Here is a 54,588-nt window from a genome sequence, read left to right as displayed (position 1 = left end):
CGGCTGACCGGCGCCCGCTACCACGCCGCCATGATCTCCTGCGCCGATTCGGTGGAGATCGTCCGCCGGGCCAAGCAGGACGGATTGCCGGTGACTTGCGGGGTCTCGGTGAACAACCTCGTGCTCAACGAGAACGACATCGGCCATTACCGGACCTTCTGTCGCCTCTCGCCGCCATTGCGCGACGAGGCCGACCGGCACGCGGTGGTGCGCGGGCTCGGCGAGGGCGTGATCGACGTGGTCGTGTCCGACCACAACCCGCAGGATGTCGAGACCAAGCGCCTGCCCTTCGCGGAGGCCGCGGACGGAGCGCTCGGCATCGAGACCCTGCTCGGCGCCGCCCTGCGCCTCGTCCATACCGGCGATCTGGCGTTTCCCAAGCTCGTCGCCGCCCTGACGGTGAACCCGGCCCGGATCCTCGGGCGCGAGGCCGGGCGCCTCGCGGTCGGAGCACCGGCCGATCTGGTGCTGATCGATCCCGATCTGCCCTACGTCCTCGACAAAAGGCGGCTGAAGTCCCGCTCGAAGAACTCGCCCTTCGACGAGGCGCGCCTCCAGGGCGCCGCGGTCCTGACGCTGGTCGGCGGCCGGATCGTTCACGCGGTCGACGATCTGGCGGCTGCCGCCTGATGCTCGCGGATCTCGCGACCCCCGCCGCGCTCGGCGCCCTGGCCCTCGGCTATGCCCTGGGCGCGATCCCGTTCGGGCTGATCCTGACGCGATGCGCTGGGCTCGGGGACGTGCGGGCGATCGGCTCCGGCAATATCGGCGCCACCAACGTGCTGCGCACCGGCCGCAAGGGTCTCGCCGCCGCGACCCTGCTGGGCGATGCCCTCAAGGGCACGGTGGCGGTCCTGATCGCCAAGGGCCTCGGGGATGGGCCCGCCCTCGCCGCCGGGCTGGGCGCGTTTCTGGGCCATCTCTTCCCGGTCTGGCTCGGCTTCAAGGGCGGCAAGGGTGTCGCGACCTTCATCGGCGTGCTCCTCGCCTTCAGCCCGCCGACGCTCGGAATCTTCGCGGCGATCTGGCTCGGTCTCGCCTTCGCGCTGAAATACTCGTCGCTGGCGGCCTTGGCCGCCTCGGCGGCGACGCCGCTGGTCCTGTGGGCCCTCGGCGCGCCGATGCAAGCTGTGCTGTTCCTGCTGCTGGGCGTGCTGCTATGGTGGAAGCACGCGCCCAACATCCGCCGGCTCGCGTCCGGCACCGAGGGGCGCATCGGCCAGAAGGGCTGAGCGCACGCGCGTGGCGCGGTCCTTGGGGGGTGCATGCAGCTCACCGATGCCCAGCGTCTCGACTGGCTGCGCCTGATCCGCACCGACGGCGTCGGGCCGTGCACCTTCCGCACGCTCGTCAACCGATTCGCCGGTGCCGGTGCCGCCCTCGATGCCCTTCCCGACCTCGCACGCCGGCAGGGCAAACGGCTGGAGCCCCCGACCCGCGCCCAGGCCGAGGACGAGCTGGCGGCCCTGGCCCGCCTCGGCGGACGGCTGATCGCCACCGGCGAGGCGGATTACCCGCGCCTCCTCCAGCAGACCGACGCGGCGCCGCCGCTCCTGGCCCTGCGCGGCGCCGCGGTCTTGAACCGTCCGGCTGTGGCCCTCGTGGGTTCGCGCAACGCTTCTACGGCCGGACTCGCGTTCACGGAGCGGCTGGCCCGCGGCCTCGGCGAGGCGGGGCTGGCGGTGGTCTCGGGCCTCGCACGGGGCATCGACGCCCGGGCCCACAAGGCCAGCCTGCAGACCGGCACCGTCGCGGTGATGGCCGGCGGCCAGGACCGGATTTACCCGGCGAGCCACGCCGCCCTGGTCGACGCGATCCTGGGGGAGGGCGGCGCCATCGTGGCCGAGATGCCGATGGGCTGGGAGCCGCGCGGCCGCGATTTCCCCCGGCGCAACCGGATCATCTCCGGCCTGTCCTACGGCACCGTCGTGATCGAGGCGGCGAGCCGCTCCGGTTCGCTCATCACGGCGCGCTACGCCCTGGAGCAGAACCGCGAGGTCTTCGCGGTCCCGGGCTCGCCCCTCGATCCCCGCGCCGAGGGCACCAATGATCTGATCCGCCAGGGCGCAACCCTTGTGTCCGACGTCGCACACGTGCTCGATGTGATCGGTCCGATCATCGAGCACGGCCCGGAGGCGGACGCCGCCCCCGTACGGGGGCGGCCGGACCTCCGAGATCAGCCCGACTTCTGGGACGAGATCGACCTCGATGCGCTGAATTTGGGGGAGCTGGGGGCTCGAGACATCTCACGGCCGCCCGTATTCGATTCGTTCGAGGAGCCGGACGATCCGCCCGAGCCCGTGGATGATCGCGCACGCATCGTCGCGCTTCTGGGTCCGAGCCCGGTCGGAACCGACGCGCTGGCCCGCAGCGCCAATGTCGGGATCCGCGTCGTGCAGACCGTGCTGCTGGAACTCGAACTCGACGGGCGGATCGAGCGCCACGGTAGCGGCACGGTCTCGCTGGTCAGTCGTTGAGCGGATCGGCGTTGAAATCGACGTCGGCGATGTGGCGCATCACGTCGAGGCAACCCTGGAGAATGTAGGCGGCAGCGAGCTTGTCCACCAGTTCACCGCGTCGGGCCCGGGACGCGTCGGCCTCGATCAGCGCCCGGGTCACGACCGCGGTCGACAGCCGCTCGTCGAAGAAGACGTGGGGCAGGGGCAGGATCGGCGCTAGGTTGCGCACGAAGGCCCGCGTCGACTGGACCCGTGGCCCCTCGCTCCCGTCCATGTTCAGCGGCAGACCGACCACGAGGCCGCCCACCGCATGCTGGCGGCACAGGGTGGCGAGGCGCTGGGCATCCGGCGTGAACTTCACCCGGCGGATCGTCTCCAGCGGCGTCGCGATCTGGCGCCCCAGATCCGATAGCGCAAGTCCGATCGTCTTGGTGCCGAGATCGATGCCGATCAGCCGCGCCCCACCCTGCGAGGCGGCGGCGAAGGCACGTAGCGCGTCGTGGTTCATGATTCCGCCTGCCCGCTCCGGCCCAGGATCGCCGCCGAGACACCCTCGAACCGGGCGGGCAGGGGCTCCATACTCGGTCCGAGAATCAACGCGGCGGTGGGGCCGGTGACCTGCGAGAAGAAATCGAAAAGGGTCTCGCCGCCGAACCGGACCGTCTCGAGATCGGGCGCGAGCAGCCAGATATCGTATTCCGCGCCGCTGCCGGACACGTCCCAGAACAGGAAGCTGCCGTCCTCGGCATGGCCGAAGAAGCAGGCGCGCTCGACGACCCCCGGGTCGCCATCCTCGACATCGAAACGGTGCGGCTCCGCCGCGTCCTCCAGCAGTCGCACGGCGGCGCCGACGCTGTGGGCGATGACGCCGGCTTGCGTGATCAGGTCGCTCGCCTCGAAGGGGGCCGGCACGGCGATCCTGATGTGACCGCCGGCCACGCCGACACCGCAGGTCCGGCAGAAGTCGCGGTAGTAATCCGGAAGGGGAAAGCCCAGCTCCGCGGCCGCGCGATCAAGCGCCGCCGCGTCCGGCGCGAATCCCGGCACCAAGCTGGTGAACACCCGCTCCCACATCGGTTCCGCTCCCTCATCCACAGGCATGCCGCACTCCGTAGATCGCCCCGGATGCACGCGGAGCGGTTCGCGATTAGGTAGGTTAAAGCTTCGTTAAACCACCGCTCGGGGTCACGCCTTGTCGACGATCGGCCCACTCTCCCGTTCAGCAGCATCCCGGGCCGCCCCGGCGATGGCCCGCAAGCACCGCCTGATGCTGCTGCTCGCCTTCGAGATCCTGGTCCTGGGCTTTGCCCAGGCGCTGGTCCAGCCCCCCCGGCGACCCGGGGTCACCATCGAGATGTCGGTGACGCCGCATCACGTCGTGACCTGAGACCGGGACCGGATCGCGCTCGGCTGATCGCGCGGGGCGGCGCCGGCCCGGTGGCCGCGTGCCGCCCGCGTTGCGGCCGATCGGAGCCCGGTGCTATAGGCCGGCCGATCCCGGGAGGCCGCTCCCGGACCAGGACGAACGGGACGGCATGTCGGTCGACGAGAAGACGGTTCGGCGCATCGCGCATCTGGCGCGCATCGCGGTCACCGACGACGAGGTCGGTCCGCTGCAGGGCGAACTCAACGCGATCCTGGCCTTCGTGGAGCAACTCGGCGCGGTCGACGTCTCCGGCGTCGAGGCAATGACCTCCGTCACCCCGATGGCGATGAAGAAGCGCGCGGACGTCGTCACCGACGGTGGCCGCGCGGCCGACGTGGTCGCGAACGCCCCCGAGACCGAGGACAATTACTTCCTGGTTCCGAAGGTGGTCGAGTAGGCGCTCGGCTCGGAGCTTCGGCCCGGACCTTGCGGACCGGATTTTGTGCGGACGCGCCGCGGCGCGCGGGGACGTGAACAGCGTGAATCCGAACGAACTCACCCTGGCCGAGGCGCGCGACGCCCTCAAGGCGAAGCGGATCTCGGCCCGCGAGCTGACGCAGGCGCATCTCGACGCGATCGGGAAGGCCCGCATCCTCAACGCCTTCATCCGGGAGACGCCCGACCGGGCCCTCGCGATGGCGGATGCTGCGGACGAGAAAATCGCCGCCGGCGAAGCCCGTCCGCTGGAGGGCATTCCGCTCGGGATCAAGGACCTGTTCTGCACGGACGGGGTGATCACCACGGCGGGGTCCAAGATCCTGGAGACCTTCGAACCGCACTACGAATCGGCCGTCTCGGCCAATCTGTGGCGCGACGGCGCCGTGATGCTCGGCAAGCTGAACCTCGACGAATTCGCCATGGGATCGTCGAACGAGACCAGCGCCTACGGCAACGTCGTCTCGCCGTGGCGGCGGGCGGGCTCCGACACGCCGCTCGTGCCCGGCGGCTCCTCGGGCGGTTCCGCCGCGGCGGTCGCCGCGCGGCTCTGCCTCGGCGCCACCGCCACCGACACCGGCGGCTCGATCCGCCAGCCAGCCGCCTTCACCGGCACGGTCGGAATCAAGCCGACCTACGGGCGCTGCTCGCGCTGGGGCACCGTGGCGTTCGCCTCCTCGCTCGATCAGGCCGGTCCGATCGCCCGGACGGTGCGCGACTGCGCGATCCTGCTCGGCTCGATGGCCGGCGCGGACGCCCGGGACACGACCTGCGCCGACCTGCCCGTGCCCGATTTCGAGGCGGCGGTCTCCCGGGGCGTGAAGGGGCTGACCATCGGCATCCCGAAGGAGTACCGGGTCGACGGCATGCCGGCCGAGATCCAGAAGCTCTGGGACGAGGGGGCGACGTGGCTGAAGGCGGCCGGCGCCACCATCCGCGACATCTCGCTGCCGCACACGTCCTACGCGCTGCCGGCCTACTACATCGTCGCCCCGGCCGAGGCCTCCTCGAACCTCGCCCGCTACGATGGCGTCCGCTACGGCCTGCGCGTCCCCGGCAAGGATATCGCCGGGATGTACGAGAACACCCGCGCGGCCGGCTTCGGTCGCGAGGTAAAGCGCCGGATCATGATCGGCACCTACGTGCTCTCGGCGGGCTACTACGACGCCTATTACGTCCGGGCGCAGAAGATCCGCACGCTGATCAAGCGCGACTTCGAGGCGGCCTACGCCTCCGGGATCGACGCGATCCTCACCCCCGCTACCCCGTCGGCCGCCTTCGGGATCGGCGAGAAGGCCTCCGCCGACCCGGTGGAGATGTATCTCAACGACGTGTTCACCGTGACGGTGAACATGGCCGGGCTGCCGGGCATCGCGGTCCCGGCGGGGCTCGACGGTCAGGGCTTGCCGCTGGGGCTCCAGCTGATCGGCCGGCCCTTCGACGAGGAGACCTTGTTCGCGGTCGCCCAGGTGATCGAGGATTCCGCCGGGCGGACCAAACTTCCTGAGCCGTGGTGGGCATGACCGTCCCGTATTATCCCTGGACGGTCTGGATCTGGGCCGGGTTCGATCCGGCGCTGATCGTGGTGGCGGTCTATCTCGGCTGGACCGCCAGCCAGTTCGGCAAGGTGTTCATCGCGGCGATCGCGGCGCTCGGCTTCTCGGTGCTGTTCTCCTGGGCGGTGAGCGCCGCCGGCATCCCGTGGCCAGCGCCGGTCACCCATGACGGGCCGACCTTCTTCCCGGTCCGGGCCCTGGCGGCGCTGCTCTGGGCGATCCTCGGCTACGGGGCACGGCGCGCCGTCGGACGCCGCGCTTGATTCTTGTCGCGAGCGGCCCGTAATTGACCGAACGACACCCGCTCCCACCCGCGCCCTCATCCTGAGGCGCCCGCGCGAGCGGGCCGCGAAGGAGCCCTCCTTCGCGGCCGCTGCGCGACACCTCGGGATGAGGGTGGGAGTGGGAAGCCCCTGACACGCCTTTCCGGCCCGGACGATCATGAACGCACCTGTCGACCCCAAGAAGCTGATCAAGGGCGGCCTCCACGATTGGGAGGTGGTCGTCGGCATGGAGGTCCATGCCCAGGTTTCCAGCCGGGCGAAGCTGTTCTCCGGCGCCTCCACCGAGTTCGGGGCCGAGCCGAACGATCATGTCTCGCTGGTCGATGCGGCGATGCCCGGCATGCTGCCGGTGATCAACGCCGAATGCGTTGCCCAGGCGGTGCGCACCGGGCTCGGTCTGAAGGCGCAGATCAACCTGCGCTCGGTCTTCGACCGGAAGAACTATTTTTACCCGGATCTGCCGCAGGGCTATCAGATCTCGCAGTACAAGGACCCGATCGTCGGCGAGGGCGAGGTGCTGGTCGACATGGCCGACGGCACAGCGATCACGGTCGGCATCGAGCGCCTGCACCTGGAGCAGGATGCCGGCAAGTCGCTGCACGATCAGGACCCCCTGCGCAGCTTCGTCGACCTCAACCGGTCGGGGGTGGCGCTGATGGAGATCGTCTCCCGGCCGGACCTGCGCTCGTCGGAGGAGGCCAAGGCCTACGTCACCAAGCTCCGCACGATCCTACGCTATCTCGGCACCTGCGACGGCGACATGGAGAAGGGGTCGCTTCGCGCCGACGTGAACGTCTCCGTGCGCCGCCCCGGCGAGCCGCTCGGCACGCGCTGCGAGATCAAGAACGTCAACTCGATCCGGTTCATCGGCCAGGCGATCGAGACCGAGGCGCGCCGCCAGATCGCGATCCTGGAGGATGGCGGCACGATCGACCAGGAGACCCGCCTGTTCGATCCTGGCAAGGGCGAGACCCGCTCGATGCGCTCGAAGGAGGAGGCGCACGATTACCGCTACTTCCCCGACCCGGACCTGCTGCCGCTCGAGTTCGCTCAGGCCTACGTCGATGCGCTGGCTGTCGGCCTGCCGGAACTGCCGGACGCCAAGAAGGCGCGGTTCGTCACGGATTACGGCCTCTCGCCCTATGATGCCGGCGTGCTCGTGGCCGAGCGGGCTTCGGCTGACTATTACGAGGCCGTCGCCAAGGGCCGGGACGGCAAGGCTGCGGCCAATTGGGTGATCAACGAGCTGTTCGGCCGCCTCAACAAGGAAGGCCTGTCCATTGAGGCGAGCCCGGTCTCTGCGAGCCAGCTCGGGGCGATCGTCGACCTGATCGGCGAGGGTGTGATCTCGGGCAAGATCGCCAAGGACCTGTTCGAGATCGTCTGGACCGAGGGTGGCGACCCGCGTGCCCTGGTCGAGAGCCGTGGCCTGAAGCAGGTGACCGATACCGGAGCCATTGAGGCGGCGATCGACAAAATCATCGCGGCCAACCCGGACAAGGTCGCCCAGGCCCAGGAGAAGCCGACCCTGCTCGGCTGGTTCGTCGGCCAGACCATGAAGGCCACGGGCGGCAAGGCGAACCCGGCGGCGGTGAATGCGCTGCTCAAGGACAAGCTCGGGATCGCCTGAGCCGCCGGCGCGTCGTCGTCGCTTCCGGTCCCGGGCCTAGGCAGCCGATCCGCTCAAGCCCGGACTGCGGCTGAAGCCCGGACCACGACGATACCCCGCCGCGGCGCCGCCGGGCAGGTGGGTGGTCGGACGATCCATTCTCGGGTGGCGAGACCGCGGCGGAACGGCTTGAATCGGGGCCTTTCGCGCATTCGAAGGCGTGCCGTGTCGGCCGCTTCTGCGCCCCTGGAGCCGCTTCCGTCCGGCTGCTCGTATCGTGCCGCTAGGCCCCGGGCCGAACCGATCCCGGATCCGTCTAGGCGGCGTTCCGCTGCGGTGGAGTCATGCCTGTCTCCTCCAGCTTCAAACGACCGTCACCGTTACGAAACCTGATAAGATCAAGGTTTCCGGCCGGTCCGTGCCTGCATTCGCGAAGCACATGTAAAGACTGCGCCCGTCTCGGCGACAGGTCAACATGGAATTTTCCGAGAGAATGCTTTTTGCCCCGACGCGAGCGGCGTTCCGCAACGCTTTAGCCGGCGGCTCAAGGGCTTGAATCGCTTCCGCGGCGTTGCAGAAACTTCAGTGGCGCCCCATTGACTTGCCGTCGCTCTTATCGTTCTCGAGCCGAAACCGGATGTTTTTTCGAGAGGCTCATCCGTGTCGCCGCGCCGGTCGAGCGTCGGCCGACCTTCGCCGTTCACGCGTCTTTGGTGCCGAGCCGTCCGCATCGGGACGGGATTGGCGACAGATTCAGGTTCCGAACGTTCGACACCGCGGCCATCGAAGGCGCCATCACCGCCGCTGCGCCTCGACCGTGGGCGTGGCCGCCGAATCAGTCAGGGCGGAGACGCGCGCGCGCAGGTCCATGAACCAAGTCGGCGCGGGCGCCCGGCCGCCATTGACCACCACGGTGGCGGTCATTCCGGCGATCAGCGGGACCTCCGGCGGGACATGGTCGATGCGGATGCGGACCGGGACACGCTGCGCCAGCCGCACCCAGGTATAGACCGGATTAACGTCGGGCAGGCCCTGCGTGCTGGAGGCGGCGTTCGCCGTCGAGATGCCCAGCGTGATGCTCTCCACCGTCCCGGCCAGGTGTGGGTCGAAGCCCATCAGCTTGACCTCGGCCCGGTCGCCCACATGGATGTTGGGCATCTTGGTTTCCTCGAAATAGCCGTCGATCCAGAACGAATCGGTGTCGACCACGCTGATGTTCGAGGTCCCGGTCCGGGCGTAGTCGCCGACCCGCATCAGCAGGTTGGTGACGCGTCCGTTGACGGTGGATTTCACCTGGGTGCGTTCGAGGTTGATCTTGGCCTGCCGCAGCTGCGCCTGCGCGCTTTCCAGGGCCGCCGCGGCGATCTTCGCGGTGCCGGCATATTGCTGCTTCTCTTCGATCGAGGTCGAGACCGTGGTCAGCGCCTGCCGTCTGGCCGATTGCGCATTCTTGACCTGGAGATCGGCCTCGCGATTCTGGACCTCGGCCTCGGCCGAGGTCACCGAGACCTCGAAATCGACCGGATCGATCACGTAGAGCACGTCGCCCTTATGGACGGTCTGGTTGTCCCGGACCCGGACGTCGACGATCTGGCCGGCGACCTGCGGGGCGATGTTGGCGACTTGCACCCGCACGGTCCCGTCCCGCGTCCAGGGCGCCGCGACGTAGAACTCCCAGACGTAAGCCGCCGCCGCCACGGCGACGAGCAGGATGAAGGCGGTCGCGGCCAAGCGGAAGACCTTGGCGGCCCGGCCCCGGCGCGGGACGACCGGCATGAGATCGGCGTGATCCGTCCTCCCCTCGCGGTGCGCGGGCTTGGGATCATCCTCGTCGGCGGTGGTTTCGGACATTCAGATCAACGCGATGAGGACAGCGAGAACACAGACGTAGATGCCGGCCTCGGCCAGCGGCGCATTGGCAACGTAGCGGCTGAAGCGGATGCGGGCGAAGAACCAGCGCAACAGGAGGAGGATGACGAACGCCGCCAGGGCATAGGCCACGAAGGAGGAGATCAGGACCCCGCCGATGTGAATGTCCTCGTACATGACCGTGCCGAAAATCCCATCTGCTGAAGACGTTAGAACGGGGCGATGTCGAGACGGTGGAGGAACGTCCGGTGTCGGGCGACGGTTCGCGCCGCGCTCACGAGGTCGCTGGCGGCCCGTGCCGTCGTGAGGCGGACGATCCGATCCTGCCGGGATGCAGCGCGGATCAGTGCGCCGGCCGCCGATTCGAGGGCGCGATCGTCCCCCGCCGCCAAGCCCGAGCGGGCCCGCAGGATCGCGTCGCGCAACGCCGCCGCCGGCCACAGCCGGCGCAGCTCGGCATGGGCGCGGGCGGCGGCCGATTCCAGCCGGGCGAGCGCGAAGGCGTGCGAGAGACTGGCCCGCCGCACCGCGCCGCTCCCGGAGCTGTAGCCGGCGAATTGGAACAGCCGGTCCGCGTTCAGGCTGGTGCGCGTGGTCGCGTCCCCACCCTCGCCGACGAGGGCGTCCGCCAGGGCCCGGCGCGCAGAATCCAGGGCAAAAATCCGCTGCTGCGCCGGCGTGACCGGGATCAGGATGCGCACGAGGATCGACAGGACGACGGCCGCGACCACGACCAGGAACCCGTTCAGCAGGAAGGTCTGGGCGTCGTAGGTCTGCGGGTTCGACGGGCCGAGCAGCACCGGGAAGAACACGATCAGGATGAAGCCGATGCCGAAGGTCTTGGGGTTCAGCGAGAGAAAGCAGCCGAGGAAGATCACCGGCGCCATCGCCATGGCGAGCATCGGGAAGCCCTGGACGCCGTTGAGGAACACGAACCGGGCAATCCCGGCGAAGGTCGCGGCGAGGCACATCCCGACGACCACGCCGTTGGCAAATTTCTTGGGATCGGGTGTCGTCGACGACAGGGCCGCGGTGGCAGCGACCTGGACCAGGGCGAACGAGGCCTGGGGCAGGCCGAGGGCGACGAAGGCCGCGGCCGTCGCCGCGAAACCAAGGGCCACCCGAAGGGCGCCGCGCAGGGCCACGGGGAAATCCCGGTGCGTGGGCAGCGTGGCGTCGCGCAACGGTCGGTGGCCGTCGGCCACGGCGCCGATCCCGTCCTGGGCGAAGGTCGCCGCGCAGACGAAATCGAGGGCGCGCTGAAGTACCACGACCTCGTCGAGGGGCCGGCGCCCGTCGCGAATCGCGTCATCGACCAGGTCGCGCAGGCGCTCGTCATCGCGGTCGAGGGACTCCGGATCGGGCGCGTCGGCCACCCGGCGGCAGATCGCCATGGCCTCCGCGACCGCGGGGCCCGGGTTCCGCAGGCAGGCGGCGGCCGCCACCACGGTGCGGATCGACGCGGCCATCACGTAAAGCGCCGCGATGCAGCTGCGTGCGCCGGCGGCCCGGAAGGCACCGTCGTCGAGTTCCCCCGCGATGGCACTGGCATCGGCCCGCATGGGCGCGATCGTCCGGATCAGCGCGGCGGTGCGCGGCGCGCCGAGATCGCCCTCGTCCAGGGTTTCCCGGGCATAGGCTCGCGTCCCGTCCCAGGCCTCGCGCAGGCGCGGCAGCAGCGCCCGCCACGTGCTCGGCGAGGCCAGCGCGTCGTTGATGAAGGTGATCGCCACGATCCCGAGGACGATCACGGCGACGCGGGAGACGGCGGCGTCGAAGGCCCCCTGCGGATCGTCGATCTGTCCGAGGGCGATGATCGCCACGGTGTAGCCCGACAGCATCGCCCCGTAAGCGCGGGTGTCCTGGAGGTACTGCGCTACGAACACGCACAGTCCGAGCCAGACCGTGAAGCTCAGGAGCAGCAGGACTCGATCCTGCCCGAACAGTGCCACGAGCACGATCGACACGAATGCACCGATCAGCGTGCCGAGGAGCCGGTACACGGCCTTGGAGATCGCCTGTCCGCGCTTCGGCTGGGCGAGGATCGCCACGCAGGTCGCCGCCGACGAAGCGCTGTCCAGCTGGAGCCAGAAGGCGGCACCGAGCGCCACCATCATGGCGATCCAGATGCGCAGGGCGAAGGCCCAGGCCGCCGGCTTGGGCACCCAGGCGTCGAGGAACGCGATCAGGCGGTCGGCGACGGAGCCGGAAGACCGGTCCGCGCCGGCTGCAGCCTCAGACATGCCGGCCCCGGCTGTGCCCGATGCTGGGTATCCGCCGGCGCGGCGAGCGGTCCGTCATGGTGCGTCTCCCCGGTGATCCCTGTTCCGGCGATAGGAACACACGAGCAGCGCGACGGTTCGCGACCGTCTCAAGCCTTGTCGCCGCCCTTCAGGCGCTTGTTGCACTTGCTCCAGTATTGCGGCCATTTCGGCCCCTGAGCGGTCTTCTGCACGTCGGTCAATGCGCGCCACTCGGCGCCGCAGGTCTTCTGACGCGTGCGCGCGGCGGCCTGACCGGGGCTCGGTTCCTTCGCGCCCGGGGCGCTCGGCGTCGCGGCAGGCGCCTCGGCGGCGGTCGGTGCCTTCGCGGGCGCCTCCTTGGCCATCACGGTCTGCATAACGAGCAGCGGCACGGCCAGGGCCGCGAACGTCACAAGTCGGTCGATCATCCTCGAATCCCCCCACGCGCCGCTTCGGCGCCCGGGCGCGGAGTTTCGCCGCTGACCGGCCGGCCCGGCAAGGGTGTACCGCACACTGCCAACAGGCGCGGCGATCGATCTCGCAATCGTGAGCGTGGCGGCGGCGTTGCCCTTGAGCGCGGCCGGGAAATCGTCTTCACTGCCGGCATTGTCCGAACCCGGCCCAGGAGCGCCGCGCCGCCGACGGTTCGGTCGAGGAGCAGATTGAGCATGGCAGCGGTGTCGGGGCGTCCGATCGACGTCCATACCTGGAGCACGCCGAACGGCTGGAAAATTCCGATCATGCTGGAGGAGTGCGGGCTCCCCTACCGGATCGTCCCGGTGGATATCGCCAAGAACGAGCAGTTCGCCCCCGACTTCCTGGCGATCTCGCCCAACAACAAGATCCCCGCCATCGTCGATCCGGACGGGCCGGGCGGCCAGCCGATCTCGGTGTTCGAGTCGGGCGCGATCCTGCAATATCTCGGTCGGAAGACCGGTTGCTTCTACCCTTCGGACGAGCGCGCCCGCGTCGCCGTGGACGAATGGCTGTTCTGGCAGGTGGCGGGCTTCGGGCCGATGCTGGGGCAGACCCACCATTTCAAGATCTACGCGCCCGAGAAGGTCCCGTACGCGATCGAGCGGTTCACCGCCGAGGCCAAGCGTCTTTACGGGGTCCTGGAGCGCCGCCTCGCCGGCCGGGCCTATCTCGCTGACGACTATTCCATCGCCGACATCGCGACGATCACCTGGGCGAAGCTCAACTTCAAGCAGGGCATCGATATCAGCGCGCTGCCGAACGTGACCCGCTGGCTGGAGGCCGTGCTGGCGAGGCCGGCGGTCCAGCGCGGCCTCGCGGCGATCTGACGAGCGGTCAGTTCTTGTTGGCGGCCTGCTGGTTCACATCCGGCACCCGCGTCCAGGTCTGGGAGCCGCACAGGATCCGCAGCATGCAGCCGGAGACGCTGAGTTCAGCCGCGCTCTCGCGCTCGAGGCTGACCGTGTAGATCTTGCCCTCCTCGACGTTGTAAAGTTCGCCGGTGAACTTCTCGTCGTCGGGCTTCAGGCCGTCGATGAGCTGCAGGCCGATCACCGGGCGGCTGCGCTTCTTCGGATCCGGGTTCTTCAGATCGGTGCGGGGGGCGCCGGCCTCGGTGGTCGGCGTCTTCAGCCAGACGACCTTCCCGCAGACGAGCGTCTGGCCCGGCCCGCACCGGTCGATCCGGATCTTGGCGCGGCCGTCTCCGGTCAGCCAGGTGCCGGAGGGGTCCTTGGCGGTGTCGGCGGCGGCGGCGGAAAGGCTGGCGAGGAGCAGGGCGGCACTGTAGGCGAGGCGCATGGTTCGTCTCCGGGGAAGGGGCGTCGCGGACGCCCGGGGGATGGACGAAGTCGATGGACGCGACAGAGCCGTCGCATTCAGGCGATTTTTCGGCGGTGTTGCGGCGGAGCCACGGCCACGCTTGCCCCGGGGTCTGCCCAGCGCCGCTTGAGACCGTAGGGGCCGACCGCTATAAGCCCGGCGCCGAAGCGAAATTTTCGCTCCCCAGGCGCGTCGGGGATCCCGGCACGCCATCCGCCTTTTCCACAGACACACCGGACGCACCATGGCCACCGAGCGCACTTTTTCGATCCTGAAGCCCGACGCCACGCGGCGGAACCTGACCGGCGCGGTCAACGCGGTGATCGAGGAGGCGGGCCTGCGCATCGTCGGCCAGCGCCGCATCCACCTGAGTCAGGCGCAGGCCGAGACGTTCTACGAGGTCCACAAGGAGCGCCCCTTCTTCGGCGAGCTGGTCAGCTTCATGACCTCCGGCCCGGTGGTGGTCCAGGTCCTGGAGGGCGAGAACGCGGTGGCGAAGTACCGTGAGGTCATGGGCGCCACGAACCCGGCCCAGGCCGCGGACGGCACGATCCGCAAGAAGTTCGCGGAGTCGGTCGGCGAGAACACCGTCCATGGCTCGGACAGCGCCGAGAACGCCAAGATCGAGATCGCGCAGTTCTTCCAGGATTCCGACATCGTCGGCTGATCCCGGGGACGGTGGCGGGGCGGGCACACCGCCCGGCCATCGTCCGGCGTCGCGTCCGGCCACGGGGCAAATGCCGCCTTGTGTGTCCGGCCGGCCATTGACGGGGCGGAGCCCGGAAGCGTCCAACGGCTGACTTCAGATACCTCAGCCCGTTGGACCCTGACGACCATGACGCTACGCCGCCTGCCCCTCCTGATCGCGACCGGCCTCGTCGCGCTCGGAGCGACCGCCGCCCTCGCGGGCGGATCCTCGGCCCCATTCCAGCAATACGAGCCGGATCCGGCGCTCAGGAGCGCCACCAAGGCCAATCTCGAAGGCCGCGTCCGCCATGCCTGCACGATCGTCCAGGCCCGCCTGACCAGCGCCACCGAGGCGTCCCTGGAGCGCCCCTGCGGCTGCTACGCCCGGCAGACCCTGCGCAGCCTCGACGAATCCGAGATCGAAGCCTACCGGGCCACCGGCTATTTCAACGATTCCGCGCGCGCCAAGGCGCTGTCGGCGCTGGACAGCTGCAAGCTGCAGCGGCCGATCTGAGACGGCCCCGGGGCGCCGCCCCGGACCCCGCCGAAGGGACCGTCCCCTCGGGGTCCCGCTACAGGCTGAGGAGCGCTCCGTCAGGAGCCTGGGCAGCGAGGATGACGCGGTCGCCTTCGAGCCGTGCCTGGCCGCCCGCGACCAGAGCCAGCACTGCCGGGTAGAGCCGGCGCTCCTGCACGATCACCCGGTCTGCGAGGCTGTCCGGATCGTCGTTCTGGCGGACCGGGATCGCCGCCTGCGCCAGGATCGGACCGGCATCGAGTTCCGGCACGACGAAATGAACCGTGCAGCCGTGCAGGCGGACCCCGGCGTCGAGGGCCTGCCTGTGCGTGTGCGTGCCCTTGAACAGGGGCAGCAGGGACGGATGGATGTTGATCATCCGCCCCGCCCAACCGGCCACGAATCCCGGCGTCAGGATCCGCATGAAGCCCGCCAAACAGACCAGATCGACCGCGGCGGCCCGGAGCTCCGCGTCGAGGGCGGCATCGAAGGTGGTGCGGTCCGGATAGGCCCTGTGGTCGATCGCCCGTGCGGGGATGCCGGCCTCCGCCGCCCGGACGAGGCCTGCCGCCTCCGGCCGGTTCGACAGGACCAGAACGATCTCGGCCGGGAAGGCCGGATCCCGGGCCGCCTCGATGAGCGCGACCATGTTCGAGCCGCGGCCCGATATCAGGATCGCGACCCGTCTCTTCCCACCGCCCGCCATCAGAGGGCGAGACGTCCGCGGAAGGTTACGGGTTCGGACCCGCGCGGGGTGATCCGTCCGAGGCGCACCGGCGTCTCGCCGGCCCGCGTCAGGGCCTCGTCGACATCGTCGACCGCGTCGGCGGCGGCAATCACCACCATGCCGATTCCGCAATTGAAGGTGCGCAGCATCTCCGGCTCAGCAACAGCGCCCTCCCGGGCAAGCCAGCCGAACACCGGCGGCGGGGTCACCGCGTCGAGGTCGATGGCGATCCCGACATCGTCCGGTAGGACCCGGGGCAGATTGTCTGGAAATCCGCCGCCGGTGATGTGGGCGAGCGCCCGGATGCCGTCCGTGGCGCCCAAAGCTGCCAGCAGGGGCTTCACGTAGATCCGCGTCGGCGCCAGCAGCGCCTCGCCGAGGCTCAGCTCCGGCGCGAACGGCGCGGGCGCGTCCCAGCTGAGCCCGGTCTTGGCGACGATCCGGCGGACCAGGGAGAAGCCGTTGGAGTGCACCCCCGAGGACGGCAGGCCGAGCACGACGTCACCGGGGGTGATGCCCGGCCGCGGCAACAGCGTGCCGCGCTCGGCGGCCCCCACGGCGAATCCGGCGAGGTCGTAGTCGGAGCCGTCGTAGAGGCCCGGCATCTCCGCGGTCTCGCCGCCGATCAGCGCGCAGCCGGCCTGGCGGCAGCCCTCCGCGATGCCGCGCACGATGTCGGCGCCGACCCCCGGCACCAGCTTGCCGGTGGCGTAGTAGTCGAGGAAGAACAGCGGCTCGGCACCCTGGACGATGATGTCGTTCACGCACATCGCCACGAGGTCGATGCCGATCGTGGCGTGGCGCCCGGTCTCGATGGCGATCTTAACCTTGGTGCCGACGCCGTCATTGGCCGCCACCAGGATCGGGTCGTGAAAGCCCGCAGCCTTCAGGTCGAACAGGCCGCCGAACCCGCCGATCTCGGCATCGGCGCCGGGGCGCCGCGTCGAGCGCACCAGCGGCTTGATCGTTTCGACCATGGCGTTGCCGGCGTCGATGTCGACACCCGCCGCCGCGTAGGTCATCCCCGTCGTCGGCTCTCCGCCGTCCTTGGCCGTCGCCGCCGCGTAGGTCATCCCCGTCGTCGGCTCTCCGCCGTCCTTGGCCGTCATGCCCGCGCCACCTCGGTGATTGCTGGGCCCGCTCTAGCGGCTAACCGCGCGTTGCGCGAGTCGGCACCGGTTGGACCTGCCGGGGCGGACCGGCCCTTGACCTGCGCGGGTCCGGGGTGATCCTGCACCTTCATGCCTGAGAATGCTCCACCGCGGCAGCTCGCCTTCGACCTGCCGCTCGATCCCCGTTACGGACGCGAGGACTTCCTCGTGGGGCCGGCGAACGAGGCCGCCTATGCGCTGATCGAGGCCTGGCCGGATTGGCCGGACCGCGTGCTGGTGCTCACCGGCCCCTCGGGCAGCGGGAAGAGCCATCTCGCGGCGATCTGGGCGGAGCGCGCCCATGCCTGGACCCTCCCGGCCGCCGAGGTGAACGCGGACGCGGTCCAGCACCTCGTGTCGAACGGGGCGCTGGTGATCGAGGATATCGACCGGGCGCAGTGCCGGGACGAGGCGGCCCTGTTCCACCTCCTGAACCGGGCGCGCGAGCGGGGATGCCCGGTGCTGCTGACCAGTGCCACCGGCATCGACGCCCTCGGCCTGGCGACGCCGGACCTGCGCTCGCGCCTACGCCTCGCGCCCCGGATCGCCATCGCGGAGCCCGACGACGCCCTCCTGCGCGCCGTGCTGGTGAAGTTGTTCGTCGACCGTCAGCTCGTGGTCGATCTGGGCGTGATCGATTCGCTGGCCCTGCGGATCGACCGCTCCCTCGGCCGGGCCCGGGACGTCGTCGCCGAGCTCGACCGCGATGCCCTCGGACGCCATCGCCGGATCAGCCGGCCGCTCGCCCTCGCCGTGCTGCGGCGTATGGGGCTGGAGGAGGAGGCCGAACCGGGCGGTTGAGGCGGAAACCTGTGCCCGTCATGAAATCGTCGTGATGGTCGCCGGTGTACGATGTAGAACGCCGCCGCAGCGCGATGGCACGAAGAGGGACGGGATCGGGGATGGATTCGACGCAGAAGCCCGTGGACCGCGAAGCCGCCGACGAGGCCGCGGAGCCCCGTCGGCGTCCGGCGGCCAATCCGACGCCGCGGCGCGCTCCGGTCGCCCGGCGCGCGCCGGCAGCCGCCGCGCAGACCGCGACCGCTCCGGCGGCGACGGGCGCCGCCCAGGACACGAACGATGAATGGCCGGCCGTCGCGCAGCCCGAGGCGCCCGAGGAACCCACCGCCGACGTGGCGCGGGAGACGGTGCTGGAAGCCGGGCGCGCCCTGCGGCACACGCCGGAGCGGTTCGTGAACCGCGAATTGTCCTGGCTGCAATTCAACCGTCGCGTGCTTGAGGAGGCGTCGAATCCCAATCACCCGCTGCTGGAGCGGCTGCGCTTCCTGTCGATCTCGGCCAACAACCTCGATGAGTTCTTCATGGTCCGGGTGGCCGGGCTGATCGATCAGGTCCGCGCCGGCCTCACGGTCCCGTCCCAGGACGGGCTGTCACCCACCGAGCAGCTGGTGCGCATCGGCACGGAGGTCTCCCGTCTCGCCGCAGACCAGCAGGCGCGCTGGCGCGAGCTGCGCGAGGAGCTGCACACCGCCGATATCGACATCGTCGAGCCGGCCTCCCTGTCGGCGGAGCAGTCGAGCTGGCTCGAAGAGTATTTCCTCAACCACGTCTTTCCGGTCCTGACGCCGCTGGCGATCGATCCGGCCCATCCGTTCCCGTTCATCCCGAACCTCGGCACCACCATCGCGCTGATGCTGGTGCGTCCGAAGGATGGCCGGGTGCTGCGCGCCCTGATCCGCCTGCCCGGCGTCATCGACCGGTTCGTGCGCCTGCCGGTGAGCGACAGCGAGACCGCCGCGCGGCTGATCCCGATCGAGCAGGTGATCGGGATGTTCACCGGCCGGCTGTTTCCCGGCTATCTGGTCCGGTCGAGCGGCGCCTTCCGGGTCGTGCGCGATTCCGATCTGGAGATCGAGGAGGAGGCGGAGGATCTCGTCCTCCATTTCGAGACGGCGCTCAAGCAGCGCCGCCGCGGCGTCGTGATCCGCCTCGAAGTCGAGGCGGGGATGTCGGAGGACCTGCGCAGCTTCGTGACGGACGAGCTGGAGATCGCCCAGGACGCGATCTTCCTGGTGGAGGGCATGCTCGCGCTGAACGAGCTGTCCCAGGTGGTGGGGATCGACCGGCCGGACCTGAAGTTCAAGCCCTACAACCCGCGTTTCCCGGAGCGCATCCGCGAGAGCGGCGGCGACGTGTTCGCGGCGATCCGGCAGAAGGACTTCATCGTCCACCACCCCTACGAGTCCTTCGACTCGGTGGTGCAGTTCCTGGCCCAGGCGGCCCGGGACCCGAACGTGGTGGCGATCAAGCAGACCCTGTACCGGACCTCGTCGAACTCCCCGATCGTCGCGGCGCTGGCGGAGGCGGCCGAGCTCGGCAAGTCCGTGACCGCCCTGGTGGAACTGAAGGCGCGCTTCGACGAGGAGGCGAATATCCGCTGGGCGCGCAACCTAGAGAAGGCCGGCGCCCAGGTGGTGTTCGGCTTCGTCGAATTGAAGACCCACGCCAAGCTGTCGCTGGTGGTCCGGCGCGAGGGCGACAAGCTCGTCACCTACTGCCATGTCGGCACCGGCAATTACCATCCGATCACCGCGCGGGTTTACACGGACCTGTCGTTCTTCACGGCGGACCCGGCGATCGCCCGGGACGTGTCGCGGATCTTCAACTTCATCACCGGCTACGCCGAGCCGGCCGAGCTGGAGCGGATGGCGGTCTCGCCGCTGACGGCGAAGAACCGGCTCCTGGAGCATATCGAGGCAGAGGTGGCGCACGCGAAGGCGGGCCGCCCGGCCGCGATCTGGATCAAGTGCAACTCCCTGGTCGACGCGCAGATCATCGACGCGCTCTACGACGCGTCGGAGGCGGGCGTGCAGATCGACTGCGTGGTCCGCGGCATCTGCTGCCTGCGGCCGGGCATCCCGGGCCTGTCGGAGACGATCCGGGTGAAGTCGATCGTCGGGCGCTTCCTGGAGCACGGGCGCATCTACGCCTTCGGCAACGGCGTCGGCCTGCCCCATCCGAAGGCGACGGTCTATATCTCGTCCGCCGACCTGATGAGCCGGAACCTCGACCGGCGGGTCGAGGCTTTGCTGCCGATCACGAACCCAACGGTGCATCAGCAGGTTCTCGACCAGATCATGCTGGCCAACCTCCTCGACAACCGCCAGAGCTGGCGCCTGCTGGCCTCGGGGGGCTGCGAGCGTGTTCAGCCGGCGGAGGGCGAGGAACCGTTCAACGCGCATAAATACTTCATGACGAACCCGAGCCTCTCGGGCCGCGGCAAGGCGTCGAAGAAATCCAGCCCCCGGGCATTGAGCCGGCGGGCGCAACGCGCCTGAGCGCCCCCCGTGCGCAACAGGCTCGACAGGTTTCGCAGAAACGCCTTCCGGTTCTGCGTGAAGAACTTGCGCACGATCCAAGATCTGCGCAAACGAAGGGCCCGTCTGCGGACGCAACGGCGCGTCGTTTCCGTATCGCAGCCCCGGATTCCCGTTCGTCAGGCGGCACGGGACATGACGGATCTCGGGTCGACCTCGATTGCAACGCGATCGGCCGCGGCTCTAGATTGCACGGGCGGTCCGCCGGACGGGCCTGCCGCTCTCGATCAAGGACACGGACGTTTGGGCAGCCCTGGCGCCAATCTCATCCTCGCGCATTCCGCGGACCGGGCTGTGCGCGCCGCGCACGCCCCGGTGGCGATCGTCGATATCGGCTCGAACTCGGTCCGGCTCGTCGCCTATGACGGCCTGAGCCGGGCGCCGACGCCGTTGTACAACGAGAAGGTGCTTTGCGGCCTGGGACGCAACGTCCTGACCACGGGCCGGCTGAACGAGGACGCGGTCGCCCGGGCACTCACTGCCCTGGCTCGATTCCGGGTGCTCTGTGAGACGATGCGGGTGTCGCGGGTGTTCGTTCTCGCCACGGCGGCCGCCCGGGATGCCGAGAACGGCCCCGATTTCCTGCGCGCCGCGGAAGCGGCCTGCGGACAGGAGATCCAGCTTCTGTCCGGCCGGCGCGAGGCCGAACTCTCGGCCTTGGGCGTGATCTCCGGTTTCCACGCGCCGGACGGGGTCGTGGGCGATCTCGGCGGCGGATCCCTGGAACTGGTGGATGTCCGCGGCACCGTGGTCGGCCAGGGCGTGACCATGCCCCTCGGCGGCCTCGCCCTTCAGGATCTCTCCGGCGGCTCGGTCAAGAAGGCCGCCAAGATCGTGCGCGAGCACATGCGCAAGGCCGCACCGCAGCTCGAAACCCTGCGCGGGCGGACCTTCTACGCGGTCGGCGGCACGTGGCGCGCCCTGGCGCGGCTGCACCAGGCCGCCCGCGGCTATCCGGTCCACGTGATGCACGGCTACACCGTCGAGCCCTCCGACGAGCTCAGCTTCCTGCAGGTCGTCGAGCAGACCGACATTGCCCTGCTCCAGGACGTCGAGACCATCTCCGAAGCCCGGCGCCCGCTCCTGGCCTATGGGGCGGCGGTGCTGGAGGAGATCATCCGAGTCGGCCGCCCGCGGGAGGTGGCGATCTCGGCGTCGGGCGTCCGGGAGGGCCTGCTGTTCGAGCAGCTCGACCGCGACGCCCGGCTGATCGACCCGCTGCTCGCCTCCGCGGCGGAGTTCAACACCCTGCGCTCCCGCGCGCCGCGGCACGGCGAGGAGCTGATCGCCTGGACCGACCGGTTCGTCACGACCCTGGACGGCCACGAGACCGCGGACGAGCGGCGCCTGCGGCACGCGGGCTGCCTGCTCTCGGATGTCGGCTGGCGGGCCCATCCCGATTACCGCGACGAGCAGAGCATCGCGGCGATCCAGAACGCCGCCTTTGTGGGGGTCGACCATCCGGGACGGGCCTATCTGGCCCTCGCGGTCTCGCTCCGGCACAGCGGGCTCGCCCCCGAGAAGGCCAATCCGATCCTGCGCGGCGTCGCCGGGCCGCGCCTGTTCGAGCGGGCGCGGCTCCTCGGCGGCCTGCTGCGCGTCGCCTTCCCGATCTCGGCCGGGATGGACGGGGCGCTCGGCCGGGCCCCGCTGACGGTCGAGGACGGGCGCGTCACCCTGCGGCTGCCGCGGGACTGGGCGGCCCTGAGCGGCGACCGCCTGCTCAACCGCGTCCGCGGCCTGGGCCGCACCGTCGGCCTCGAAGGCCGGATTGCCATCGCGGACGATCCGGCCTGACGCGCCGCAGGGGCCGGATCGCGATCAGGCGGCCCGGTCGGCGAAGATCGCCTTCTTGACCACCGCGTGGACGCCCCAGTTGCCGTCCACGACCTGCGTGATTCCGAAATCCACCGCCACAGACATCAGCGAGATCGCCTCGTCCTCGGTCAGACCCTTCGCGTGCATCAGGAACTGGCGCATCTTGCGGAAGGCATCGCGCATGGCGAGGTCGATGGAGGATTTCTGGAAGATCTCCGCCTGGGCGTCCGGGCCGAGGTCGCGCAGATAGTTCGGGTAGCTGAAGCCGGACAGGACCCAATCCTCGCGGGTCTCGATCATCGGGAAGTCGAGGGCTTCCAGCGGCGAGCCGGGCAGGTCGGCCTTCTTGTGCAGGACGAATTGGAAGGTGCCGGTGAGCGAGCACTCGATCGCCGTCCCGCACAGTTCGGAATCGCCCTGGCTGGCATGGGGATCCCCCACCGAGAACAGCGCCCCCGGCACCGCGACGGGAAAATAGAGCGTCGCCCCCTTGCCGATCCGCCAATTGTCGATGTTGCCGCCGGTATAGCTCGGCGGAATGGTATTGACCCGGTCCGCCTCCGCGGGCGCCACCCCCATCGTGCCGAAATGCGGGCGGATCGGCACCCGGATGCCCTTCAGGACCTCGAAGGTCTTCTGCGTCTTCGTGTGGTCCACCGGCAGGCCGGGATAATCGATGGTCGGGTGCGTGACGCCGAACGGGTCGGTGACGCCCGGCCAGCGGAAGCTGTAGACCGCCCGCGCCCAGTCGCGCTCGCCGGTGGCATCGACCTCGTAGATGGTCACCACCTCCCGGGGTTTGTCGCCGGTGATCAGGTCCTTGTAGTGGAAGCCCCACCACGCCGCCGCGTTGCTGCCGAAGGCGAGCCCCTTGTATTGCGGATTGGCGCAGGGCCGGGGCGCCACGTCGAGGATGCGGACCTCCAGCACGTCGCCGGGCTCGGCGCCGCGGATCGCCACCGGACCGGTGCAGATATGCACGCCGAGGCCGCCGCCCGGGCCGATCTTGGCGTCCATCGGGCCGGCACCGCGGGGGGAGACGGCCATCCTGTCCTTGGTCCAGAGATAGACGCTCTCGGCCCCCAGATCGCCGGCGATCATCCGCTCGGCATCGTCGCTCGCCTGGTGGGTGAGCGTCTCGATGGTGACGAAGTCGCCCGAGCCGATCTCGACCTGCGGCTTGAGGCTCCGGCTGAAGAAGCCCCAATGCACCGTCTCGGCGTTGGCCGGCAGGTGATAATGCGCGGTCGCCGCGAACTTGGCGCCGGCGGCCTGCGCCAGGGCCGGACTCACCAGAGACGCGCCGCCGGCCGCGAAGGCGGCGGCCGCGCCGGTCGCCGCGAAGCCGCTCTTCAGGAAGGCGCGGCGCTCCGGTTCCAGGTCGTACCGGAACCGTCGCCGGTGCTCTTCGAACGCCTGGCAGGTTGGATCATCGCCCGCGCACATGGAGCCTCGCTTCCGCCGACCGTATGTCCCGGACGCGGACAAGCAATTCGACGGCCATCGGGGCGGCCGTCGACAGGGCGGCTCACTCTGAAATCATGCCGGCCCCGGCCTCGCCCGTCGGCGCCGGAAATGCTGAGTCCGCCTGCGCCTCGACCACCGCCGCGGCCGTGACGTTGACGATGCCACGGGCGGTCACCGACGGCGTCAGGATATGGGCGGGCTTGGCCGGACCGATCAGCAAAGGGCCAACCGGCAGGGCATCGGCGAGGACCTTGGCGAACTGGAACGCGATGTTGGCGGCGTCGAGGTTCGGGAAGATCAGCACGTTGGCCGCGCCCTTGAGGCGCGAGCCGGGCAGCACCCGGTCGCGGACCATCTCGGACAGCGCCGAATCGGCCTGCATCTCGCCATCGACCATCAGGTTCGGATCGCGCCTCTGCAGGAGCCCCAGGGCCTCGCGCATCTTCATCGCGGAGGCCGAATCCGACTGGCCGAAATCCGAGTGGCTGAGGAGCGCGATCTTGGGCGTCATCCCGAACCGGCTCACGTGGTTGGCGCAGGCCTGCGCCACGTCGGCGATCTCCTCGGCGGTCGGGTTCGGCCGGACATGGGTGTCGGCCAGGAAGTAGGCGCCCGTATGGGTCACCACGAGGCTCATCGCGGCGCATTGCTCCACGCCGGGCGCCAGCCCGATCACGTCGCGGATGATCCGCAGGCGGGTCTCGAACCGGCCTTCGAGGCCGCAGATCAGGGCATCGGCCTCGCCGCGGCGGACCGCGATCGCGCCGATCACGGTGCTGTTGGTCCGCACCAGGGTCCGGGCCGCATCCGGGGTGATGCCGCGCCGGCCGGCGACCTCCATGTAGGTCTGGACATAGTCGCGGTAGCGGGGATCGTCCTCGGGATCGATCAGCTCGAAGTCGCGGCCCTCCTGGATCGAGAGGCCGAAGCGCTTCAGGCGCGATTCCACCACACGCGGCCGGCCGACCAGGATCGGCAGCGCGACCTTGTCCTCGACGATCGCCTGGACGGCGCGCAGCACGCGCTCGTCCTCGCCCTCGGCGTAGATCACGCGCTTGGGCTCAGCCTTCGCCTTCGAGAAGAGCGGCTTCATGATCAGGCCGGACCGGTGCACGAACCGGTCGAGGCTATCGATATAGGCGGAGAAGTCGGTGAGCGGCCGGCCGGCCACGCCCGAATCCATCGCAGCCTTGGCCACCGCCGGGGCGATGCGCAGGATCAGCCGCGGATCGAAGGGGCTGGGAATCAGGGATTTCGGTCCGAACGGCCGGGCCTCCCCGCCATAGGCCCGGGCGACCACGTCCGAGGTGGTCTCGTGGGCCAAGCCCGCGATCGCCTTGACGGCGGCCTTCTTCATCTCTTCGTTGATCTTGTGGGCGCCGACATCCAGCGCCCCGCGGAAGATGTAGGGGAAGCACAGGACGTTGTTGACCTGGTTCGGGAAGTCCGACCGGCCGGTGCAGATCATCGCGTCCGGCCGCTCCTTCTCGGCGAGATCCGGCATGATCTCCGGGTAGGGGTTGGCCAGCGCCATGATCAGCGGCTTCTCGGCCATCTCCTTCAGGTATTCCGGCTTGAGGACGCCGCCGGCCGACAGGCCGATGAACACGTCCGCCCCCGGGATCACCTCGGCGAGCGTCCGCTTGTCGGTTTCCTGGGCGTAGATGTCCTTCCAGCGGTCCATCAGCTCCGGGCGGCCCTTGTAGACCACACCCTTGATGTCGGTGACCGTGATGTTCTCCCGGGTCGCACCCAGCGACACCAGCAGGTTCAGGCAGGCCAGGGCCGCCGCGCCCGCCCCGGAGGTGACGATCCGGACGTCGGAGAGGTTCTTGCCGGCGAGTTCGAGGCCGTTGAGGACGGCCGCGGCGACGATGATCGCGGTGCCGTGCTGGTCGTCGTGGAAGACCGGGATGTTCATCCGCGCCCGGCACTGCTCCTCGACCTCGAAGCACTCGGGCGCCTTGATGTCCTCGAGATTGATGCCGCCGAAGGTCGGCTCCAGGGCGCAGACCACGTCCACGAGCTTGGAGACGTCCTTCTGGTCGACCTCGATGTCGAACACGTCGATGCCGGCGAATTTTTTGAACAGGACCGCCTTGCCCTCCATCACGGGCTTGGAGGCCAGGGGGCCGATATCGCCGAGGCCCAGCACCGCCGTGCCGTTGGAGAGCACCGCCACGAGGTTCTGGCGGATGGTGAGGGTCGCGGCTTCCTGGGGATCGTCGTAGATCGCCATGCAGGCCGCGGCCACGCCGGGGGAGTAGGCGAGCGCGAGGTCGCGCTGATTGCCGAGCGGCTTGGTCGCCTGGATCTCGAGCTTCCCGGGCTGCGGCAGGCGGTGGTAGACGAGCGCCCCGGCCTTGAGGTCCTCGGACATGTTATCGGCCATCGCCCACGCTCCCACTCACCCGCTTTCCCGAGGACGACGCGGTCGCGCATCGCACGGGCACGCGTCTTGATCGGTCTGTTGCACCGGCTGCGCAGGGGGCGCAACCCGCACAACGAGACCCGGATCCATCTCGCCCGGCTGGCGAGGACCTACGGCTTCTCCATAGGCGCTTATTCGTATGGGCGTCCAAAAGTCCGCTTCCCCGAGAGCGGGCGCCGGCTGACGATCGGCCGCTATTGTTCCATCGCCGACAAGGTCGAAATCCTGCTCGGCGGCGACCACCGGCTCGACTGGGTGTCGACCTACCCGTTCGCGGCGATGCGCGGGCTGTTTCCGGACGCACGGGCGCCGGAGGATTTTCACGCCTCCCGGGGCGACGTGGTGATCGGGCACGATGTCTGGCTCGGGTCCGGGTGCATGATCCTGTCGGGCGTCACGATCGGCCCCGGAGCCGTGGTGGCGGCCCGGGCCGTGGTCACCCGCGACGTGCCGCCCTACGCGGTGGTGGCGGGCAACCCGGCGCGGGTGGTGCGGCACCGCTTCGACCCGGAAACCGTGGAGGCCCTGGTGGCGACGGCGTGGTGGGACCTGCCGCACGCGGACGTGACCCGGCTCGTGCCGCTGTTGCAGAGCGGCGACGTGGCCGGCCTGATCGCGGCTGCGCGCGGCGTTGCGGGCCGGCAGGGGATTGCGTAATCCGCTGCCCACCTTCGCCGCTCACGCCGAACCCGGAGCCAGACCATGTCCGACCTCGCGCTGCCCGACCGCCTCTCGGTCAACCCGGACAGCCCGTATTACGACGCGGCCCTGCTGGAGCGCGGCGTGGGCATCCGCTTCAAGGGCGTCGAGAAGACCAACGTCGAGGAGTATTGCGTGAGCGAGGGCTGGGTGCGCCTGTCCGCGGGCAAGACCCTGGACCGGGCCGGCAACCCGATGACGGTGAAGCTGAAGGGCCCGGTGGAGCCCTATCTCCGCGATGCGGCGGACGCGGACTGAGATTCTGGCGGGCTCATCGCTCCAGCGGGAACGGGGTGGGTTCCCAGTAGGGCTCCAGCTCCGTCCCGCGAACGTTGGCGGCCTCCCATGCGTGCAGGATCTTGGCCAATGCGGGGCGATCGCCCGCCCTGAGGGGTTCCGCCACCGCGGCGAGTTGCAGTCGCCAGCGATCTGCTCGCGTCCCTGGCGGGAACGACTTGCCGGTGTGCCACCGCTGTCGTTCGTGCCAGATCGCTCGCGCGGCGTCGAGGTTGCCGGCCGCGATGTGAACGATCATGCGGTCTTCGTAGGGCTCGTCGTGGACCGTATGGGGCCTCGGCGGCAGCGTGGCGTAGCCTTCCGGAGTTCCATAGCGAGCGAGTCTCGGAAGCGCGACAGCCTCCATCACCGCGACCGCCTCCGGTACCATCGTCGGGTCAGACCAAAGCCAAAACCGTTCCGCGCCTGTCGGAGGCCGATCCAACGCTTCGAAGTATGTCCCTATGGCGATATCTCCGCTCAATCCCGCGAGATAGAGGACGGACAGAACCAATCTTGGCCAGCAGCAGTCTGGATCGGAACTCCGCTCTATAAAAATGCCGCGCGCTATATGACGAACAGGCGTTTCAACCACGAAGCGACTGCTCGTCTGCACGAGTTGCGGATGTCTCTTTCTCAGCTCGCGAAAGATCGGCCGGACCTGACGCGAGTTTGTCATACTGACGGCTTTATCTCGATTGGGATGTATCGCGGCACATCTGGGTAACGCCTCTGCAAAGCAGTGACAACATCGACGGCGCGTCCTCCCCTGAGATAAGCATCTCCTGTTTTGCGATCGTAGACGCATACGGTCGATGGTCGCGAGTATTCCAGCACGTCCAACCTTATGGATCCTCTTGCACCGTACTTCGCATCTGCACCGGAGGACGCATCATAGGATGTCTCGGCGACGAAATCAGGCTTTTGGACGCGCGAGCCGCGTAGTCCCGTTGGGCTGCCGCGATCATCGCTTCAAGCTGACGGATCCGCTTCGGCGTGGCCACGACCAGGCTAGTCACGACTTCGGGATGGGTCCGTCGCTGCCGGGGCCGGCGGGCATGGTTGGACAGGCGAAGGGTGGCGTCCTGGCCCGGGAGCGCGAGGTAGAGGCTGTCGCCACGCTCGTTCCGTGCGACCACCACGAAGCCCTGCGCTTCCAGCAGTTCCGCCACCAACGCCAGGGCTGCGGCGGGCGAGAGCAGCCTGTCGTGAGCACTCACGGCCCCGCCGGCTCAATCGTGCCGATCCGCCGCCGCCCGAGCGCCCGCGCCTTCAGCGCTAGGGCCGGCCGCTCGATCCCGTACCAGGACAGGGCCGCCACCGGCAGGGTTACGACGAGGGCAGGGACCAGCAGCGCGACTCCAGAGAAGTCCGGCCACAGGGCGTGCAGGGTCTGCTGCACCGGCCAGCCATAGAGATAGATCCCGTAGGACAGGTCCGCGGGCGGATCGAACAGCCCCCGCGCCAGGGGTCCGAGGGCGAGCCAGACGACGCCGTAGGCCTCCGCCAGGAACAGCAGGGCCGGATAGGCCGGCGTCCGCGCCAGGACGAAGGCCCCGAAGGCGAGGCAGGCGAGGGCGGCCCCAGAGATCCGCAGGCGCTCGCGCCAGAGATAGAGGCCCGCACCCGCCGCGAAGATCAGCGGCAGGCGCAGGGCGGTCTCGATGCCCTTGGGCAGATCGGAACCCCGCAGCCCGCTCATGATGGAGAGCGCCAGCGCGAGCCCCACGACGATCAGCAGCGCCGGCCAGCGCCGCCGGAGCAGCCCGCACAGGGCCGCGAGGAAAACGCCGAGGTAGCAGAGCACCTCGTATTTCAGCGTCCAGACTGTCCCGAGCGGCGCCCGATAGGGGTTGGCCTCGAAGACCCCGGGGAGGGCGGCGTTGCTCTTGAAGGTCGTCAGCGTCCCGCGGATGAACGACCACAGGCCCGGATCGCGCAGGTACTCGGCGAGCGGCAGACGGGTCAGCGCCGCGCCGAGCCCCAGCGACACCACGAGCGTCGCCGCCACGAGGCCGGGTAGGATCCGCAGGGTCCGGGCGATCGCATAATCGCGGATCCCGCGCCGATCGCAGCTTAGGGTGACCAGGAAACCCGACACGGCGAAGAACCCATTCACCGCGTGCTCACCCAATGTATAGCCGGTGAGTCGGGCCAGGGGTTCGTCGCCGGCCGCACCGGTCGCGACGCTGAACGCATGGGACACGACCACGGCGACGGCCAGGGCCAGCCGCAGGCCGGTGAAGCCGTTGCGCCCGGCACCGAGGGCGGCCGCGATGGTCGGTGCGCTCATCCGGGCAGGCCCTCGCGGGCCAGCGCGTCCCGGCCGCGCAGGAAGGCGAGGGCGCCGGCCGCCGAGCCGCCGTAGCGCTCGACGCCCGCTCGGCGCAGGACCAGGGCCGAGAGCAGCGCCTTCGGCAGGTTGGTCATCAAGGTCGCGGGGCTCGGATCAGGCAGGCCGTATTTGCGGCTGACATAGGCCCGCGACCAGGCCTGATGCCAGCGCGTGCGGAACACACGGCCCCGCTCCGGCGCCGAGGACCGGCCGCGGCCGTGCAGCGCCTCGGCGCCGTGGACATGGACGAGGGCGCGGCCGGTCTCGGCGACGCGCCGGCACAGGTCGTCATCCTCGTAGAACAGGAAGATGCGCTCGTCGAAGCCGCCGAGGTCCAGAAACAGGCGGCGCGGCATCATCAGGCAGGCCCCGGAGAGGAACGGCACGCAGGCATCGCCCTGCGGCAGGGCGAGGCGGCCGCCGGGATTGGTGAGATAGGGCGCGAGGAGCGAGCGCGGCTGGAAGAAGAAGCGTCCGTCGGATTCGACCAGCCGCGGCGCGAACAGGCCCGCATCCGGCCAGGACCGGGCTGCCTGCAGTAGGGCGTTCACCGCCCTGGGGCGCAGGACCACGTCCGGATTGACGATCAGGATGTGCTCGGCCGTCCCGGCGGCCCGGACGCCCCGGTTGTTGGCGCGGCCGTAGCCCTCGTTGCGGGCGTTGCGGATCACCGCGGCGCCGGCGGCCTCCGCGACCGCCGCCGAGGCATCCCGGCTGGCATTGTCAACCACGATCGCCGGCACGTGCTGACCGGCGAGCGCCGCGAGGCACGCGGGCAGCACGTCGGCACTGTCATGGGCGACGACGATCGCGACGAGGCTGGCCACCGCGCGGCGGGACTAGCTGCGCCTCAGGCCTTCTTCTCGGGCAGGTTGAGGCGGATGTGCAGCTCACGCAGCTGCTTCGCCGTCGCCTCGGAGGGCGCGCCCATCATCAAGTCCTCGGCGCGCTGGTTCATGGGGAACAGCACCACCTCGCGGATGTTCGGCTCGTTGCACAGGAGCATGACGATGCGGTCGACTCCCGGGGCGATGCCGCCGTGCGGCGGGGCGCCCATGCGCAGGGCGTTCAGCATGCCGCCGAACTTCTGCTCCAGCACCTCGTGGCCATAGCCCGCGATGGCAAACGCCTTCTCCATCACGTCCGGCCGATGGTTCCGGATCGCCCCGGAGGAGAGCTCCACGCCGTTGCAGACGATGTCGTACTGGAAGGCCTTGATCCCGAGGATCTTTTTTGTGATGTCGCCGGTCTCGCCTTCGGCGGCGAGGGTGTCGAGGTCGAGCCCCAGAAAGTCCTCGCGGTCGATGTTCGGCATCGAGAACGGGTTGTGAGAGAAGTCGATCCGCTTCTCCTCCTCGCTCCACTCGTACATCGGGAAGTCGGTGATCCAGCAGAACGCGTACTGGTCCTTGTCGCACAGGCCAAGCTCGTCGCCGATGCGGATCCGCGCCTTGCCAGCCAGGGCCGCGGCCTTGGCCTCGGTGCCGGCCGAGAAGAACACCGCATCGCCGGCCTTGGCGCCGGCCCGATCGGCGATCAGAGCCTGGACCTCGGCCGGGATGAACTTGGCGATCGGGCCCTTGCCGACCAGCGCGCCGTTCTCCGCCTCGAACACGATGTAGCCGAGGCCCGGCGCCCCCTCGGAGCGGGCCCAGTCGTTGAGCTTGTCGAAGAACGAGCGCGACTGCGCCGCAGCCCCGGTCGCCGGGATCGCCCGGACCACGCCGCCGCCGCCGATCACACCCTTGAACGCCTTGAACGCCACGTCCTCGCGGGCGAACAGGTCGGTCACATCCGCGATGATCAGTGGGTTGCGCAGGTCGGGCTTGTCGACGCCGTATTTCAGCATCGACTCCGCGAAGGTGATCCGCGGGAACGCCTTCGTGACGCGCTTGCCCTCGGCGAATTCGTCGAAGACGCCGCGCAGCACCGGCTCCACCGCCTGGAACACGTCCTCCTGGGTGACGAAGCTCATCTCGATGTCGAGCTGGTAGAACTCGCCCGGCGAGCGGTCGGCCCGGGCATCCTCGTCGCGGAAGCAGGGCGCGATCTGGAAGTAGCGGTCGAAGCCCGCGATCATCGTCAGCTGCTTGAACTGCTGCGGGGCCTGCGGCAGCGCGTAGAATTTTCCCGGATGGACCCGGGACGGGACGAGGTAGTCGCGCGCACCCTCCGGCGAAGAGGCGGTCAGGATCGGGGTCTGGAATTCAAAAAAGCCGCCCTCGCGCATCCGGCGGCGGAGCGAGTCGATGATCGCCCCGCGCTTCATGATGTTGGCGTGGAGCTTCTCCCGGCGCAGGTCGAGGAAGCGGTAGCGCAGCCGCGTCTCCTCCGGGTACTCCACGTCGCCGAAGACCGGCAGCGGCAGCTCGCCCGCGGGGCCCAGCACCTCGAGGTCGTCGATATAGACCTCGACCGCGCCGGTCGGCAGCTCGTCGTTCTCGGTGCCCGCCGGACGGGTGCGGACGCGGCCGTCGATGCGCACGACCCATTCCGAGCGCACCGCCTCGGCGGCCTTGAAGGCGGGCGAGTCCGAATCCACCACGCATTGCGTCAGGCCGTAATGGTCGCGCAGGTCCACGAACAGCACGCCCCCGTGGTCGCGGATGCGGTGGCACCAGCCGGACAGGCGGACGGTCTGCCCGACATCGGACGGGCGGAGCGCCCCGCAGGTGTGGGAACGGTAACGGTGCATGACGGGCTTCTTCTATGGGAAGGCCGGCACCATTCACGCGAGGCCCCCCAAGTCAAGCGCGCGCCGGGTGGGCCGATGCGGTTGCGTGACAGGGAAAGCGGGAAAGATGGGGACCTGCGCAGTGCTCACTCCCCTTGGTCGCGCAGCTTGCGTATAGCCGAACCATGGACCTGATCAGCACCACCGACACGCTGCGCGAGACCTGCGCGCGTCTGGCCGAGCAGCCCTTCGTGACCGTCGACACGGAGTTCATGCGCGAAACGACATATTACCCGAAGCTGTGCCTGATCCAGATGGCGGCTCCGGACGGGACGGCCGTCTTGGTCGATCCCCTGGCGCCGGGTATCGATCTCCAGCCATTCATCGACCTGATGGCGGATGTGCGGACCGTCAAGGTCTTCCATTCCGCCCGCCAGGATCTCGAGATCGTCTGGCTGATGGGCGGGATCCTGCCGCACCCGTTCTTCGATACGCAGGTCGCCGCCATGGTGTGCGGCTACGGCGATTCCGTGTCCTACGAGCAGCTCGTCAACGATGTCGCGAAGGCGAAGATCGACAAGTCGTCCCGGTTCACCGACTGGTCCCGACGCCCGCTCTCGGACGCTCAGCTCTCCTACGCCCTGTCGGATGTCACCCACCTCGTCACCGTCTACGAGGTTCTCGTCGCCGAGCTGCTGCGCACCGATCGCGGCGCCTGGCTCGACGAGGAGATGGCGGTGCTGACCTCGCCGGAGACCTACCGGGCCGACCCCGCCCAGGCGTGGCGGCGGCTCTCGGGTCGCATGCGCAAGCCGCGGGAGATCGCCGTCCTGATGGAAGTGGCGGCGTGGCGCGAGGGCGAGGCGCAGGCCCGCAACGTCCCGCGCGGGCGCGTGCTCAAGGACGAGGCTGTGATCGACATCGCCTCGGCCGCGCCCCGCAGCGCCGAAGCCCTCGGCCGTCTGCGCACGATCCCGGCGGGCTTCGAGCGATCCCGGACGGGCACCGATATCCTGGCCGCGGTGGAGCGCGGCCTGTCGCGCGATACGAGTGACATCCGCCTGCCCGAGCGCCTGCGCCGGAGCGGCGGCAACGGCGCCATCGTGGAATTGCTGAAGGTGCTGCTGAAGGCGGTCTGCGAGGCCGAAGGCGTCGCGCCCAAGATCATCGCCTCCGTCGATGATCTGGAGGCCATCGCGGATGATGATGCGGCTGAGGTCCCGGCCCTCGACGGCTGGCGGCGGATGCTGTTCGGGGAGAAGGCCCTGGCGCTGAAGCAGGGCCGGCTCGCGCTCTCCGTCGAGGCCGGTCGCATCGTGGTGCGGACGCTCGAAGCGTCTCCGATCGCGGAGCCGTCCATCCAGGCGGATTGAAGGGCCCGCGCTGGCCGAAGGACAATCCGGTTGCCTCGGCGTGACTTGCCCACGGGGTAGGATTAAGTGGCAATGCGATTGCCATTCAGTCCCGCCTCCGCGTCACGCGTATGTTCGAGCCGAACGAAGTCCTCAAGACTCTGACCGGCCGTGGTCTCGTGTCGGCGGAAGGGTGCGGCCCGGCGCGGGTCCGTTACCGCATCATCGTCGAGCGACGGGCCGATGGGATCGTCGCCTACGGAAACCTGCACGGCAGCTACGCCCATCTCCGGCCGATCTGGCTCGAGCCGGATGCACAGCTCCGACTGGCGAACGGGCGGCGGCTCAACATCTCCCTGACCGATCTGATCGGCGACACGGCAGACTTCGAGAGCACCGGCCCGGTCGGCATCCTCTGAAGGTGCCCCGGCACGCTCAGTCCGGATGCCCCCGGCCATCGGAAACCCGATCGGCCGGGATGATCCGGCAATTTGTCGCGCCACCTCGGCCCGAAAGCGTTTCGACGGCGCGGGATGGAGGCGTGCGGCGACTGGGCGCACGGCCGCGACGCGCTCGGATGCCGTTGCGTGCGGTCTCTCGATCATCCCGCATCGCAGTCCGCGCGAATCGCTCAGAGGCTCACGCGCCCGCCGCGTTCACGGCATGGCCCGCAGTGAACACATGGTGCCGACCAGCAAAGCTTCTCCGTTTGCAAGTCTTGCATGGAGTGCGCTCACGTCGCCGTGAGAACGACGCCAAAGAACGCGAGCCTCATTGTGCAACGCAGCATTTCTTTTCGCAGAATGATGACGATTGGTCCCTGATTGTAACCTGGGACGAAGCTTTCACCCTGTGGCGACATGCGCAGAACGGCGAGTTGACGGCGCTCAAAAATCTCTTAAGGTCCGGGCAAGCCTCGGTTTCGAGGGGGCCGCCTCAGGGATGGCGGTTCCTGGCTAGAGGATCTTAAGAGTTCCTTGAGTCGACCAAGCCCGCTACCGAGGCGTCCATCCCTGTCGCAAACAGTCAGGTCGGAGTCTAAGCGATACTCTTCTCGAAGTGTGTCGCGAGATCGCTCAAAGACTTGTCGGAGGAACCCATGAGAGCGGTACATCTCCTTGCGCTCGGCGCAGGCGTCGCGGCAGTGGCCGCGCCGGCGCTGGCCAATGAAAGCGTGCTGAAGGGCATCGCCAACCCGGCGGAGCAAGTCCTTCAGACCGTCGACTACGCGAATACTCGGTATTCGAAGCTCGACCAAATCAACGCGTCGAACGTGAAGAACCTCCAGGTTGCCTGGACCTTCTCGACCGGCGTCCTGCGCGGCCACGAGGGCTCGCCCCTGGTCGTCGGCAATATGATGTACGTGCACACGCCGTTCCCGAACATCGTGTACGCCCTCGACCTCGACCACGAGGCGAAGATCGTCTGGAAGTACGAGCCGAAGCAGGATCCGTCCGTGATCCCGGTCATGTGCTGTGACACGGTCAACCGCGGCCTCGCCTACGCCGACGGCACCATCATCCTCCACCAGGCCGACACCACCGTCGTGTCGCTCGACGCCAAGACCGGCAAGGTCAACTGGTCGGTCGTGAACGGCGACCCGAAGAAGGGTGAGACCAACACCGCGACGGTCATTCCGATCAAGGACAAGGTCATCGTCGGCATCTCCGGCGGCGAGTTCGGCGTGCAGTGCCACGTCACCGCTTACGACCTGAAGACCGGCAAGAAGGTGTGGCGCGGCTACTCCGAGGGCCCGGACGATCAGATGCTGATCGACCCGGAGAAGACCACCTACCTCGGCAAGCCGGTCGGCAAGGACTCTTCGCTGAAGACCTGGGAAGGCGATCAGTGGAAGACCGGCGGCGGCTGCACTTGGGGCTGGTTCTCCTACGACCCCAAGCTCGACCTGATGTACTACGGCTCGGGCAACCCCTCGACCTGGAACCCCAAGCAGCGTCCGGGCGACAACCGTTGGTCGATGACCGTTTGGGCGCGTAACCCCGACACCGGCGTTGCCAAGTGGGTCTACCAGATGACCCCGCACGACGAGTGGGACTACGACGGCATCAACGAGATGATCCTCACGGATCAGAAGGTCGACGGCAAGGAGCAGCCGCTCCTGACCCACTTCGACCGCAATGGCTTCGGCTACACGCTGAACCGCGAGAACGGTGCCCTGCTGGTCGCCGAGAAGTACGATCCGGCCGTCAACTGGGCGACCAAGGTCGATATGGATAAGGGGTCGAAGACCTACGGCCGTCCGCTGGTCGTGTCGAAGTACTCGACCGAGCAGAACGGTGAGGACACCAACTCCAAGGGCATCTGCCCGGCGGCCCTCGGGTCGAAGGATCAGCAGCCTGCGGCCTTCTCGCCGAAGACCAACCTGTTCTACGTGCCCACCAACCACGTCTGCATGGACTACGAGCCGTTCCGGGTGACCTACACCCCGGGCCAGCCCTACGTCGGTGCGACCCTCTCGATGTACCCGGCCCCGAACTCGCACGGCGGCATGGGCAACTTCATCGCGTGGGATGGCGTCAACGGCAAGATCAAGTGGTCCGACGCCGAGCAGTTCTCGGTGTGGTCCGGTGCTCTGGCCACCGCCGGCGACGTGGTGTTCTACGGAACGCTTGAGGGCTACCTGAAGGCGGTCGACGACAAGACCGGCAAGGAGCTGTTCAAGTTCAAGACCCCGTCGGGCATTATCGGCAACGTGATGACCTACCAGCACAAGGGCAAGCAGTACGTGGGCGTCCTCTCGGGCGTCGGCGGCTGGGCCGGCATCGGCCTCGCGGCCGGCCTGACCGACCCGAACGCCGGCCTCGGCGCGGTGGGTGGCTATGCGGCTCTGTCGCAGTACACCAACCTCGGCGGCCAGCTGACCGTCTTCGCTCTTCCGAACTAATCGGCCGCAGGGCCAGAGTACGGAAATGGTGCCGGCGCGGGCTTCCGCGCCGGCATCCTTATGATTAGACTCGTGTGTAAGAGGCTACGGCTCGAAGGGAGACGAAGGGCCTCGTTCCAGGGAGACAGATGCGTTGCTTAACCTCAGCAAGATCGTAACGCGGCCGGTTATCGCCGCCCTCGCCCTAGCGACCGTTTCTGCGGTTGCCGTACATGCTGAGGATGCCAAGCCCGCTGCCGACCCCAAGCTCGCGAATTCGCTGAACGCGAACGACAAGACCGCCGAGCAGGATCCCAAGCTTCTCGCGACGGATGCTGCCGTGAAGGACGATGACGGCAAGTACACGGATGCCGACGGTCACCCGACCTTCCACGTGACCCAGGACGGCAAGATGCTCGACTGGTACACCTACTCGGGCTACCGCCGCTATCACGCCGAGTGCCACGTCTGCCACGGTCCCGATGGCATGGGCTCGACCTATGCGCCGGCCCTCAAGGATTCCCTGAAGCACCTCTCCTACGAGGAATTCATCGGCATCCTGGTCGGCGGCAAGCAGGACGTCAGCGCGTCCGAGCAGAAGGTCATGCCGGCCTTCGGCGACAACAAGAACGTCATGTGCTACTCGGACGACCTCTACGTCTATCTGAAGGCGCGTGCCGCCGGAGCGATCGGCCGTATTCGTCCCTCCGAGCACGAGGACAAGCCCGAAACGGCCAAGAAGGCCGAGAAGGAATGCATGGGCGGCTGATGTCGTCCCTCGCTCGGATCGCCCTCTGCGCCCTGTCCCTGACAGCGGCGCAGGGAGCCCTCGCTCAACATCTGCCGGACACGGTGACGACGGACGTGCTCCGCGTCTGTGGCGATCCGGGCAACATGCCGTTCTCCGAACGCAAGGATGACGGCTTCGAGAACAAGATCGCGGCGATCATCGCCGACGAACTGAAGGTCAAGCTCCGCTACTACTGGCTGACCCAGGGTCCGGGTTTCGTGCGCAATACGCTCGGGACCGGCCTCTGCGACGTGATCATGGGCCAAGCCTTCGGCAGCGACCTCGTCCAGACCACCAACCCCTACTACCGCTCGGCCTACACCCTGGTGACCCGTGCGGGCGAGTTCGACGGCGTCACCGCCCTCGACGATCCGCGCCTGAAGGGGAAGAGCATCGGCGTGATCGCCGGCACGCCCCCCGTGAACCGGATGGGCGACCTCGGCCTGGTCTCGACCATGAAGGCCTACGCGCCCTATCAGCTCGACCCGTCCCGCAAGTACCAGACGGTGGGCGCCGAGATCGTCGCGGCGCTCGCCGGCAAGGAGATCGACGCGGCCGTTCTCTGGGGGCCGGCGGCGGGCTGGCTCGCCAAGCAGGCGGGCACGCCGATGCGTGTTGTGCCACTGCTCAAGGAGCCGGAGCGGCCTCCTATGGCCTACCGGATCGCCATGGGCGTCCGGCTCGGTGAGAACGACTGGAAGCGCTCGCTTAACACGGTGCTGCGCAAGCGCAAGGCCGATATCGACAAGGTCCTGCGCGATTACGACGTGCCGCTCCTCGACGAGGAGGAGAACAAGCTCACCCAGCCTGGCGAGCGCTGAGTCGGCTCACACGCGTTCGATCCCGGTGCGGTCGAGCTTGGCCAGCGCCTCACTGACACGTTCCCCACCGATGACGAGATCCGGGGCGATCTCCACCAGCGGAACCAGCACGAAGGCCCGCTCGCGCACGTGTCGATGCGGCAGGACGAGGCGTGCGTCGTCGATGGCAGCGCCCTCGTAGGCCAGGACGTCGATGTCGATCACCCGCGGTCCCCAGCGCTCCTCGCGCACGCGCCCGAGGTCGTGCTCCACCCTCAGGCAGGCATCGAGTACGCCGTGCGGGTCGAGGTCCGTATCCACGGCCACCGCTCCGTTGAGGAACCAGGGCTGATCGGTCTTGCCCCAGGGCGGCGTCCGGTAATCGGCCGACCGGGCCAGGACGCGGATGCCGGGTGTCGCCGCGAGGCCCTCCACGGCCCGGTCGAGCATTGCGGCCATGTCGCCGATATTGCTGCCGATTCCGAGATAAGCCCTCATCCGCGCCCTCCGCGCCGGCGAACGATCTCGATGCTTACGCCCTCCAGGATCGCGGGGACCGGTGCGCTCGGCTTGTCGATGCGCACGGTGATCGCCTCCACCCGCGTAAATCGTTCGAGGATCGTGGCCGCGATGGTCTCCGCCAGGGCCTCGATCAGATTGAACCGCCGCTCGGTGGCGATCTGGACCGCGACCTGCGTCAGATCGGCGTAGCTCACCGTGCCGGCGACATCGTCGGAACGCCCCGCCGCGCCGAGGTCGAGACCCGCTTCCAGGGAGATGTAGAAGCGCTGCCCGAGCACCGCCTCCTCGGGCAGCACGCCGTGCCGGCCGAAGACGGCAATCCGGGTGACGCGAATGAGATCGCCCGCCATCCTCAATGCGCCTCCGGCCGCATCACGGCATCGACCACGCGCATGGCGTCCACATGGGCTGCCACGTCGTGGACCCGCACGATATCGGCGCCCAGCGTCGCGGCGAGGGCATGGGCCGCAAGGGAGCCTGTGAGCCGGTCCGCCGGCCGGGTGTCGCGGTCGTGCAGGCGGCCGAGGAGCGACTTGCGGGAGACGCCGACCAGGACCGGGAATCCCAGGGCGCGGATCTCCGGCAGCCGCCTCAGCGCTTCGAGATGCTGCGCCCAGGTCTTGCCGAAGCCAACACCCGGATCGAGCACGATGTCAGAATCGGCGATGCCGGCGCGGTGCGCGATGGTCAACGATCGCTCGAAGAAGGCCAGCATGTCGGCGACGATGTCGAGATCCACCGCGATCGTATCCCGGTTGTGCATGATCACCACCGGCGCGCCGTGCGCCGCCGCCACGGCGGCGATGTCGGGCTCGCGCTGGAGGCCCCAGACGTCGTTGACGATCCGGGCACCGGCCTCGAGCGCCAGCCGGGCCGTGGATGCCTTGTAGGTGTCGATGGAGATCGGCACCGCCAGCCGGGGGGCCAGGGCACGGATCACCGGCAGGACGCGCGCCTGCTCCTCCTCGGCCGGGACTGGAACGTGACCGGGCCGGGTGGACTCACCACCGATGTCGAGGATCGCCGCCCCCTCGGAGACCAGCCGCTCGGCCTGGGTCGCCGCGGCGGTCTCACCGGCGAACAAGCCGCCATCGGAGAAGGAGTCGGGTGTGACATTGAGAATGCCCATGACCAGCGTCCGCCCGCCGAGGGCGGGCAGCAGGTCGGACAGGCCGGAGGAGGGGGGCACGGTGCGGGTCCCGTTCACGAGCGCGGTTCGGGAGCCGGTGTGCGCGAATCGCGAGGTCGGCGCAACGCCGGCCTCCCATCGCACCTCGACCGCGTCTCAGCCGTGGTAGCAGCGGATCTCGGCCTCGGCCTGAGCGCGCCGGAGGTCCGCGACCCGGTCGTCGAAGACCTTGGTCGATTTGAACTCGTTGGCGCGGTTGCCGATGCCCTGGCGCATGGACAGGATGGTGCTCGCCTGGACGTACTTGTCGTAAGGCAGGATCGCGGCCAGCTGATCGAGCGAGCAGGAGCATTTCTGCAGGCTGTCGCGGGTCTGCCCGTTGGCTGCCATGCAGCCGAACACGTAGTCGACCCGGGCGTCGGTGGGATAATCGTTGTCCTCGGCGGCCCAACCGGCCAGGCCCGACAGGGTCAGGGCGAGGGCGGCCAGCGCGCCGCGTTCAGCTAGCTTTCTGATCATAGCTCAGCTTCTCCTCAAGCAGTTCGCCGCCGTCCGGGTTCTTCGACGAGGCCTCGATCGAGACGATCTCGCCCGGGACCGACGGGACGGTCACGAAGGTATAGGTCATGTCGTCCATGCCGCGCATGCGCTGCGCCATCCCGTCGCCCGTGAAGGGCTTCGTGACCACGCGCCAGCCGTCGACCTCTCGACCGCCGACGCTCACCTTCGTGGGCGTCACGGTCGCGTTGTCGCGCAGACCCTTGCGGATCGCGAGCTTCAGGTAGCGCGGATTCGCTTCCAGGACCTTGGCCAGCGCCCGCAGGTGGTTCTCCAGGAACAGCGACACCACCGGATTGCCGGTCATGTCCTCGAAGGGGCCGGCCGGAACGCGGTTCAGGCCAGAGAACATCGTGACGCCGATATCCCGGGCCTCCGGACTCTTCCCGGGCTCGACCTTCAGCGTCACCGTGTCCTGCAACGGCTGCCCGAACGGCCCCCCCGCGATGCCGGAGCGGCGCAGGTAATCGTAGGTGATCGTCGAGCCCGGCGCCGCGTTCTTCATCTGCGGCTGGTCGAACAGCAGATCCGCGGCAGCGGGCACCCCCGCATTGGCCTGGGTTACGGTCGCGGGTTTCGGCGCGTCCTCGGCAAACGCCGGCAGCGCGGCCAGCACCAGCGCCAGGGCGCTCGTGGCAAAGACTCTCACAGGTGTACATCCTCCTCGAACGGCGACCGGACGTTGCTGCCGATCGTCCGATAGACGTAATCCGGCGGATTCTCGGCCGCCTCCTCGGTGGCCAGCGCCCGCACCTTGGCGTGGAGTGGGGAGAGCGAGCAGGCCGGATCGGTGGCCGCGGCATCGCCGGCCAGCGCCAGGGCCTGACAGCGGCAGCCGCCCCAATCCTTCTCCCGCCGGTCGCAGGAGCGGCAGGGCTCCTGCATCCAGTCGGTGCCGCGATAGGCCGTGAAGGCCAGCGAGTCGCGCCAGATCTCGCCGAGCGAACGGTCGGTGACGTTCCAGAACTCCAGGCCCGGGATCGTCTCGGCGGCGTGGCAGGGCAGGACCTTGCCCTGGGGCGTCACGTTCATCAGCTTGCGGCCCCAGCCGCCCGCACAGGCCTTCGGGTACTTCGCGTAATAGTCGGGCACCACGAGATCGATGACGAGCTGGCCCTTCAGCCGCTCCCTCGCCGCTTCGACGATGCGAATCGACTCGTCCACCTGCGCCTTGTCGGGCATCAGGGCTGCGCGGTTGACGTAGGCCCAGCCGTAATACTGCGTGTGCGCCACTTCGAGGCGCTTAGCGCCCATCCTGACGGCGAGGTCGATGAAGCCCGTCACCTCGTGGATGTTGCCGCGGTGGATCACGGAGTTCAGCGTCAGCGGCAACCCCAGTTCCACCACCTTGGCGGCGAACGCGAACTTCTGGGGCTGCGCGTTCTTCAGGCCGCCGATCCGCTCGGCATTCTGCGCATCGACGCCCTGGACCGAGAGCTGCACGTGATCGAGGCCGACATCGTACAGCGCCTGCAGCTTCGACAGGGCCCCGCCGACCCCGGAGGTGATCAGGTTCGAGTACAGGCCCAGATCGGCGCAGGTCTTGGTGATCTCGACGATGTCGTTGCGCGCCGTCGGCTCGCCGCCGGACAGGTGGACGTGCAGGATCCCGAGGCCCGAAGCCTCGGTGAGGACGCGCTGCCACGTTGCCGTATCGAGCTCGCCGGAGCGGCGGTCGAGCTCCAGCGGGTTGGAGCAATAGGGGCAGCGCAGCGGGCAGCGATGGGTCAGCTCCGCGAGCAGACCCACCGGTGCGGGCAGGTCGGGCCGGTTCGGCGTCAGCGCGTTCATCGCTCGAGCACCCGTTTCTCGGCAAGGCCGTCGAGCATCACCAGGATGTCGGCCTCGATGGCCCGCGGGTCGGCCGCGTAGGTGTTGCCGAGCTCGTCCGCGATGGCCGCGACGGTGCGGGTGCCGTCGACGAGCTTCAAGACCGCCACGGCGTTGTCGTCGAGGTCGAAGGTGCGCTCGGGGGCGAGCAGGACGTACTTGCCACGGGTCTCATCGTGGCGCAGGCGCACGCCGCGGGGCAGGCGCGGACGGTCCTCGGCCACCATCCTGCGGATTCCGCCTCCTGCCCCGGCCGGAGCAACCTCTGCGACGAGGCCGGTGCCGGGGGTCCAGGCATCCGGGGGGATCATCCCGGGGGCGACATAGGCGAAGTACAGGGCGTCGAGCTGCGTCCAGAGGACGTTGCACTTGAAGGTCAGCGCCTCCATCGCCTGGCGCTGCAGCTCCGGCGTGGTCGCGTGCCGCTTGACGTAGTCGAGGGCGAAGTCGGCATCCCGGGGCGCCTGGGTGAGGCGCTTGTCGAAATAGGCCAGCGTGTCCTTGGTGATGAAGTCGTAGTTCTTCAGCATCCCCGCCACGCGCTCGGAGATGATCGTCGGCGAGAACATCTCGGTCAGCGACGAGGCGATCGCCTCCAGGAGGCTCTTCTCCGCGACGAAATGGACGTAGGCCTCCACCGAGAATTTGGTCGCCGAGAGGATGCCGCGCGTCGACAGGACGTAGTCCCGATCGAAGCCGACTCCCTCGGCGAGCTTCAGCCAGCGCTCGATGCCGCCATCGCCCTCATGGTCGCCGTCATGGTCGACGATCCGCTGGCGCCAGATCCGCCGCAGTGACGCGTCGGTCATCCGGGCGAGGACAGCGGCATCCTTCACCGGGATCATCGCCTGGTAATAGTATCGGTTCAGCGCCCAGGCACGGACCTGATCCTTCGAGAGCTTGCCGTCGTGCAGCAGCCGGTGGAACGGATGCAGGATGTGGTAGCGACGCGCGCCGATGTCGCGCAGGGCCGCTTCCAGCTCCTCGGGGCTGAGGAGACGCTGGCTCTCGGCGGCATCGGGGGTTGGGAAGGCTGCGTTCATGGCGTTTCCGGCGTCCGTTCTCGGCTCGCGTTTCCTGTATCCCGATCCCGCCCTCATGTGCGGGGCGAATGTCTTGGCTCCGGTACGATATAGTGCCGGCAGCCGGCGCGCCCAACCTTCGGTCCCCGCCGAGATCACGCTTCCCGGCACAGACGCCTGCGGCACAGGGCGCATGGAGCTCGTCATCCCGGTTTGCGCCCGACCCTTGTGTTCTCGGGCGAATGGCGAGCCCGGCAACCGGGCTCCAGATCACACCCTCATCCTGAGGTGCCGGAGCGTGGGGCCGGCCGCGAAAGAACCCTCCTTCGCGGCCCGCTGACGCCGACGCCTCAGGGTGAGGGTGCCTCAGGCAAATCACGGGTCGCAGAAGTGTCCACCGAATGGCCGCCCTACAGCGACAAGCTCAGGCCGTCGTGGGCCACCGTCCAGCCTGCCGCCTCCACGTCCTTCCGCTCCGGGGATCCCTCGACCAGCACCGGATTGGTGTTGTTGATGTGCACGAAGATGCGCCGCCCGATCTCGACCTGTGCCAGCGCGTCGATGGCGCCGTTCTCGCCGCGCATCGGCACGTGCCCCATGCGCCACCCGGTCTTCGTGCCGACCCCGGCCCGGATCATATCGTCGTCGTGCAGCACGGTGCCGTCGAACAGCAGGGCGTCGACGCCGGCGATGCGCGCGCGCAATCCGTCCGTCACCCGGGCACAGCCGGGGATGTAGGCGAGGCGGCGCCCGCCCGCCTCGATCAGGGCGCCGACCGTGGTCTCGGTCTCGGCACCGATCTCCATGGTGTCGTCCTCGAGCCACAGCGGCACCTTGCCGGGAACCGGGAAGAGCGTCACCGACAGCCCGGGCAGGGGCTCGAAGGGCTCATCCATGCCGATTGCCCGCCGGGCGACCACGCCCTCGGCCATCACGTCGAAGACGCGGTTGGCGTTCACCGAGTCGAGGATGCCGTTGGTGGCGTAGAGCGTGTAGGGCTGGCCCTCGCGCAGGGTCAGAAGGCCCGCGACGTGGTCGACGTCGCCGTTCGTCAGGAGCACGGCCCGGATCGGCGAGTGGCGCAGACCCTCGCGCGGGTGCATGTCCGGATTGTCGAAGAGTTGCTGCCGGATATCCGGCGAGGCGTTGATCAGCAGCCAATCCGACCCGTCCGCGGAGACCGCGATGCTCGACTGGGTCCGGGGCCGCACCCGGTCCGGCTCGGACCGCGCCAATGTGCAGATGGGGCAGCGGCAATTCCACTGGGGGAGGCCGCCGCCGGCCGCGGAACCGAGGATCACGACGCGCATGGTGCGGCTCCCGAGATCCCCGGCCCGTGAAACTCAGTTGAAGGTGTCGATCTCGGCCGACTCGTAGCTCGTCACTTCCATGCCGACGCAGATCTCGGACACGACGGGGGCAGCCCACTTCATGGTGTTTCTCCTTGGCGTTATCCTCACCGAGTGTCCGGCGAATCCTAAGAGGACCCTAAGACACTGATGGCGCTCTCGTTTCCGGCGCGGCACCGGTATCGGCGATTCAGGCGTCCGCTTCAAGCACGAAGTTGCCGGATCCTCCCAAATTTTTCGTGAGACACTTCCGAAACACCCGGAAACCCCCGGGAAACCCTGCCAATTAGGACCTAAGTACAGTCGCTCATTGACGGAAGTCAGGTCCACGCAGTTCGAGCATGAACCCCTTGCCGCGGACGGTGACCAATCCGGGACCCCCGTAGCGGACGAAATCGGCCATCTTCGAGCGCAGATAGCCGATATAGACGTCGACCACGTTGAGGGAGAGGCCGCCCTGGCTGGCCCAGAGCCGGTCGAAGATCTCCGCCCGGGACACGGGCTTGCCGATGCTCGCCATCAGCATGGCCAGGAGGTCGGCTTCGCGGGGGGTGAGGCGGGCGCTGGCCTCGCCGCAGATCGCCTGCCGGGTGTCGAGGTCGAGCATCAGCTTGCCCGCGACGATGCGTGAGCGCGGCGCCTCCGCCTGCTCGCGCCGCATCAGATGCGTGCGCAGGCGCGCCACCAGCTCGTCGAACTCGAACGGCTTGACGATGTAGTCGTCGGCGCCGAGCGCCAGCCCCTCGGCGCGGTCCCGGATCTCGTCCCGGGCGGAGAGGAACAGGATCGCCCCGGGAAAGCCCCCCTCCCGCAGGGATCGGCAGACATCGTGGCCCGACCCGTCGGGCAGGTTGATGTCGAGGAGGATCGCTCCGGGGGCGGGATCGTGCGCCGCCTTCAGCGCCTCGTCGACGCAGGCCGCGGTCCCGACCTCGAAACCCTCCGCCTCCAGGCCGCGGGCCAGGAGGCCGCGGATGTCGATGTCATCCTCGACGATCAGGATCCGCGTCATGCGGCCGGCTCCCTCACCTGCGCGTCGCCGGCCGCGTCCCCGGCCGTGCCCGCCTCCCATGCCGGATCGAGCGCCGGAATGTCCAGGGTGACGCGGGCGCCGCGCCCATCCGGTCCGCCCCCCAGCCGGATCGTGCCGCCATGCTGCTCGACGATCCAGCGCGCCAGGGCGAGGCCGATGCCGAAGCCGGTCTCATCGGGGCTCGGCCCCTTGCCGCGCCGGAAGCGCTCGAACAGCTCGGCCTCGGTGGCACCCAGGCCGGGCCCGTCATCGGTCACGGTGATCCGTCCGACCGGGCCGGGTCCCGCCGCGAGGGCGACCACGACCCGGGTCCGTCCGGTCGCGTGGCGCAGGGCATTGTCCACGAGACTCTCCACCGTCTGGCGGATCCATTCGCGGTCGGCCAGGCATTCCACGTCCCGATCCCCGGGATCGAGGGTCAGCGCCACGCGCCGCCGGGCGGCCTCGGAGGCCATGTTGTCCACCGCCTCCGACAGCACCAGGGCGAGCCCGAGCGGGCGCTTGTCGAAGGCGATCTCGCCGGTCTCCGAGCGGGCGACGCGCAGCAGGTCCTCGACGCGCAGCTTCAGGCGCTGCGCACGCTTCTTGATCGTGGCGAAGACCGGCCCGGGATCGGCACCGCGGGTGGCGCCACGCAGGGCGAGGTCGCACTCGCCCAGGATGACGGTGAGCGGCGTGCGCAATTCGTGGCTGACATCGGCGAAGAAGCGCCGCCGCGACTGGTCGACCGCCTCGAGGCGAGCATTGGCGGCGCGCAGGTCCGCAGTCCGGGCCGCCACCGTATCCTCCAGCGCCGCCCGATCGGCCACGACCCGCGATTCCCGCCGGGCGAGCCGCGCCGCCATGCGGTTGACGTTGGTCATCAGCAGGCCAAGCTCGTCCCGGGTCGCCACGGACAGGCGGGTGTCGAGGGCGCCGTGCCCGATGGCGCTCGCCGCCCGGCGGACCTCCTCGATCCGGGCCAGGGTCGGCCGGGTGACGCCGCGATAGAGGATCGCCAGCAGGACCAGAGCTGCCATCACAGCGGCCGCGGCGGCCAGGCGCAGGCGCTCAGAGAGGGCCCGGGCCTGCTCGGAGCCGAGCGCCATGCTGCGCCGCTCCGCCTCGATCAGGAAAGACAGGGGCTGACCCGTCATGGCGCCGAAGCCGTTGAGCGCCCCCTTGATCGAATCCTGGCGCTTCTCGGAATCGGATTGGCGGCTGATCAAGGCGACCTGCCGGTCGAGGACGGCGCGGGCCGCGCGCAACTGCGCCATCGGGCGCGTCCGCGCGGCGTATTGCATCCGGTCGGCCGGATCGTCGCTCGGCGGGAAACTCGTCGCCAGGGCCTCGTCGACGGTCCTGAGGGCGCGGTCGGCGTTGTCGCGGGCGATGGCCATCGCCTCGGGCTGGCCGTCGGGATTGCCCACGGTCTCCACGGCCGCGAGGCCGAACTGCGTGAGGCGGCCGGACAATTCGGCCAGCAGTTCCAGCCGGCGCTGGGCCGCCAGGGTCCGATCGACCGTGCGCTCGGCCGCACCGATCGCCGTCAGCGCCGCAGCGGCGGCCAGCACGACCACGATGGCGGTGCCGCCCAGCAGCAGCGCGAAGCGGACCTTCAGCGAGCGCATGGTTCCGGTCCCGCTCTCATGGCGCGGGCGAGCATGTCACCCCCCGGCCGGGGAACCAAGGCGCCGTCACAGGTCCTTCGGCACGCTGCCCTTGGCGGCGCAGCGCCAGCGCTCGACGTGCCATTCGGGATGCGACGCCTGCCACGTCGCCAGGGCGCTCTGCGAGTTGCGCAGGCATACGAAGGGGCTCGAAGCCTCGAAGGACATCTCGATCCGGTCCTCGCGGCAGGTCGAGGGCTGGGCGACGAGGCAGACCGACAGCAGCAGCAGCATGGGCGTGTCCCGCAATGCCGGCCTCGTACGGGCCGGCTTGCGGGGGAGCATAAAGCGCGTTCACGCCCCTTGCCCAGGCGGCGTCAGGCCGCGACCCAGATCTCACCCTTGGCGATGGTGGCGAGGTCGCCCGAGTAGCGCCGCAGGGGCCGGCCGAGCAGCGCAGCGTGTTCCGGGCTGAGACCGCGCAGGGCCGTCGCCAACAGGCGCAGGAACACGAGATCGTGCGCGCCGGTCTCCACGAAGGTCTGCGCCATCCGCCCATGCGCGCCGATCACCAGCGTGCCGCGGCGCATGCCGAGACCCGGGTGATCGCCGACGGCGAGCGCCGCCAGGGTGCCGGCGATCATGCGCGAGCCCGCGAAGGCGCCGGCGCGGCCGGCCACGATCGTCCCGCGCCGCATCCGGTCGCCGAGATGCGCCCCCGCAGTGCCGCGGATGATCAGCGTCGCCCCGTCGAGCCCCGCCTTGGCCGCGTAGACCGCGCCGCCCGCATAGTCGCCGGCATCGCCCTCCACCGTGATCGTGCCGCCGGTGGCGCCGGAGGCCGCGTAGGGGCCGGCATGGCCGGTGACCGTCAGGCTGCCGCCGGCCATGCCCGCGCCGAGGCGCTGGCCGACATCGCCGGTCACCCGGATCGTACCCGCGGACAGGGATGCGCCGACCCGGTCCAGGCGCTCGTGACCGCCCTCGATGGTCAGGCTGTCGGAGCCGTCGAGGGCGACCGCGAAGCAGTCGCCGAGGCGCACGCCGGTCCGGGTGGTCCCGACCTCCAGCCGCTCGGCCTCGCCCTGAGAGAGGCCCCGCAGGGCCAGGGGATTGATGTTGAGAAAGTCGAGCCGCTCGGGCGGCGCCGCGCGCAGGGTGAGTGTGCTCACGGCTCAGCCCTCCGGCTTGGTATCGTCGCGCGCGATCAGGTCGCGCAGGTGATAGTGGTGGCGGCCGAGATTGCCGCCGTAATTACCGGCCGTCACGGCGACCAGCCCGTGCCGGCCGCCGATCTCGGTCGCCGCATGCAGGCCGGCCCGCATCGAATCGGACACGCCCTGCGAGGTCAGGGCGTCGATCACGATCTCCAGCACCACGCCGCATTCCGCGGGGAGCGCCGAGCCCGCACGGCCCTTCAGGGTCGGGCAATAGGCGTCGTTGGTCGAGGCCATCATGCCCTTGGTCCGCCCACCGACCTTCGAACCCGAGCGCACGATGCCACCGGGGAAGGGCAGGATCGCCCCGGGCACCGCCTTGGCGGCCTCCACGGCGATCTCGGCCACCTTGAGCGTCTCGGCGTGGGTCCGGCCGAGGAACAGCAGGTTGCCGCCGCCGACCGCACCGTCCACGGCGCGGACGGAATCTTCGCACAGGAACTCGCCGTCCATCACCGGGATGCGCCAGTAGCGCCGCGCCTTGCCGGAGGCGTCCGGCAGGCGCTTGGCCACCGCGAACCCGTCGCCGAAATAGCGGATGGCGCCGCCGAGCTTGATCTTGGTCGGACCCTCGACGCCCGCGTAGCAGGCTGTGCCGGGACACGTCAGGATGCACTGGCCGACCCGCTTGATCAGTTGCTCCTTCAGGCCGTTCGGCTCGAAGCCGAACAGCAGGATGCGCACGCCCGGACGGCCGTCCGGAGTCTCCTCGGGGGTCAGCTCGGCGTCGATCCCCGCCTCGGCGCCGCAGCCGATCACCGACGTGGCGAAGCCGGTCATCGTGGTCGCGGCGATCATCGCCCACTTCGCGGTGTCGTTGGTGACGACGATGGCGGTGCCGGCCACGTCGAACGCCTCCGCGAAGGTATCGACGACCGGAATGCCGTTGAGGGAGAGGTCAGACATTGTTTGTGGACTTCCGCGACGGCCCTGGCCCTCCCCCCTCTGCGGGGGAGGGTGGCCCCTGCGTCAGCAGGGATCGGGAGAGGGGAACCCGGCTTCCGGAGAGGTCGAGCCACGAACAGAAACCCGCAGTGCGGCGCTGCCCCTCTCCCCCCCCGCTACGCAGGGTACCCTCCCCCGCAAAGGGGGGAGGGAAGGTTGCGTTCATCAAACCCGGCATGGCACCGCCTCGAAGGTCTCCGTGCTCTCGCCGAACGCCGCGTCCGGCACGGCGAAGCTGTCGAGACCCGCGCCGAACCGCTCCGTCAGATAGGCATCGGCGCGCGTCGCCATGGTCCGGTCCGACTCGACGGCCAGCGACAGGGTGCGGCCCGCACGCCACTCCACCACCTCGCCGTCCTCGACGATCGGCACGCCGTCCTTGAGGACGAGCTTCGCGGCCGTGAACATGGCGGTGCGGTCGGCGTCGTCACGGTAGACCGCGACGTCCGCCCGGGCGCCGGCCCGCAGGTGCCCGCGGTCGGCGAGCCCCAGAAGCTTGGCCGGTCCGGACCGGGTCAGCTGCGCGATCTCCGAGAGCGTGTACTCGCGCTCGAGGCCGGGCAGGCTCGAGCGCTCGCCCACGACACCGGGCAGGGTCGCGATCTCGCGGTCACGCTCCGACTTGTCCATCAGCAGGTGAATGATCCGCGGGTACTGGGTGAACGGCCCGCCGTTCGGGTGGTCCGTGGTCAGGATCGTCCGCTCAGGGTCCGTGGAGAGCAACATGATCTCCAGGCCGATCGCCCATTGCAGCGAGCTTGTCGGACCCCGGGGTCTGTAGAGGAACGGCACCACGCCGCCGCCCTCGGCATCGCCGGCGTTCAGCACCCACTTCTTCGGCTTCGCACCCTTCCGCCCGGCGAACTGCCGCAGGATGTCGAGGGATACGGTCACGGTCTGGCCGAACACGACCTGCCCGATATCGAGGGTGGCGTTCGGATTGTCGGTGATCGCCTGCGCGATCCGCTCGGCGGCCGACCGGAACCCGCCGGTCCCGGGATTGGCCGGATCGACGGCGCCGTAGGCGTAGAACTGGGCGTGGGCGAAATGGATGCGCCGGCCTTCCGCCGCATCGAGGGTCGCCATGAAGCTGTCGTCCGCCCCGGGCAGGCCCAGGTTGTTGCAGTGGACGTGAAGCGGGTGCGGGACGCCGATCTCCTCGACCGCGTCGAGGAGCGAGCCCATGATCTGCCGCGTCGAGAGGCCGTAGCAAGGGATCTCGTCGTCCAGCGACAGGCGCAGCGCCCCGTCCTTGAAGGCCGACGCCCCGCCCGCGTTGATGCATTTCACCCCGAGGCCGCGCGACTGAGCGACCGAGAGCGCCACGAGGTCGCGCACGGCATTCCCGCCCTGGCGCTCGCGGAGCAGCTGGAGGAGCTGGTCGTCGTTGCCCATCACCGTGAGGGCGCCGCGGTCGAGCAGCGGAATGTCTGCGAGCTCGAGCTGCGTCCCGAGCGCATGGGTCGGCGGCATCGCCGGCTCGACGGCCGTCGTGTAGCCCATCCGTGCGTAGGTGGAGCCGATCCAGGCCGCCGCCCCGCCCGCATGGGCGAAGGGATGTCCCTCGGGCGCCGCCTCGCTCACGTAGAGGTCCGGCAACAGCAGCCGCGAGGTGATCACGTTGCCGCCGGCGATATGCGAGTGCACCTCGACGCCACCGGCCATCACCACGCAGCCGGCCGCGTCGATCACCGCGTCGGGCGCGCGGCTCTGCGGGTCGACGACGTGTCCGTCCTCGATCCAGACGTCACCGACGGAATCGCGGGACGCGGTCGGATCGACGACGCGCCCGCCCCGGATCACGCTCAGCATGCGGGTTCACTCCTCGATGCCGCGTGACCCGCGGCGAGACGCTCCGTGAGGGCGCCCAGCACCGACGCGGCCGACGGCACATCCGACGGCGCCGAGGCCGGCCAGAAGGTCAGCGCGGCGCGCTGCTCGTTCCACAGCACGCCGCCATGGTCGCGGCCGGGTTGGCCGACCGAAATCACCACCTCGGCGGCCTGCGCCTCTGCCTCCGCCACCAGGGCCACGGACGGGACCGCCGACAGCCAATCCGGCCGCGCCACCGGCACGGCGGCGAGCCAGAGGACGGCATCGGCCTCACCGGCGGCGACCTGCCGTGCGGCGTCGAACCGCCAGGGATCGTGCTCGGGCACGCGGCGTCCGAAACCGCTGCGCGGCGCCTGGCCGGTCAGCCATGCCGAGACCGGCACCACGGCCCGGTCCTGCCCGACGCCGCCAACGGCGAGGGTGAAGCAGCGCGTGATCTCGCTCAACGCCATGGCGAGGCCCTGGAGCATCTCGATACCGGCCTCGCCGAGTTCGGCGGGGTCGTAGAGCAGGACGCCGTACTGGGCGGCGGCGAGCCGGGCGGCGATCTGGCCCGGCAGCGCGTCGCCGGCGAGATGGCCGCGGGCATAGGCGCGCAGCACGCCGACGGCCTCAGGCAGGCCACCCTCGGCCGGCCAAGCCAGCGACGCGGTGGCGTTCGCGCCGAGTGCAAGGAACGCGCGCTCCGATCCGGCGGCGCGGCCGCGCGTCGGCTTGGCATCGATCAGACGCTTGAGAAGCGGCGCCTGCCAAGGAGCGGCGCCGACCACCAGCACCACGTCGGCGCGTCCGACGGCCTCGGCGGGGGTCGTGGTCAGGGCGCCGACCCGGCTCAGAGCGCCGAGCTCGGCGTAGGTCCCGAACGATCCGGCGGTGTCGACGGAGGCGCCGATGCGCCCCGCGAGATCGTAAGCCGCACGGATCGCGGCGACATCGGCGCTGAGGCCGGCGATCACCGGCGCGCGCGCTTTGGCGAGCAGGGCTGCGGCCGCCTCGATGGCGGTGTCCGCGCCCGTCGCGCCACCCTTCACCCAGGCTGCCATGCTCCCTCTCGCAACGTTCTTGCTTGGTTTCGGAGCGGGCGACGGCCGTAAGACCGGACGAAGCGGGTCCACCTCAGGACGAGGGTTACCCACCGAATCGGAATGGCGCGTCCGCCCGGCAGGTCCGGGCAGGCGGCAAGCTCGGCGCGCCGTCGCGGGCCTAGGTTTGCATTCATCCGCGCACCGCGGCAAGGGGGTCGAGTCATTCGACCTCGCCGTTCCCGTTGCCCCGGCGCCGCGCCGCATGTGAAAAGCGCGCCGATCATGCGGCCTGCCGGCGGGATTCGAGGGCCGGGATTCGAGGGTATTGTGTTGGGCGGGGTCCCCGAACGGAACAGGCTGGCGGCGGACGGCGCCGTGCGGGTCGAGGCACCGGCCCGCCTGCATTTCGGCTTCCTGGACCTGCACGGAGGCCTCGGCCGCCGCTTCGGCAGCATCGGGCTTGCCATCGACGCGCCCGCCCTCGCGCTGACCGCCCGCAGGTCCGCGCATCTGGCGGTGGAGGGTCCCGAGGCCGAGCGTGTGCGCGGCTACGCCCGGGCCGCCGCCGCCCATCTCGGGCGCGGCGCGGATGTGGCGATCACGGTCGAGCGGGTCATCCCGGCCCATGCCGGTTTCGGCTCCGGCACGCAGCTCGCCCTGTCGGTCGCGGCCGCCATGGCGCGCCTGACCGGCGAGCCCTTCGCGCCAGAGACCTTCGCGGCGACCCTGGACCGGGGCAACCGGTCCGGCGTCGGGCTCTGCGCCTTCACGGAAGGCGGGCTGGTCGTCGACGGCGGTCGCGGGGCGGACGGGGGCCCGCCTCCGGTGATCGCGCGGCTCGCCTATCCGGACGCCTGGCGGATCGTCCTCATCCTCGATCCGAGCATGTCCGGCGTGCACGGCACCCGCGAGGTCGAGGCGTTCCGCGACCTGCCGCGATTCCCCGAAGCCCAGGCGGCGGAGATCTGCCGGATCGCGCTGATGCAGATCCTGCCCGCCTTGGCTCTGGCCGAGCCGCAGGGCTTCGGCGCGGGGATCACGCGGATCCAGGACCTGATCGGCGATCACTTCGCCCCGCACCAGGGCGGCCGCTATGCCAGCGCCGCGGTGGCACAGGCCCTGTCCAGCGTCGCCGCGCAGTGTGTCCCGGGCTACGGCCAGTCCTCCTGGGGGCCCACGGGCTTCGCGCTGGTTCCGTCCGAGGCCGAGGCCCGCGCCCTGGTGGCGAGCCTCGACCGGGGTGGTCCGTTGCGATTCATCATCGCCCGGGGCCGCAACAGCGGCGCTTCGGTGACCGGACCGCGCTGAGCCCGCAGCCCGGACTTGACCCGGGGGGCCGCTCCGGGTTTGGACGGTGCGCAGGCACATCCGTCGCAAGCCGAACGAGGATTCCATGGCCCGCTCGATCCTCCACATGCTGACGCCGCTCCGGCACATGAGCCCGTTCGACGTGAACATGGCCGTGGATGCCGGATTCGAGACGGTGGTGACCTACACGGAGGTCAGCCTCGCCGACGTGGTCTCGCTCACGCAGGATTCGATCTTCTCGCGCGCTCCGGCCGACGGCACCCGCACGGGCATCTTCATCGGCGGCAAGAACGCCGAGGACGCCCTCGACATGGTCGACCGCGCCAAGAAGGCGTTCGTGCCGCCCTTCGTCAACCACGTCTTCGCCGACCCGGCGGGCTCGTTCACCACCGGCGCCGCCATGGTGGCCCAGGTCTCCCGCGCCCTGCGGCAGCGATTCAACACGGATCTCACCGGCAAGCGCATCGTGATCTTCGGCGGGGCCGGCGTGGTCGCCTATGTCGCCGCGGTGATCGGCGCCCTGCAGGGGGCCACGACCGTCCTCGTTGGCCATGACGGCGAGGAGCGCGTCTCGAAGATCGCCTTCACCATGAAGTGGCGCTTCGGCATCGAGGTCGGCGCCGTCGACGGCACGACCCCGGACGATCGCCGCGCCGCGATCCGCGACGCCGACGTGATCCTGTCGGCCGGCCCGGCGGGCATCCCGATCCTCACGGCGGAGGATCTCGAATCGGCGCCGAAGCTCCTCGTCGCGTCGGACGTGAATGCCGTGCCCCCCGCGGGGATCGCGGGGATCGACGTCAACGCCGTGGACGTACCGCTGCCCACCGGCAAGGGCGTCGGCATCGGGGCGCTCGCGGTGGGCAACGTCAAGTACCAGACGCAGCGGCGCCTGTTCGACCGGATGCTCGCCGCCGACACGCCGCTCTGCCTCGACTTCCGCGACGCTTACAGCCTCGCCGTCGAGATCGCCGGCTAGCCCGACCCGGATGGCGGAGGCGATCCTGATCGCCGCCCAGGCCGGCCGCGCCCTGGCCGAGGCGGCCCGGCGCGCCGGGCTGCGCCCCTACGTGGCGGACCTGTTCGGCGATTCCGATACGCTGGCCCTTGCCGAAGGCTACCGGCCGCTGCCGGGCCGGTTCGGCGCGGCGCCCGCCGCCGGGGCGACGCTGGCGGCGATCGAGGCCCTCGCGGAGGCCGCGCCCCATCCGATCGGCCTCGTGCTCGGCAGCGGCTTCGAGGACGCGCCCGGCCTGATCGAGCGTCTCGCCCGGCGGCATCGGCTGATCGGAGCCGGGGCCGGCACCGTGGCGGCGCTCAAGGATCCCTTCGCCTTCGCGGCCCTGTGCGAACGCCTCGGCGTACCGCACCCGGCTGTGCGCCGGGACCCGCCGCCGGAGCCGGGCGCCTGGTTGCTCAAGCGGGCGGGCGGCAGCGGCGGGAGCCACATCCGCCCGGCCCCCCGGTCGCCGGCGCCGGACGGGCACTATCTCCAGGCCCGCGTCCCGGGCCGGCCCCACGCCCTGAACTTCCTGGCCGATGGCCGCACGATCCGGATCCTCGCCGTCACCGAGCAATGGTGCGCCCCCACGCCGATCCGGCCG

At 69.5% G+C, this 54,588-nt stretch carries 56 protein-coding genes (2 of these 56 only partly in view); 24 read left to right on the top strand and 32 right to left on the bottom strand.

The genetic code is table 11. The features are described 5' to 3' along the window. The 3 genes in view from AC3IF3_RS03405 to dprA are tightly spaced (at most 33 nt apart) and all read left to right on the top strand, a layout consistent with a single transcriptional unit that may run on beyond the window. Positions 1 to 630, top strand: the 3' end of a protein-coding gene (locus tag AC3IF3_RS03405) for a dihydroorotase (protein WP_243966765.1). 675 nt of this gene lie to the left of the window's left edge; 630 of the gene's 1,305 nt are visible here — the last part of the coding sequence; its start codon lies beyond the left edge, outside the window; its stop codon occupies positions 628 to 630. After that, positions 630 to 1,232 (top strand): glycerol-3-phosphate 1-O-acyltransferase PlsY, encoded by a 603-nt coding sequence (plsY, locus tag AC3IF3_RS03400; RefSeq protein WP_489227286.1) that lies wholly within the window; start codon positions 630 to 632, stop codon positions 1,230 to 1,232. The genes AC3IF3_RS03405 and plsY overlap by 1 nt, the downstream gene beginning before the upstream one ends. Before the next feature lie 33 nt (positions 1,233 to 1,265). Then, positions 1,266 to 2,477, top strand: coding sequence for a DNA-processing protein DprA (gene dprA, locus AC3IF3_RS03395; protein ID WP_489227285.1), 1,212 nt, complete (start codon positions 1,266 to 1,268; stop codon positions 2,475 to 2,477). On the opposite strand, the gene ruvX is transcribed toward dprA, so the two are convergent. Together ruvX and AC3IF3_RS03385 are read right to left on the bottom strand one after the other, a co-directional pair. Next, positions 2,467 to 2,967: a Holliday junction resolvase RuvX gene (gene ruvX / locus AC3IF3_RS03390; RefSeq protein ID WP_489227284.1), complete on the bottom strand. Its 501-nt coding sequence runs from the start codon at positions 2,965 to 2,967 to the stop codon at positions 2,467 to 2,469. The two genes, dprA and ruvX, sit on opposite strands and share 11 nt — an antisense overlap. Further along, on the bottom strand, positions 2,964 to 3,533 hold the full coding sequence (locus tag AC3IF3_RS03385) for an SMI1/KNR4 family protein (RefSeq protein WP_489231227.1): 570 nt from the start codon (positions 3,531 to 3,533) through the stop codon (positions 2,964 to 2,966). Before AC3IF3_RS03385 ends, ruvX begins: the two co-directional genes overlap by 4 nt. Positions 3,534 to 3,705: 172 nt before the next feature. On the opposite strand from AC3IF3_RS03385, the gene AC3IF3_RS03380 reads away from it, so the two are divergent. The 5 genes from AC3IF3_RS03380 to gatB all read left to right on the top strand — a co-directional run bounded on the left by AC3IF3_RS03380 (position 3,706) and on the right by gatB (position 7,790). Beyond that, entirely contained in the window at positions 3,706 to 3,846 is a 141-nt protein-coding gene (locus AC3IF3_RS03380) for a hypothetical protein (protein ID WP_243966768.1), read from the top strand. Between the two features lie 148 nt (positions 3,847 to 3,994). Beyond that, positions 3,995 to 4,282 carry an Asp-tRNA(Asn)/Glu-tRNA(Gln) amidotransferase subunit GatC gene (gene gatC, locus AC3IF3_RS03375; RefSeq protein WP_243966769.1) on the top strand — a complete coding sequence of 96 codons (288 nt, stop codon included), beginning with the start codon at positions 3,995 to 3,997 and terminating at the stop codon, positions 4,280 to 4,282. An 82-nt stretch (positions 4,283 to 4,364) separates the two neighbouring features. Continuing rightward, entirely contained in the window at positions 4,365 to 5,843 is a 1,479-nt protein-coding gene (gene gatA, locus AC3IF3_RS03370; RefSeq protein WP_489227282.1) for an Asp-tRNA(Asn)/Glu-tRNA(Gln) amidotransferase subunit GatA, read from the top strand. Beyond that, a complete protein-coding gene (locus AC3IF3_RS03365; RefSeq protein ID WP_243966771.1) occupies positions 5,840 to 6,139 on the top strand; it encodes a hypothetical protein in 300 nt (99 codons plus the stop codon). Before gatA ends, AC3IF3_RS03365 begins: the two co-directional genes overlap by 4 nt. Positions 6,140 to 6,317: 178 nt before the next feature. After that, entirely contained in the window at positions 6,318 to 7,790 is a 1,473-nt protein-coding gene (gatB, locus tag AC3IF3_RS03360) for an Asp-tRNA(Asn)/Glu-tRNA(Gln) amidotransferase subunit GatB (RefSeq protein WP_489227281.1), read from the top strand. A 774-nt stretch (positions 7,791 to 8,564) separates the two neighbouring features. Here gatB and AC3IF3_RS03355 read toward each other — a convergent pair. From AC3IF3_RS03355 to AC3IF3_RS03340, 4 genes are all read right to left on the bottom strand, one after another. Beyond that, the gene (locus AC3IF3_RS03355; RefSeq protein ID WP_243966773.1) at positions 8,565 to 9,620 is read right to left on the bottom strand and encodes an efflux RND transporter periplasmic adaptor subunit; all 1,056 of its coding nucleotides are present in this window, start codon (positions 9,618 to 9,620) and stop codon (positions 8,565 to 8,567) included. Then, positions 9,621 to 9,815, bottom strand: coding sequence for a DUF1656 domain-containing protein (locus AC3IF3_RS03350; RefSeq protein WP_489227280.1), 195 nt, complete (start codon positions 9,813 to 9,815; stop codon positions 9,621 to 9,623). It lies immediately after the preceding gene. A gap of 32 nt (positions 9,816 to 9,847) precedes the next feature. Next, positions 9,848 to 11,881, bottom strand: a complete 2,034-nt coding sequence (locus tag AC3IF3_RS03345; RefSeq protein WP_489227279.1) for an FUSC family protein — start codon at positions 11,879 to 11,881, stop codon at positions 9,848 to 9,850. 128 nt (positions 11,882 to 12,009) lie between these two features. Continuing rightward, the gene (locus AC3IF3_RS03340) at positions 12,010 to 12,309 is read right to left on the bottom strand and encodes a hypothetical protein (RefSeq protein WP_489227278.1); all 300 of its coding nucleotides are present in this window, start codon (positions 12,307 to 12,309) and stop codon (positions 12,010 to 12,012) included. Between the two features lie 240 nt (positions 12,310 to 12,549). Between AC3IF3_RS03340 and AC3IF3_RS03335 the strand changes: the two genes are divergently transcribed. After that, the gene (locus AC3IF3_RS03335) at positions 12,550 to 13,185 is read left to right on the top strand and encodes a glutathione S-transferase N-terminal domain-containing protein (RefSeq protein ID WP_489227276.1); all 636 of its coding nucleotides are present in this window, start codon (positions 12,550 to 12,552) and stop codon (positions 13,183 to 13,185) included. Positions 13,186 to 13,192: 7 nt separating this feature from the next. Here AC3IF3_RS03335 and AC3IF3_RS03330 read toward each other — a convergent pair whose 3' ends face one another. After that, positions 13,193 to 13,657 carry a DUF2147 domain-containing protein gene (locus AC3IF3_RS03330; RefSeq protein WP_489227274.1) on the bottom strand — a complete coding sequence of 155 codons (465 nt, stop codon included), beginning with the start codon at positions 13,655 to 13,657 and terminating at the stop codon, positions 13,193 to 13,195. 265 nt (positions 13,658 to 13,922) lie between these two features. On the opposite strand from AC3IF3_RS03330, the gene ndk reads away from it, so the two are divergent. Both ndk and AC3IF3_RS03320 read left to right on the top strand, forming a co-directional pair. Continuing rightward, positions 13,923 to 14,345, top strand: a complete 423-nt coding sequence (ndk, locus tag AC3IF3_RS03325) for a nucleoside-diphosphate kinase (RefSeq protein WP_243966780.1) — start codon at positions 13,923 to 13,925, stop codon at positions 14,343 to 14,345. A 168-nt stretch (positions 14,346 to 14,513) separates the two neighbouring features. Beyond that, positions 14,514 to 14,879 (top strand): hypothetical protein, encoded by a 366-nt coding sequence (locus AC3IF3_RS03320; protein ID WP_243966781.1) that lies wholly within the window; start codon positions 14,514 to 14,516, stop codon positions 14,877 to 14,879. Positions 14,880 to 14,937: 58 nt separating this feature from the next. Here AC3IF3_RS03320 and purN read toward each other — a convergent pair whose 3' ends face one another. Continuing rightward, on the bottom strand, positions 14,938 to 15,588 hold the full coding sequence (gene purN / locus AC3IF3_RS03315) for a phosphoribosylglycinamide formyltransferase (protein ID WP_489227273.1): 651 nt from the start codon (positions 15,586 to 15,588) through the stop codon (positions 14,938 to 14,940). Then, the gene (gene purM, locus AC3IF3_RS03310; RefSeq protein WP_489231226.1) at positions 15,588 to 16,682 is read right to left on the bottom strand and encodes a phosphoribosylformylglycinamidine cyclo-ligase; all 1,095 of its coding nucleotides are present in this window, start codon (positions 16,680 to 16,682) and stop codon (positions 15,588 to 15,590) included. Before purM ends, purN begins: the two co-directional genes overlap by 1 nt. 168 nt (positions 16,683 to 16,850) lie before the next feature. Between purM and AC3IF3_RS03305 the strand changes: the two genes are divergently transcribed. The 3 genes from AC3IF3_RS03305 (at position 16,851) to ppx (ending at position 21,895) form a co-directional block, all read left to right on the top strand. Then, positions 16,851 to 17,561, top strand: a complete 711-nt coding sequence (locus AC3IF3_RS03305) for a P-loop NTPase family protein (protein WP_489227271.1) — start codon at positions 16,851 to 16,853, stop codon at positions 17,559 to 17,561. Between the two features lie 101 nt (positions 17,562 to 17,662). Beyond that, positions 17,663 to 20,059, top strand: a complete 2,397-nt coding sequence (locus AC3IF3_RS03300; protein ID WP_243966786.1) for an RNA degradosome polyphosphate kinase — start codon at positions 17,663 to 17,665, stop codon at positions 20,057 to 20,059. A gap of 282 nt (positions 20,060 to 20,341) precedes the next feature. Next, positions 20,342 to 21,895, top strand: a complete 1,554-nt coding sequence (gene ppx, locus AC3IF3_RS03295) for an exopolyphosphatase (protein WP_243966787.1) — start codon at positions 20,342 to 20,344, stop codon at positions 21,893 to 21,895. 24 nt (positions 21,896 to 21,919) lie between these two features. Here the strand turns inward: ppx and AC3IF3_RS03290 are convergent, their stop codons facing one another. Together AC3IF3_RS03290 and AC3IF3_RS03285 are read right to left on the bottom strand one after the other, a co-directional pair. After that, on the bottom strand, positions 21,920 to 23,362 hold the full coding sequence (locus AC3IF3_RS03290; RefSeq protein ID WP_489227269.1) for an acetamidase/formamidase family protein: 1,443 nt from the start codon (positions 23,360 to 23,362) through the stop codon (positions 21,920 to 21,922). A gap of 82 nt (positions 23,363 to 23,444) precedes the next feature. Then, complete coding sequence (locus AC3IF3_RS03285) at positions 23,445 to 25,775, bottom strand: NADP-dependent malic enzyme (RefSeq protein ID WP_279598206.1); 2,331 nt, start codon at positions 25,773 to 25,775, stop codon at positions 23,445 to 23,447. Positions 25,776 to 25,853: 78 nt separating this feature from the next. Between AC3IF3_RS03285 and AC3IF3_RS03280 the strand changes: the two genes are divergently transcribed. After that, complete coding sequence (locus AC3IF3_RS03280; RefSeq protein WP_489231225.1) at positions 25,854 to 26,471, top strand: CatB-related O-acetyltransferase; 618 nt, start codon at positions 25,854 to 25,856, stop codon at positions 26,469 to 26,471. A 45-nt stretch (positions 26,472 to 26,516) separates the two neighbouring features. Beyond that, positions 26,517 to 26,771: a DUF3297 family protein gene (locus AC3IF3_RS03275; protein ID WP_489227267.1), complete on the top strand. Its 255-nt coding sequence runs from the start codon at positions 26,517 to 26,519 to the stop codon at positions 26,769 to 26,771. Between the two features lie 13 nt (positions 26,772 to 26,784). Here AC3IF3_RS03275 and AC3IF3_RS03270 read toward each other — a convergent pair whose 3' ends face one another. The 5 genes from AC3IF3_RS03270 to aspS all read right to left on the bottom strand — a co-directional run bounded on the left by AC3IF3_RS03270 (position 26,785) and on the right by aspS (position 31,819). Further along, complete coding sequence (locus AC3IF3_RS03270) at positions 26,785 to 27,048, bottom strand: hypothetical protein (protein ID WP_489227265.1); 264 nt, start codon at positions 27,046 to 27,048, stop codon at positions 26,785 to 26,787. Positions 27,049 to 27,634: 586 nt separating this feature from the next. Continuing rightward, a complete protein-coding gene (locus AC3IF3_RS03265) occupies positions 27,635 to 28,009 on the bottom strand; it encodes a hypothetical protein (protein WP_489227264.1) in 375 nt (124 codons plus the stop codon). Next, a complete protein-coding gene (locus AC3IF3_RS03260; protein ID WP_489227262.1) occupies positions 28,006 to 29,082 on the bottom strand; it encodes an acyltransferase family protein in 1,077 nt (358 codons plus the stop codon). Before AC3IF3_RS03260 ends, AC3IF3_RS03265 begins: the two co-directional genes overlap by 4 nt. Continuing rightward, positions 29,079 to 29,951: a glycosyltransferase family 2 protein gene (locus AC3IF3_RS03255; protein WP_489227260.1), complete on the bottom strand. Its 873-nt coding sequence runs from the start codon at positions 29,949 to 29,951 to the stop codon at positions 29,079 to 29,081. The genes AC3IF3_RS03260 and AC3IF3_RS03255 overlap by 4 nt, the downstream gene beginning before the upstream one ends. Positions 29,952 to 29,974: 23 nt before the next feature. Further along, complete coding sequence (aspS, locus tag AC3IF3_RS03250; protein WP_489227259.1) at positions 29,975 to 31,819, bottom strand: aspartate--tRNA ligase; 1,845 nt, start codon at positions 31,817 to 31,819, stop codon at positions 29,975 to 29,977. A gap of 164 nt (positions 31,820 to 31,983) precedes the next feature. Here aspS and rnd point away from each other — a divergent pair, with 164 nt between their 5' ends. From rnd to xoxJ, 5 genes are all read left to right on the top strand, one after another. Continuing rightward, on the top strand, positions 31,984 to 33,171 hold the full coding sequence (gene rnd / locus AC3IF3_RS03245) for a ribonuclease D (protein WP_489227257.1): 1,188 nt from the start codon (positions 31,984 to 31,986) through the stop codon (positions 33,169 to 33,171). A gap of 110 nt (positions 33,172 to 33,281) precedes the next feature. Then, the gene (locus AC3IF3_RS03240; RefSeq protein WP_243966798.1) at positions 33,282 to 33,569 is read left to right on the top strand and encodes a hypothetical protein; all 288 of its coding nucleotides are present in this window, start codon (positions 33,282 to 33,284) and stop codon (positions 33,567 to 33,569) included. Positions 33,570 to 34,249: 680 nt separating this feature from the next. Then, positions 34,250 to 36,055 (top strand): lanthanide-dependent methanol dehydrogenase XoxF1, encoded by a 1,806-nt coding sequence (gene xoxF1 / locus AC3IF3_RS03235; RefSeq protein WP_489219689.1) that lies wholly within the window; start codon positions 34,250 to 34,252, stop codon positions 36,053 to 36,055. A gap of 133 nt (positions 36,056 to 36,188) precedes the next feature. Next, positions 36,189 to 36,803: a c-type cytochrome, methanol metabolism-related gene (locus AC3IF3_RS03230; RefSeq protein ID WP_243966800.1), complete on the top strand. Its 615-nt coding sequence runs from the start codon at positions 36,189 to 36,191 to the stop codon at positions 36,801 to 36,803. Continuing rightward, a complete protein-coding gene (xoxJ, locus tag AC3IF3_RS03225) occupies positions 36,788 to 37,645 on the top strand; it encodes a rare earth element methanol dehydrogenase accessory protein XoxJ (RefSeq protein ID WP_489227255.1) in 858 nt (285 codons plus the stop codon). The genes AC3IF3_RS03230 and xoxJ overlap by 16 nt, the downstream gene beginning before the upstream one ends. A 6-nt stretch (positions 37,646 to 37,651) precedes the next feature. On the opposite strand, the gene folK is transcribed toward xoxJ, so the two are convergent. The 16 genes from folK to AC3IF3_RS03145 all read right to left on the bottom strand — a co-directional run bounded on the left by folK (position 37,652) and on the right by AC3IF3_RS03145 (position 51,694). Beyond that, positions 37,652 to 38,122 carry a 2-amino-4-hydroxy-6-hydroxymethyldihydropteridine diphosphokinase gene (folK, locus tag AC3IF3_RS03220; RefSeq protein ID WP_489227253.1) on the bottom strand — a complete coding sequence of 157 codons (471 nt, stop codon included), beginning with the start codon at positions 38,120 to 38,122 and terminating at the stop codon, positions 37,652 to 37,654. Then, positions 38,119 to 38,496 (bottom strand): dihydroneopterin aldolase, encoded by a 378-nt coding sequence (gene folB, locus AC3IF3_RS03215; protein ID WP_489227251.1) that lies wholly within the window; start codon positions 38,494 to 38,496, stop codon positions 38,119 to 38,121. The genes folK and folB overlap by 4 nt, the downstream gene beginning before the upstream one ends. 2 nt (positions 38,497 to 38,498) lie before the next feature. Continuing rightward, positions 38,499 to 39,275, bottom strand: a complete 777-nt coding sequence (gene folP, locus AC3IF3_RS03210; protein WP_489231224.1) for a dihydropteroate synthase — start codon at positions 39,273 to 39,275, stop codon at positions 38,499 to 38,501. Positions 39,276 to 39,431: 156 nt separating this feature from the next. Continuing rightward, the gene (locus AC3IF3_RS03205) at positions 39,432 to 39,794 is read right to left on the bottom strand and encodes a hypothetical protein (protein WP_489227250.1); all 363 of its coding nucleotides are present in this window, start codon (positions 39,792 to 39,794) and stop codon (positions 39,432 to 39,434) included. After that, positions 39,775 to 40,482, bottom strand: coding sequence for a hypothetical protein (locus AC3IF3_RS03200; RefSeq protein WP_489227248.1), 708 nt, complete (start codon positions 40,480 to 40,482; stop codon positions 39,775 to 39,777). The genes AC3IF3_RS03205 and AC3IF3_RS03200 overlap by 20 nt, the downstream gene beginning before the upstream one ends. After that, positions 40,479 to 41,624: a pyrroloquinoline quinone biosynthesis protein PqqE gene (gene pqqE, locus AC3IF3_RS03195; RefSeq protein WP_489227246.1), complete on the bottom strand. Its 1,146-nt coding sequence runs from the start codon at positions 41,622 to 41,624 to the stop codon at positions 40,479 to 40,481. The genes AC3IF3_RS03200 and pqqE overlap by 4 nt, the downstream gene beginning before the upstream one ends. After that, positions 41,621 to 42,706 (bottom strand): pyrroloquinoline-quinone synthase PqqC, encoded by a 1,086-nt coding sequence (gene pqqC, locus AC3IF3_RS03190; protein WP_489227244.1) that lies wholly within the window; start codon positions 42,704 to 42,706, stop codon positions 41,621 to 41,623. Before pqqC ends, pqqE begins: the two co-directional genes overlap by 4 nt. 389 nt (positions 42,707 to 43,095) lie before the next feature. Further along, on the bottom strand, positions 43,096 to 43,995 hold the full coding sequence (pqqB, locus tag AC3IF3_RS03185; protein WP_489227242.1) for a pyrroloquinoline quinone biosynthesis protein PqqB: 900 nt from the start codon (positions 43,993 to 43,995) through the stop codon (positions 43,096 to 43,098). 33 nt (positions 43,996 to 44,028) lie between these two features. Next, a complete protein-coding gene (pqqA, locus tag AC3IF3_RS03180) occupies positions 44,029 to 44,118 on the bottom strand; it encodes a pyrroloquinoline quinone precursor peptide PqqA (RefSeq protein ID WP_007564431.1) in 90 nt (29 codons plus the stop codon). 223 nt (positions 44,119 to 44,341) lie between these two features. Next, the gene (locus AC3IF3_RS03175) at positions 44,342 to 45,046 is read right to left on the bottom strand and encodes a response regulator transcription factor (RefSeq protein ID WP_489227240.1); all 705 of its coding nucleotides are present in this window, start codon (positions 45,044 to 45,046) and stop codon (positions 44,342 to 44,344) included. Next, entirely contained in the window at positions 45,043 to 46,677 is a 1,635-nt protein-coding gene (locus AC3IF3_RS03170) for a sensor histidine kinase (RefSeq protein ID WP_489227239.1), read from the bottom strand. The genes AC3IF3_RS03175 and AC3IF3_RS03170 overlap by 4 nt, the downstream gene beginning before the upstream one ends. Positions 46,678 to 46,743: 66 nt before the next feature. Beyond that, entirely contained in the window at positions 46,744 to 46,950 is a 207-nt protein-coding gene (locus AC3IF3_RS03165) for a hypothetical protein (RefSeq protein ID WP_489219679.1), read from the bottom strand. Between the two features lie 83 nt (positions 46,951 to 47,033). Beyond that, positions 47,034 to 47,828, bottom strand: coding sequence for a formylmethanofuran dehydrogenase subunit C (locus AC3IF3_RS03160; RefSeq protein WP_489227237.1), 795 nt, complete (start codon positions 47,826 to 47,828; stop codon positions 47,034 to 47,036). A gap of 3 nt (positions 47,829 to 47,831) precedes the next feature. Further along, positions 47,832 to 48,779 carry a formylmethanofuran--tetrahydromethanopterin N-formyltransferase gene (gene fhcD, locus AC3IF3_RS03155; RefSeq protein ID WP_489227235.1) on the bottom strand — a complete coding sequence of 316 codons (948 nt, stop codon included), beginning with the start codon at positions 48,777 to 48,779 and terminating at the stop codon, positions 47,832 to 47,834. Positions 48,780 to 48,983: 204 nt separating this feature from the next. Continuing rightward, the gene (locus tag AC3IF3_RS03150) at positions 48,984 to 50,630 is read right to left on the bottom strand and encodes a formylmethanofuran dehydrogenase subunit A (protein ID WP_489227233.1); all 1,647 of its coding nucleotides are present in this window, start codon (positions 50,628 to 50,630) and stop codon (positions 48,984 to 48,986) included. Then, positions 50,624 to 51,694 carry a formyltransferase gene (locus tag AC3IF3_RS03145; RefSeq protein WP_489227232.1) on the bottom strand — a complete coding sequence of 357 codons (1,071 nt, stop codon included), beginning with the start codon at positions 51,692 to 51,694 and terminating at the stop codon, positions 50,624 to 50,626. Before AC3IF3_RS03145 ends, AC3IF3_RS03150 begins: the two co-directional genes overlap by 7 nt. A 312-nt stretch (positions 51,695 to 52,006) precedes the next feature. Here AC3IF3_RS03145 and AC3IF3_RS03140 point away from each other — a divergent pair, with 312 nt between their 5' ends. From AC3IF3_RS03140 to AC3IF3_RS03130, 3 genes are all read left to right on the top strand, one after another. Continuing rightward, positions 52,007 to 52,984 carry a beta-ribofuranosylaminobenzene 5'-phosphate synthase family protein gene (locus AC3IF3_RS03140; protein ID WP_489227230.1) on the top strand — a complete coding sequence of 326 codons (978 nt, stop codon included), beginning with the start codon at positions 52,007 to 52,009 and terminating at the stop codon, positions 52,982 to 52,984. 85 nt (positions 52,985 to 53,069) lie between these two features. Further along, positions 53,070 to 53,963, top strand: a complete 894-nt coding sequence (locus AC3IF3_RS03135; protein WP_489219673.1) for an NAD(P)-dependent methylenetetrahydromethanopterin dehydrogenase — start codon at positions 53,070 to 53,072, stop codon at positions 53,961 to 53,963. A gap of 10 nt (positions 53,964 to 53,973) precedes the next feature. After that, on the top strand, positions 53,974 to 54,588 hold the 5' portion of the coding sequence (locus tag AC3IF3_RS03130) for an ATP-grasp domain-containing protein (protein ID WP_489227229.1). It continues 534 nt past the right edge of the window; only the first 615 of its 1,149 coding nucleotides appear in the window; the start codon lies at positions 53,974 to 53,976; the stop codon falls past the right edge of the window.

The organism is Methylobacterium sp. J-118 (assembly GCF_057836565.1).
Note: the sequence above shows the minus strand (reverse complement) of the source record. Positions and strands in the feature narration are given on the sequence as shown.

What these genes read in the sequence shown, in the direction of transcription:
- AC3IF3_RS03175 (WP_489227240.1), bottom strand. Translation starts at nt 45,046, where the DNA reads ATGACGCGGATCCTGATCGTCGAGGATGACATCGACATCCGCGGCCTC.
- AC3IF3_RS03260 (WP_489227262.1), bottom strand. Translation starts at nt 29,082, where the DNA reads ATGAGCGCACCGACCATCGCGGCCGCCCTCGGTGCCGGGCGCAACGGC.
- AC3IF3_RS03385 (WP_489231227.1), bottom strand. Translation starts at nt 3,533, where the DNA reads ATGTGGGAGCGGGTGTTCACCAGCTTGGTGCCGGGATTCGCGCCGGAC.
- aspS (WP_489227259.1), bottom strand. Translation starts at nt 31,819, where the DNA reads ATGCACCGTTACCGTTCCCACACCTGCGGGGCGCTCCGCCCGTCCGAT.
- AC3IF3_RS03240 (WP_243966798.1), top strand. Translation starts at nt 33,282, where the DNA reads ATGTTCGAGCCGAACGAAGTCCTCAAGACTCTGACCGGCCGTGGTCTC.
- AC3IF3_RS03275 (WP_489227267.1), top strand. Translation starts at nt 26,517, where the DNA reads ATGTCCGACCTCGCGCTGCCCGACCGCCTCTCGGTCAACCCGGACAGC.
- xoxF1 (WP_489219689.1), top strand. Translation starts at nt 34,250, where the DNA reads ATGAGAGCGGTACATCTCCTTGCGCTCGGCGCAGGCGTCGCGGCAGTG.
- pqqC (WP_489227244.1), bottom strand. Translation starts at nt 42,706, where the DNA reads ATGAACGCAGCCTTCCCAACCCCCGATGCCGCCGAGAGCCAGCGTCTC.
- rnd (WP_489227257.1), top strand. Translation starts at nt 31,984, where the DNA reads ATGGACCTGATCAGCACCACCGACACGCTGCGCGAGACCTGCGCGCGT.
- pqqE (WP_489227246.1), bottom strand. Translation starts at nt 41,624, where the DNA reads ATGAACGCGCTGACGCCGAACCGGCCCGACCTGCCCGCACCGGTGGGT.
- AC3IF3_RS03340 (WP_489227278.1), bottom strand. Translation starts at nt 12,309, where the DNA reads ATGATCGACCGACTTGTGACGTTCGCGGCCCTGGCCGTGCCGCTGCTC.
- purM (WP_489231226.1), bottom strand. Translation starts at nt 16,682, where the DNA reads ATGACCTACGCGGCGGCGACGGCCAAGGACGGCGGAGAGCCGACGACG.
- AC3IF3_RS03300 (WP_243966786.1), top strand. Translation starts at nt 17,663, where the DNA reads ATGGATTCGACGCAGAAGCCCGTGGACCGCGAAGCCGCCGACGAGGCC.
- AC3IF3_RS03270 (WP_489227265.1), bottom strand. Translation starts at nt 27,048, where the DNA reads ATGATCGTTCACATCGCGGCCGGCAACCTCGACGCCGCGCGAGCGATC.
- gatB (WP_489227281.1), top strand. Translation starts at nt 6,318, where the DNA reads ATGAACGCACCTGTCGACCCCAAGAAGCTGATCAAGGGCGGCCTCCAC.
- folK (WP_489227253.1), bottom strand. Translation starts at nt 38,122, where the DNA reads ATGAGGGCTTATCTCGGAATCGGCAGCAATATCGGCGACATGGCCGCA.
- gatC (WP_243966769.1), top strand. Translation starts at nt 3,995, where the DNA reads ATGTCGGTCGACGAGAAGACGGTTCGGCGCATCGCGCATCTGGCGCGC.
- AC3IF3_RS03285 (WP_279598206.1), bottom strand. Translation starts at nt 25,775, where the DNA reads ATGGCCGATAACATGTCCGAGGACCTCAAGGCCGGGGCGCTCGTCTAC.
- AC3IF3_RS03345 (WP_489227279.1), bottom strand. Translation starts at nt 11,881, where the DNA reads ATGTCTGAGGCTGCAGCCGGCGCGGACCGGTCTTCCGGCTCCGTCGCC.
- purN (WP_489227273.1), bottom strand. Translation starts at nt 15,588, where the DNA reads ATGGCGGGCGGTGGGAAGAGACGGGTCGCGATCCTGATATCGGGCCGC.
- AC3IF3_RS03365 (WP_243966771.1), top strand. Translation starts at nt 5,840, where the DNA reads ATGACCGTCCCGTATTATCCCTGGACGGTCTGGATCTGGGCCGGGTTC.
- AC3IF3_RS03355 (WP_243966773.1), bottom strand. Translation starts at nt 9,620, where the DNA reads ATGTCCGAAACCACCGCCGACGAGGATGATCCCAAGCCCGCGCACCGC.
- AC3IF3_RS03290 (WP_489227269.1), bottom strand. Translation starts at nt 23,362, where the DNA reads ATGTGCGCGGGCGATGATCCAACCTGCCAGGCGTTCGAAGAGCACCGG.
- pqqA (WP_007564431.1), bottom strand. Translation starts at nt 44,118, where the DNA reads ATGAAGTGGGCTGCCCCCGTCGTGTCCGAGATCTGCGTCGGCATGGAA.
- AC3IF3_RS03330 (WP_489227274.1), bottom strand. Translation starts at nt 13,657, where the DNA reads ATGCGCCTCGCCTACAGTGCCGCCCTGCTCCTCGCCAGCCTTTCCGCC.
- AC3IF3_RS03305 (WP_489227271.1), top strand. Translation starts at nt 16,851, where the DNA reads ATGCCTGAGAATGCTCCACCGCGGCAGCTCGCCTTCGACCTGCCGCTC.
- AC3IF3_RS03150 (WP_489227233.1), bottom strand. Translation starts at nt 50,630, where the DNA reads ATGCTGAGCGTGATCCGGGGCGGGCGCGTCGTCGATCCGACCGCGTCC.
- AC3IF3_RS03350 (WP_489227280.1), bottom strand. Translation starts at nt 9,815, where the DNA reads ATGTACGAGGACATTCACATCGGCGGGGTCCTGATCTCCTCCTTCGTG.
- xoxJ (WP_489227255.1), top strand. Translation starts at nt 36,788, where the DNA reads ATGCATGGGCGGCTGATGTCGTCCCTCGCTCGGATCGCCCTCTGCGCC.
- AC3IF3_RS03205 (WP_489227250.1), bottom strand. Translation starts at nt 39,794, where the DNA reads ATGATCAGAAAGCTAGCTGAACGCGGCGCGCTGGCCGCCCTCGCCCTG.
- ndk (WP_243966780.1), top strand. Translation starts at nt 13,923, where the DNA reads ATGGCCACCGAGCGCACTTTTTCGATCCTGAAGCCCGACGCCACGCGG.
- folB (WP_489227251.1), bottom strand. Translation starts at nt 38,496, where the DNA reads ATGGCGGGCGATCTCATTCGCGTCACCCGGATTGCCGTCTTCGGCCGG.
- dprA (WP_489227285.1), top strand. Translation starts at nt 1,266, where the DNA reads ATGCAGCTCACCGATGCCCAGCGTCTCGACTGGCTGCGCCTGATCCGC.
- AC3IF3_RS03135 (WP_489219673.1), top strand. Translation starts at nt 53,070, where the DNA reads ATGGCCCGCTCGATCCTCCACATGCTGACGCCGCTCCGGCACATGAGC.
- folP (WP_489231224.1), bottom strand. Translation starts at nt 39,275, where the DNA reads ATGGGCATTCTCAATGTCACACCCGACTCCTTCTCCGATGGCGGCTTG.
- pqqB (WP_489227242.1), bottom strand. Translation starts at nt 43,995, where the DNA reads ATGCGCGTCGTGATCCTCGGTTCCGCGGCCGGCGGCGGCCTCCCCCAG.
- AC3IF3_RS03320 (WP_243966781.1), top strand. Translation starts at nt 14,514, where the DNA reads ATGACGCTACGCCGCCTGCCCCTCCTGATCGCGACCGGCCTCGTCGCG.
- fhcD (WP_489227235.1), bottom strand. Translation starts at nt 48,779, where the DNA reads ATGTCTGACCTCTCCCTCAACGGCATTCCGGTCGTCGATACCTTCGCG.
- ruvX (WP_489227284.1), bottom strand. Translation starts at nt 2,967, where the DNA reads ATGAACCACGACGCGCTACGTGCCTTCGCCGCCGCCTCGCAGGGTGGG.
- AC3IF3_RS03170 (WP_489227239.1), bottom strand. Translation starts at nt 46,677, where the DNA reads ATGCGCTCGCTGAAGGTCCGCTTCGCGCTGCTGCTGGGCGGCACCGCC.
- AC3IF3_RS03145 (WP_489227232.1), bottom strand. Translation starts at nt 51,694, where the DNA reads ATGGCAGCCTGGGTGAAGGGTGGCGCGACGGGCGCGGACACCGCCATC.
- AC3IF3_RS03335 (WP_489227276.1), top strand. Translation starts at nt 12,550, where the DNA reads ATGGCAGCGGTGTCGGGGCGTCCGATCGACGTCCATACCTGGAGCACG.
- AC3IF3_RS03165 (WP_489219679.1), bottom strand. Translation starts at nt 46,950, where the DNA reads ATGCTGCTGCTGCTGTCGGTCTGCCTCGTCGCCCAGCCCTCGACCTGC.
- AC3IF3_RS03380 (WP_243966768.1), top strand. Translation starts at nt 3,706, where the DNA reads ATGGCCCGCAAGCACCGCCTGATGCTGCTGCTCGCCTTCGAGATCCTG.
- plsY (WP_489227286.1), top strand. Translation starts at nt 630, where the DNA reads ATGCTCGCGGATCTCGCGACCCCCGCCGCGCTCGGCGCCCTGGCCCTC.